General features: G+C 61.6%; 48 protein-coding genes, 1 pseudogene and 1 riboswitch (1 of these 50 running past the window's edge). Of the genes and pseudogenes, 24 read left to right on the top strand and 25 right to left on the bottom strand.

Annotated elements, in window-relative coordinates; translation table 11 throughout:
* Positions 1 to 170: the 3' portion of a DUF2061 domain-containing protein gene (locus ABUH87_RS13935; protein WP_367774602.1), read on the top strand. 43 nt of this gene lie to the left of the window's left edge; 170 of the gene's 213 nt are visible here — the last part of the coding sequence; its start codon lies beyond the left edge, outside the window; it ends in the stop codon at positions 168 to 170.
* 5 nt (positions 171 to 175) lie between these two features.
* Here the strand turns inward: ABUH87_RS13935 and ABUH87_RS13930 are convergent, their stop codons facing one another.
* Positions 176 to 859, bottom strand: a complete 684-nt coding sequence (locus ABUH87_RS13930; RefSeq protein ID WP_367774601.1) for a TetR/AcrR family transcriptional regulator — start codon at positions 857 to 859, stop codon at positions 176 to 178.
* A 178-nt stretch (positions 860 to 1037) separates the two neighbouring features.
* On the opposite strand from ABUH87_RS13930, the gene ABUH87_RS13925 reads away from it, so the two are divergent.
* The 15 genes from ABUH87_RS13925 (at position 1038) to acs (ending at position 18929) form a co-directional block, all read left to right on the top strand.
* Positions 1038 to 2264 (top strand): CaiB/BaiF CoA transferase family protein, encoded by a 1227-nt coding sequence (locus ABUH87_RS13925; protein WP_367774597.1) that lies wholly within the window; start codon positions 1038 to 1040, stop codon positions 2262 to 2264.
* Between the two features lie 7 nt (positions 2265 to 2271).
* Complete coding sequence (locus ABUH87_RS13920; protein ID WP_367774595.1) at positions 2272 to 2946, top strand: GntR family transcriptional regulator; 675 nt, start codon at positions 2272 to 2274, stop codon at positions 2944 to 2946.
* Positions 2943 to 3524: a cysteine hydrolase family protein gene (locus tag ABUH87_RS13915; protein ID WP_367774593.1), complete on the top strand. Its 582-nt coding sequence runs from the start codon at positions 2943 to 2945 to the stop codon at positions 3522 to 3524. Before ABUH87_RS13920 ends, ABUH87_RS13915 begins: the two co-directional genes overlap by 4 nt.
* A gap of 128 nt (positions 3525 to 3652) precedes the next feature.
* On the top strand, positions 3653 to 4861 hold the full coding sequence (locus ABUH87_RS13910; RefSeq protein ID WP_367774591.1) for an FAS1-like dehydratase domain-containing protein: 1209 nt from the start codon (positions 3653 to 3655) through the stop codon (positions 4859 to 4861).
* A 10-nt stretch (positions 4862 to 4871) separates the two neighbouring features.
* Positions 4872 to 6041, top strand: a complete 1170-nt coding sequence (locus tag ABUH87_RS13905; RefSeq protein ID WP_367774590.1) for a CoA transferase — start codon at positions 4872 to 4874, stop codon at positions 6039 to 6041.
* Positions 6042 to 6045: 4 nt separating this feature from the next.
* Complete coding sequence (locus tag ABUH87_RS13900; RefSeq protein WP_367774588.1) at positions 6046 to 7242, top strand: CaiB/BaiF CoA transferase family protein; 1197 nt, start codon at positions 6046 to 6048, stop codon at positions 7240 to 7242.
* Positions 7243 to 7284: 42 nt separating this feature from the next.
* Positions 7285 to 8181, top strand: a complete 897-nt coding sequence (locus tag ABUH87_RS13895) for an NAD(P)-dependent oxidoreductase (RefSeq protein WP_367774586.1) — start codon at positions 7285 to 7287, stop codon at positions 8179 to 8181.
* 34 nt (positions 8182 to 8215) lie between these two features.
* Positions 8216 to 9163, top strand: coding sequence for an SMP-30/gluconolactonase/LRE family protein (locus ABUH87_RS13890; protein ID WP_367774585.1), 948 nt, complete (start codon positions 8216 to 8218; stop codon positions 9161 to 9163).
* A gap of 20 nt (positions 9164 to 9183) precedes the next feature.
* The gene (locus tag ABUH87_RS13885; protein WP_367774583.1) at positions 9184 to 10461 is read left to right on the top strand and encodes an MFS transporter; all 1278 of its coding nucleotides are present in this window, start codon (positions 9184 to 9186) and stop codon (positions 10459 to 10461) included.
* Positions 10458 to 11291 (top strand): HTD2 family dehydratase, encoded by an 834-nt coding sequence (locus tag ABUH87_RS13880; protein WP_367774581.1) that lies wholly within the window; start codon positions 10458 to 10460, stop codon positions 11289 to 11291. The genes ABUH87_RS13885 and ABUH87_RS13880 overlap by 4 nt, the downstream gene beginning before the upstream one ends.
* Positions 11292 to 11349: 58 nt before the next feature.
* Positions 11350 to 12828, top strand: a complete 1479-nt coding sequence (locus ABUH87_RS13875) for an aldehyde dehydrogenase (RefSeq protein ID WP_367774580.1) — start codon at positions 11350 to 11352, stop codon at positions 12826 to 12828.
* A gap of 248 nt (positions 12829 to 13076) precedes the next feature.
* Positions 13077 to 13709, top strand: coding sequence for an aldehyde dehydrogenase iron-sulfur subunit PaoA (paoA, locus tag ABUH87_RS13870; RefSeq protein WP_367774578.1), 633 nt, complete (start codon positions 13077 to 13079; stop codon positions 13707 to 13709).
* Positions 13706 to 14656, top strand: a complete 951-nt coding sequence (locus ABUH87_RS13865; RefSeq protein WP_367774576.1) for an FAD binding domain-containing protein — start codon at positions 13706 to 13708, stop codon at positions 14654 to 14656. Before paoA ends, ABUH87_RS13865 begins: the two co-directional genes overlap by 4 nt.
* A gap of 6 nt (positions 14657 to 14662) precedes the next feature.
* Positions 14663 to 16867, top strand: a complete 2205-nt coding sequence (gene paoC / locus ABUH87_RS13860) for an aldehyde oxidoreductase molybdenum-binding subunit PaoC (RefSeq protein ID WP_367774574.1) — start codon at positions 14663 to 14665, stop codon at positions 16865 to 16867.
* Positions 16868 to 16979: 112 nt separating this feature from the next.
* The gene (gene acs, locus ABUH87_RS13855) at positions 16980 to 18929 is read left to right on the top strand and encodes an acetate--CoA ligase (RefSeq protein ID WP_367774572.1); all 1950 of its coding nucleotides are present in this window, start codon (positions 16980 to 16982) and stop codon (positions 18927 to 18929) included.
* A gap of 221 nt (positions 18930 to 19150) precedes the next feature.
* On the opposite strand, the gene ABUH87_RS13850 is transcribed toward acs, so the two are convergent.
* From ABUH87_RS13850 to rlmN, 7 genes are all read right to left on the bottom strand, one after another.
* The gene (locus ABUH87_RS13850; RefSeq protein ID WP_367774570.1) at positions 19151 to 19678 is read right to left on the bottom strand and encodes a septal ring lytic transglycosylase RlpA family protein; all 528 of its coding nucleotides are present in this window, start codon (positions 19676 to 19678) and stop codon (positions 19151 to 19153) included.
* 141 nt (positions 19679 to 19819) lie between these two features.
* Positions 19820 to 21034 (bottom strand): argininosuccinate synthase, encoded by a 1215-nt coding sequence (locus ABUH87_RS13845; protein ID WP_367774568.1) that lies wholly within the window; start codon positions 21032 to 21034, stop codon positions 19820 to 19822.
* A 71-nt stretch (positions 21035 to 21105) separates the two neighbouring features.
* On the bottom strand, positions 21106 to 22353 hold the full coding sequence (locus ABUH87_RS13840) for a class I SAM-dependent methyltransferase (protein WP_367774566.1): 1248 nt from the start codon (positions 22351 to 22353) through the stop codon (positions 21106 to 21108).
* A 107-nt stretch (positions 22354 to 22460) separates the two neighbouring features.
* On the bottom strand, positions 22461 to 23249 hold the full coding sequence (locus ABUH87_RS13835; protein ID WP_367774565.1) for an SDR family oxidoreductase: 789 nt from the start codon (positions 23247 to 23249) through the stop codon (positions 22461 to 22463).
* A 202-nt stretch (positions 23250 to 23451) separates the two neighbouring features.
* Entirely contained in the window at positions 23452 to 23781 is a 330-nt protein-coding gene (locus ABUH87_RS13830; protein ID WP_367774563.1) for a glycine zipper 2TM domain-containing protein, read from the bottom strand.
* A gap of 96 nt (positions 23782 to 23877) precedes the next feature.
* Positions 23878 to 24816 carry an oxygenase MpaB family protein gene (locus tag ABUH87_RS13825; RefSeq protein ID WP_367774562.1) on the bottom strand — a complete coding sequence of 313 codons (939 nt, stop codon included), beginning with the start codon at positions 24814 to 24816 and terminating at the stop codon, positions 23878 to 23880.
* 106 nt (positions 24817 to 24922) lie between these two features.
* Positions 24923 to 26176, bottom strand: a complete 1254-nt coding sequence (gene rlmN, locus ABUH87_RS13820) for a dual-specificity RNA methyltransferase RlmN (protein WP_367774561.1) — start codon at positions 26174 to 26176, stop codon at positions 24923 to 24925.
* 240 nt (positions 26177 to 26416) lie between these two features.
* On the opposite strand from rlmN, the gene ABUH87_RS13815 reads away from it, so the two are divergent.
* Positions 26417 to 27079: an outer membrane protein gene (locus ABUH87_RS13815; protein ID WP_367774559.1), complete on the top strand. Its 663-nt coding sequence runs from the start codon at positions 26417 to 26419 to the stop codon at positions 27077 to 27079.
* Between the two features lie 629 nt (positions 27080 to 27708).
* Here the strand turns inward: ABUH87_RS13815 and ABUH87_RS13810 are convergent.
* Together ABUH87_RS13810 and glmU are read right to left on the bottom strand one after the other, a co-directional pair.
* Positions 27709 to 28692, bottom strand: a complete 984-nt coding sequence (locus ABUH87_RS13810) for a TauD/TfdA dioxygenase family protein (protein WP_367774557.1) — start codon at positions 28690 to 28692, stop codon at positions 27709 to 27711.
* Positions 28693 to 28825: 133 nt separating this feature from the next.
* Complete coding sequence (gene glmU, locus ABUH87_RS13805; protein ID WP_367774555.1) at positions 28826 to 30190, bottom strand: bifunctional UDP-N-acetylglucosamine diphosphorylase/glucosamine-1-phosphate N-acetyltransferase GlmU; 1365 nt, start codon at positions 30188 to 30190, stop codon at positions 28826 to 28828.
* A 60-nt stretch (positions 30191 to 30250) separates the two neighbouring features.
* Between glmU and ABUH87_RS13800 the strand changes: the two genes are divergently transcribed.
* Complete coding sequence (locus ABUH87_RS13800) at positions 30251 to 30922, top strand: HAD-IA family hydrolase (RefSeq protein ID WP_367774553.1); 672 nt, start codon at positions 30251 to 30253, stop codon at positions 30920 to 30922.
* A gap of 10 nt (positions 30923 to 30932) precedes the next feature.
* Here ABUH87_RS13800 and ABUH87_RS13795 read toward each other — a convergent pair whose 3' ends face one another.
* A complete protein-coding gene (locus ABUH87_RS13795; protein ID WP_367774551.1) occupies positions 30933 to 32741 on the bottom strand; it encodes a cation:proton antiporter in 1809 nt (602 codons plus the stop codon).
* Between the two features lie 145 nt (positions 32742 to 32886).
* Between ABUH87_RS13795 and ABUH87_RS13790 the strand changes: the two genes are divergently transcribed.
* Positions 32887 to 33765, top strand: a complete 879-nt coding sequence (locus ABUH87_RS13790) for an isocitrate lyase/PEP mutase family protein (protein WP_367774549.1) — start codon at positions 32887 to 32889, stop codon at positions 33763 to 33765.
* Between the two features lie 88 nt (positions 33766 to 33853).
* On the opposite strand, the gene ABUH87_RS13785 is transcribed toward ABUH87_RS13790, so the two are convergent.
* The 6 genes from ABUH87_RS13785 to ABUH87_RS13760 form a co-directional block, all read right to left on the bottom strand.
* Complete coding sequence (locus tag ABUH87_RS13785) at positions 33854 to 36703, bottom strand: M16 family metallopeptidase (RefSeq protein WP_367774547.1); 2850 nt, start codon at positions 36701 to 36703, stop codon at positions 33854 to 33856.
* A gap of 91 nt (positions 36704 to 36794) precedes the next feature.
* Positions 36795 to 37592 carry a phosphoribosylaminoimidazolesuccinocarboxamide synthase gene (gene purC, locus ABUH87_RS13780; RefSeq protein ID WP_367774545.1) on the bottom strand — a complete coding sequence of 266 codons (798 nt, stop codon included), beginning with the start codon at positions 37590 to 37592 and terminating at the stop codon, positions 36795 to 36797.
* Between the two features lie 475 nt (positions 37593 to 38067).
* The gene (locus ABUH87_RS13775; protein WP_367774543.1) at positions 38068 to 39912 is read right to left on the bottom strand and encodes a response regulator; all 1845 of its coding nucleotides are present in this window, start codon (positions 39910 to 39912) and stop codon (positions 38068 to 38070) included.
* The gene (locus ABUH87_RS13770; protein WP_367774541.1) at positions 39902 to 40768 is read right to left on the bottom strand and encodes a CheR family methyltransferase; all 867 of its coding nucleotides are present in this window, start codon (positions 40766 to 40768) and stop codon (positions 39902 to 39904) included. Before ABUH87_RS13770 ends, ABUH87_RS13775 begins: the two co-directional genes overlap by 11 nt.
* A gap of 7 nt (positions 40769 to 40775) precedes the next feature.
* The gene (locus ABUH87_RS13765) at positions 40776 to 43886 is read right to left on the bottom strand and encodes a response regulator (protein WP_367774712.1); all 3111 of its coding nucleotides are present in this window, start codon (positions 43884 to 43886) and stop codon (positions 40776 to 40778) included.
* 317 nt (positions 43887 to 44203) lie between these two features.
* On the bottom strand, positions 44204 to 44482 hold the full coding sequence (locus tag ABUH87_RS13760) for a hypothetical protein (protein WP_367774539.1): 279 nt from the start codon (positions 44480 to 44482) through the stop codon (positions 44204 to 44206).
* A 367-nt stretch (positions 44483 to 44849) separates the two neighbouring features.
* On the opposite strand from ABUH87_RS13760, the gene recN reads away from it, so the two are divergent.
* The gene (gene recN / locus ABUH87_RS13755; protein ID WP_367774538.1) at positions 44850 to 46514 is read left to right on the top strand and encodes a DNA repair protein RecN; all 1665 of its coding nucleotides are present in this window, start codon (positions 44850 to 44852) and stop codon (positions 46512 to 46514) included.
* A 57-nt stretch (positions 46515 to 46571) separates the two neighbouring features.
* The gene (gene ligA, locus ABUH87_RS13750) at positions 46572 to 48677 is read left to right on the top strand and encodes an NAD-dependent DNA ligase LigA (protein ID WP_367774536.1); all 2106 of its coding nucleotides are present in this window, start codon (positions 46572 to 46574) and stop codon (positions 48675 to 48677) included.
* A 119-nt stretch (positions 48678 to 48796) separates the two neighbouring features.
* Here the strand turns inward: ligA and ABUH87_RS13745 are convergent, their stop codons facing one another.
* The 4 genes from ABUH87_RS13745 to ABUH87_RS13730 form a co-directional block, all read right to left on the bottom strand.
* Complete coding sequence (locus ABUH87_RS13745; protein WP_367774535.1) at positions 48797 to 49366, bottom strand: TMEM165/GDT1 family protein; 570 nt, start codon at positions 49364 to 49366, stop codon at positions 48797 to 48799.
* A gap of 18 nt (positions 49367 to 49384) precedes the next feature.
* A riboswitch (yybP-ykoY riboswitch) is annotated at positions 49385 to 49566 on the bottom strand.
* 62 nt (positions 49567 to 49628) lie between these two features.
* A complete protein-coding gene (gene sciP / locus ABUH87_RS13740) occupies positions 49629 to 49937 on the bottom strand; it encodes a CtrA inhibitor SciP (RefSeq protein ID WP_367774534.1) in 309 nt (102 codons plus the stop codon).
* A 220-nt stretch (positions 49938 to 50157) separates the two neighbouring features.
* Positions 50158 to 50901 (bottom strand): DUF2459 domain-containing protein, encoded by a 744-nt coding sequence (locus tag ABUH87_RS13735; protein WP_367774533.1) that lies wholly within the window; start codon positions 50899 to 50901, stop codon positions 50158 to 50160.
* On the bottom strand, positions 50874 to 51767 hold the full coding sequence (locus ABUH87_RS13730; protein ID WP_367774711.1) for a 50S ribosomal protein L11 methyltransferase: 894 nt from the start codon (positions 51765 to 51767) through the stop codon (positions 50874 to 50876). The genes ABUH87_RS13735 and ABUH87_RS13730 overlap by 28 nt, the downstream gene beginning before the upstream one ends.
* Positions 51768 to 51966: 199 nt before the next feature.
* On the opposite strand from ABUH87_RS13730, the gene sdhC reads away from it, so the two are divergent.
* From sdhC to sdhA, 3 genes are read left to right on the top strand one after another with little or no spacing between them, the layout of a single operon-like run.
* Positions 51967 to 52362 carry a succinate dehydrogenase, cytochrome b556 subunit gene (gene sdhC, locus ABUH87_RS13725; RefSeq protein WP_367774531.1) on the top strand — a complete coding sequence of 132 codons (396 nt, stop codon included), beginning with the start codon at positions 51967 to 51969 and terminating at the stop codon, positions 52360 to 52362.
* A gap of 24 nt (positions 52363 to 52386) precedes the next feature.
* Entirely contained in the window at positions 52387 to 52770 is a 384-nt protein-coding gene (gene sdhD, locus ABUH87_RS13720; protein WP_367774530.1) for a succinate dehydrogenase, hydrophobic membrane anchor protein, read from the top strand.
* 1 nt (position 52771) lies between these two features.
* A complete protein-coding gene (gene sdhA / locus ABUH87_RS13715; RefSeq protein WP_367774528.1) occupies positions 52772 to 54628 on the top strand; it encodes a succinate dehydrogenase flavoprotein subunit in 1857 nt (618 codons plus the stop codon).
* Between the two features lie 295 nt (positions 54629 to 54923).
* On the opposite strand, the pseudogene ABUH87_RS13710 reads toward sdhA, so the two are convergent.
* From ABUH87_RS13710 to ABUH87_RS13695, 4 genes and pseudogenes are all read right to left on the bottom strand, one after another.
* Positions 54924 to 55216 (bottom strand): annotated as a pseudogene (locus tag ABUH87_RS13710) (transposase); the annotation flags it as partial.
* 559 nt (positions 55217 to 55775) lie between these two features.
* Positions 55776 to 56468 (bottom strand): TetR/AcrR family transcriptional regulator, encoded by a 693-nt coding sequence (locus tag ABUH87_RS13705; protein ID WP_367774526.1) that lies wholly within the window; start codon positions 56466 to 56468, stop codon positions 55776 to 55778.
* Between the two features lie 33 nt (positions 56469 to 56501).
* Positions 56502 to 56972 (bottom strand): hypothetical protein, encoded by a 471-nt coding sequence (locus ABUH87_RS13700; protein ID WP_367774210.1) that lies wholly within the window; start codon positions 56970 to 56972, stop codon positions 56502 to 56504.
* A 12-nt stretch (positions 56973 to 56984) separates the two neighbouring features.
* Positions 56985 to 57671, bottom strand: a 687-nt coding sequence (locus tag ABUH87_RS13695; protein ID WP_367774209.1) for an SRPBCC family protein, incomplete at its 5' end; no start/stop codon positions are given.

Raw genomic sequence — 57671 nt, 5'->3', positions numbered from 1 at the left:
ATTTGCTGGTGGGCTTCACTGTGGCATACGTGATGACAGGCTCAGTGAAGATCGCAGGTGGCATCGCTCTCGTCGAGCCGTGCATCAATGCCGTCGCCTTTTTCTTCCATGAGAAAGCCTGGAAGGCAGGCTCTTGGAAAGAGCGGCTTGCTCAGCCTCTTGCAGGGTAGTCACACTATGATGGTTCAGCAGGGCTCGGCGTGCAGCCCCACACACCATTCAAGAATAGCGTCACGTAGAGCTCGATCCGCTCCTCCAGCCTCTCACGATCGAAACTGTCGCCAAGAGAAGCACTGCGGGCAGGCCCACTCGCCAGCGTGATATAGGCGAGCGCGAGTTCCTCGGAGCATCTGACGTCGAGACTTCCACCCGGTGCGTGCCTTCGCAACAAGTCGGCCAAGAACCGAAGTGCCGGCAGCGTGCCGTGTTCATAAGCCCAGCGACGGATCTCCGGAAAGCGGTATGCCTCTGCGTTCGTGATCTGTGACAGTCTGATACCGGTAGGGCTTAGGGCGCTTTCCATCCGCACGCGGGTAAAAGCGACGAGCGTCTCCTCAAGGCTCTCCGACTCCAAGGCGCGCAGTGTTTCAAGCGGCACACTCCAGCGATCGATCGCGCGCAGCACAGCGGCGCGAAACAACTCGCGCTTATCTTTGAAGCGCGCGTAGACTGTTCGTTTGGTCATGCCGACCGAGGCGGCGATCGCCTCCACCGTCGTAAGCTCGAATCCCGACTCCAAGAACATCTCAAGCGCGCGGTCGAGCATTTGCTCCACCCTCTGCACCGCTTGCTCGCGTGTGGGGCGGCCCGCGCGCGGACGCGGACCGGCAAGGCGAGGGGATGTCAGGCTGTCACTCACTATAGCGCGTCCAATCATTGCTTCGCGTATGCGGCGAGCAGGCGAGGTGGTTGGGGTCGTTTTCCCGAACGGGGTAACCGGAACGCCTCTGATCATGCAAGTTGTGCGAGGCGTCCATCCCAGCAAACCGCGTCGACGAGCTCTTGATATATGATGCACAATCTGCAAGTCCATGCGGATGGCTAACACCTTCACACCTCTTGCGGGTAAGCGCGTCATCGAACTCGGTACGATGATCGCGGCCCCTTTTGCGACACACATCCTCGCCAGCCTTGGTGCCGAGGTGATCAAGATCGAGCCGCCGAGCGGGGACACGACACGCGCCCTCGTTCGCGGCGGGCCCTCGGGCACCATCGTCGCTTACAGCCACTCCAAGCGCGCGCTGTGTCTCGATTTGACGACGGCCGAGGGCAAGGATGTTTTCCGCCGCCTCGTGGCGACGGCGGACATCGTGATCCACAATCTGGCGCCGGCTGCCGCGCGCAAGTTGGGCGTGACGGCCGATGACTGCATGGCCGCCAATCCCGAGATCGTGCACGTTCACATCAAGGGCTACACGCACGGGCCCCAGGCAGACGATCTGATGACCAACCCGATTGCGGAGGCTGCCACCGGAGCCATGGACGATCACCGGGTAGACGGGCGACCGACGCGGTTCGGGCCGTCTTACCACGATCAGTTCGCTGGGACTTACGCGGTTATTCGCGTGCTTGCGGCTCTTCTCGATCGCAACGCAAGTGCGGCTGATCGCCGGATCGAGATCGGCCTTTACGAGACCGGTCTGCATCTGGCCGCCAGAGATCTGGCTGGCATGCAGCTTAAGACCCAACTTCTCGGGCGGCTTGAGAAGGAGGGCGGAGGTGAGTTCTCCATGCCGGGCTACGGATCATACCTCACTGCAGACGGGCGGTGGGTATACCTGCTGATCCTGACCGACGTGCACTGGGCGCGACTTACAGCTGCGCTAGAAATGCCGGAGGATGGCGACCCTACGCTGTCCAAGCTGCGTGATCGCAAGGCACAGCGCGAGACGGTTGAGGGGGCAGTTCAAGCGGCAGTTGGTAAACTCACCTTCGCCGAGGTGGAGGAAAGGCTTCGCGCGGCAGGGCTGGGCTTCAACGAGGTGATGCCACTGGAACGGGTTCTGGAGAGGCCGCAGGCGCGCCAACCCGGAAAACTGCGCGAAATAGAGTTTCGTGGCCTCCACTTCGAAGTTCCCGAGTTCCCGGGGCAGCATAACGTTGCATCGAACTTGCCTCCGCCCGAGATCGGCGAACATACGGAGGCTCTGCTGATAGAGTTGGGCTATGATCCAGCGCAGGTGGCCGCCCTGCTGGAAACCGGGGCGGCGAAAGCGTATCAGGCAGGCGACTTTGCTTGGGCTCCGGTCCGTCAGAAGGGGTGATTGACCGATGATGATGCAGTTTCGCACGAAAGAAGAGCAAGTCGCTGATTTCCTGCGAGAAGGCATCATTTCGGGACGCTTTGCACGCGGTGCTCGGCTCAAGCAGCAGGAAATCGCTGACTTGTTGAAGACCAGCATCACGCCCGTTCGCGAGGCGCTCAAGCTGCTCGCCGCTGAGGGGTATGTGCTGGGGGACAGCTACCGTGGCGCCGTTGTGGCACCCTTTGATCTCGACGCCTCGAGCGAGGTCCTCTCGCTGCGGATTCTGCTCGAGAGCCAGCTCGTGCGCGGTGCGGCCGAGAAGGTCACTGCTGCCGAGATCGCAGAGTTGAAGGTGCTTTCCTCGGAGTTCGCCACCGCTTACGAAGCCGGAGATAACGAGGCCGCCAGGGCTGCGAATTATCGGTTCCATCACCGTTTGTTCGAGATCGCAGCGATGCCGCAGACACTGCACTTTGTGCAGATCCTATGGGCCCGCTACCCGTTCGACCTGATCAACCGGCTAAAAGGCCGAGTTGGCCGGGCTGCCGACGAGCACGATGAGCTATTGGCTGCTCTGATTGCAGGGGATGCCGCAGGTGCGATGCTGGCTACACGGCAGCACATTGAGGCAGGGTTTCAGGAATTGCGCTCATCCCTGCAGGACGCCGACAGCAAAGGCAAAGTGGAGAAATACCCATGAAGCGGACACTGTTCCTCGTAATGGACATGATGAACGACCTCGTCGCCGAAGACGGCTTCAACGCGAAGACGTACGGCATCCAGGTGAAGGAGCGTTGTGTTCTCGAGAACACGGCTGCCGCGATTGCCGCAGCACGAACTGCCGGAGCGCAGGTGGGCTACGTTCGTGTAGGCTTCTCACCCGATTATCGCGAAGCGCCAGAAGCATCGCCCATTTTCTCCGGTGCGCGGAAGAACGGCATCTTTCAGTTCGGGACCTGGGGAAACGAAGTGCACGAGGCGCTTGCGCCGCAGGATGGCGATTTTGACATCAAAAAGCACCGAGTTAGCCCGTTCTATGCCACTTCGCTCGAAGCAATCCTTCGTGCGAACCGTATTGAGCGCATTGTCATGTGCGGTGTTTCCACGAACGGCGTCGTGCATTCCGGCGCGCGTGAAGCGCATGATCGAGACTACGAGGTCGTTGTCCTGGAAAACTGCTGTGCCGGTGTGACAGCGGACGAGCACATGCATGCAATCGCCTGTATGGGGCGCTACGGCGCTATCGTGAAGAGCGCCGACTTCGACTGGGCGTCTTAGCCTCTCTTCCCAAGCGAAAACCAGGCATGTTTCGGGCATCCAGGGTGGACTTTTTGCGACTCAATGGATAATGCATTATCCATCAATGGACATCAGGAGGCCTCTGGCTTCCGCAACAGGAGCAATCGATGGCGACGGACGTGAAAGACAAGGAAGTCGGTGGAGCGCCGGCAGAGGGCAAGATCACTCCGGAAGCGATCAAGGCGGCCGAGAACATGATCGGCATGCAGTTGCGCCCCGAGGGGCCTTATCTGCAGGACGCGACAGAAGACACCATCCGCAACTTCTGCAACGGCATCGGCGATCTTAATCCCCTGTATCGCGACCTTGAGCATGGCCGCCTCTCGCGCCACGGCTCGATGATCGCGCATCCGAACTTCCCAATGGCGTTCGGCTGGGTCGGTCGCACCCGCTGGGGTCTGCCTGGCGTGCACGGGTTCTATGCCGGCAACGACTGGGAAATCTTCCGTCAGATCCGTCCCGGCGATCGCCTGACCGCGATCGAGCGGGTGGTCGGTGTGGAAGTCAAGGAGAGCCAGTTCTCCGGCACTCTCGTCTTACAGTACGTTGAAGCCAGCTACTTTAACCAGCGTGGCGAACTGGTCAGCCGCGCACTCGGCACATGTACCCGCCACGAGCGCAAGGCAGCGCGCGAGGCCGGCAAGTACTCCGACATCAAGACGCACGAGTACACGCCCGAGGAGTTCGAGCATATCGACCAGGCAATCCTGGACGAAGAAAAGAACATCCGCGGTGGCAACGTCCGCTACTGGGAAGAAGTTCAGGAAGGTGAGAAGCTGCCCGAGATCGTTCGCGGTCCGCTCAGCCTCATGGACACGATGGGCTTCCTGGTCGGCTGTGGCCGTGGTCATACCCACGGGGTGATCTTCAAGAACGCGGTCAAGCACCCTGGCCACTTCTTCCGCAATCCCGAAGCGGGCGGCGGTATCGAATACACCGGCATCGGTCACCATCGTGAGTCGACGGCGAAGGAAGTGGGCGTCCCGGGCGTCTACGACTACGGTCCACAGCGCTCAGCCTGGATGGCCAGCCTCGTCACCAACTGGATGGGCGACGCCGGCTTCCTCAAGCGCATCAAGACCCGCATGAGCCGCTTCAACACGATGGGCGACTGCACTTGGGCACGTGGTACCGTGACGCGCAAGTACAAGAAGGACGGTTATGCCCTCGTCGACATCGAGATCAAGGGCGAGAACCAGCGCGGCGAACTGACCACGCCGGGCCTGGCAACCGTCGTCCTGCCGTCGCTCGACCCTGAAACGAAGGTCTTCGTCGACGGTGCGGGTCTCGATCTCGAACTGCCCGTCGTCCGCTAAGGCGATCGCAGTGGAAACGGTTCGCGCGCCTTTGGGTGGGTTGCAGGTGGTGGTTCGCGCCTCCGGCGTGGCCGCTGCCTACGCAGCGAGGCTGCTTGGCACGATGGGTGGGAAAGTCCTTCTCATCGAGCCGGACGGCGGCAGTCCCTTGCGTCGCGAGCCGCCGTTCCTTCCCTGTCAGGACGGCAAGCCGGGTGCGACCAGTGCCCTGTTTGCCTATCTGGCGGCAGGAATGGGCAGTGAGGTCGTTGACCTCAATGTCGCCGATGGAGAGGCTCGCCTGAGCGAGCTTCTCCACTCCGCGGATATCTTCATCGACGATACACCAGTGGATGAGCGGGCCGCTCTGGGCCTTGATGAGGCTGCGATCGCGGCGCGTCACCCGCAGCTCGTCCACGTCTCTGTGCTACCGTTTGGTGCTTCGGGGCCCAAGTGTGGCTGGAAGGGCGAGGACATCGTCATCCAGCACGCAGGTGGTGAGGGCAACCTGCTGCCTAATGGCCTTGCAGTCGAGATGTTTCCGGATCGTGCTCCGCTCAAGATCGGCGGACAGTTCGGCACCATGCAGGGCGGCATCGCGGCGGCGCTCGGTGCGCTCTCGGCGCTTTGGGCACGGCCCGAGAGCGGCGGGCAGTACGTCGACGTATCATGCCAAGACGCCAATCTTGCGGTCGGGGCCTTCGCGATCCAGCGCCTCGGCGATGGCTCGATCGAGCATCGGGTGGAACGCAGCTTCCGCTACGGCGGTGTGATCCCGTGCGAGGACGGATATCTTGAACTCCTGACGCTGGAGCAGCGGCAGTGGGACGGGCTCGTCGAGCTTCTTGGTAATCCCGCATGGGCGCTCGATCCGGCGCTGAAGGATTCGCTGGAGCGCAGCCGGCGGGGTCCTGAGATCAATGAACATATCCGCGCCTGGGCCGCAGTGCGCAAGGTCGACGAGATCGTCAGCGCCGGGCAGAAGCTCGGCGTGCCGTTGGCGCGCTACAAGACCCCCGCGCAAATCCTCGCAGATCCGCAGGAACGTCATCGCGGCGTGTTCCAGAAGGTAGACGTGGAGGACGCCGGCGAGCTCAACGTGCTCGTGTCGCCTTTCCACTTCGATGCTGCGCCGCTGACGCTGGAGGGCGGTCCGCCTTCGCTGCGGGACGCATCCATCCTCGCGCAGGCGCAAGGCTAGAACAATGGCAAAACCGCTCGCGGGTATCCGCATCGCCGACTTTACCGTGCACAACGCCGGCCCATTCTGCACCCATCTGCTGTCGCAGTTGGGCGCGGAGGTCATCAAGATCGAGAGCGCCATGCGGCCTGACGCTTTCCGTAAGCCGCACCCGGTCTATGGCCGGATGGGCCCGGCGACGTTCGACCAGGTCGCGTCTACCAAGATGTCGGTTCGCATCAACCTCAAGAAAGCCGAGGGTATCGCGCTGGCCAAGCGGATCGTCGCCGTCAGCGACATTGCGGCCGAGAGTTTTCGCCCCGGCGTGATGGACCGGCTGGGCCTTGGCTATGAGGCACTGAAGGCCGTCAAGGATGACATCGTCATGCTCTCGGTTTCATCCTCGGGGCAAAGCGGCCCAGACTCGCACTTTGCTGGCTACGCGCCGCTATTTGGCGCTTGGGGCGGGCTCGGTGAATTGACCGGCTATGAGGACGGACCTCCGGTTGAGATCCGCCACGTCATGGACCATACCGTCGGCATGAACTCCGCAGTGGCCGTGATGGCTGCTCTCCAGCGACGCAGAGCGACCGGGCAGGGCGGCCATGTCGACGTCGCCGCCCGCGAAGTGGCTGCGTCTTTGGTGGGCGACATGCTGCTGCTCGCTGCAGCGGGAGGCGTGCCAGCTCGGCAAGGTAACGCCCACGCCCGTATGGCTCCGCATGGCGTTTATCCCGCGAAAGGAGAAGATCGCTGGCTGGCGTTTGCTATCACAAGCGATGCGGAGTGGAGGGCTCTGACCGGCTTGATGGGCCGTGCCGAACTCGCCACCGACCAGCGCTTTGTGGATGAGCCGCATCGGCAGGCTAACCGCGTCGCTCTCGACGCAATCGTTTCCGAGTGGACGGTCACGCAAGACGCGAACGAGGCGGCCGCCAAGCTGCAACAGGCGGGAATCGGCGCGCACGCATCATGGACCACGCCTGAGATTGCCGGTGACGAGCACTTGCGTGCTCGCCGAGCGATCGTCGAAGTGGCCGAACCCGATGGCAAGCTGCGTGCAGCGGTGGGAGTACCGATGCGCCTGTCGAAGGGGGCGGAGATCGGGATCCATCGTGGCACGCCCAAACTCGGGGAACACGAAGATCATGTTTACGGGAACCTGCTTGGCATTGGTCGCGACGAGCGCCGCGCGCTTGAGGATGCCGAAGTAATCTACTGAAAAGCGGTCAAAGAGCTGCATCACATCGAGAGGAAGTTGGGAGTGGACAAGCCGGAAGCAAACAAGGGTGAGGCACCAGTGCTTGGCTTCATAGGCTTGGGAGCCATGGGCCGCGGCATGTGTGCGAATGCGGTCAGGAAGCATCCTGCGCCGCTCCATGCGTTTGACATGAACCCGGAGGCGCTTGCTGTGCAGGTAGCAGGGGGCGCGATACAGGCGAACTCTGTCGCGGACGTAGCCCGCGCCGCACAGGTCATCTTTCTTTCTTTACCCGGCGGCAAGCAGGTGCGGGCGGTCAGTGCGGAAATCGCGGACCACGCGGCGCCCGGTACGATCGTGATCGATCTGTCCACCACCAGCGTAGCCGAGGCACGCGAAGTCGCGGCGCTGCTCGGGGAAAAAGGCCATTCGTTCGCTGATGCTCCGGTGGCGCGCGCCCGCCAGGCGGCGGTTGATGGCACACTCTCAATCATGGTCGGCGCTAGCGAAGGGCTGTTCACACGCATCAAGCCCCTGCTCGACTACCTCGGCTCTGACGTGACCCACTGTGGCGACGTAGGCTGCGGCCAAGTGGTCAAGCTCATCAATAACACGCTCCTTTTCGAGCAGGTCGCCGCTCTCGCCGAGATGATGGTAGTGGCCGAACGCGCTGGCGTGACGCCTGACAAGCTGATCGAGGCTGTCGGCCTGGGTTCGGGCAACTCCTTTGCGCTGCAAAACCACGGCAGGAAGGCGATGGCACCGCGGGACTTTCCCGAGAGGGCGTTCCCAATGGCATACGCCGTGAAGGACATCGGCTATACCATCGAACTCGCAGAACAAATGGGGGTTGAGCCGCGTCTGCCGCGCCTCGTGACCGAGTACTACCAAGCAGCGATCGATCAAGGAATTGGGGAGAAATACTTCCCGGCGATCATCGAAGTGGTCGACCGTAAATAGCGGCGTCCGAAAAACGGGATGAGGAAGAGGATCGATGGAGCTTCGTAAGCTTGACTACAGGGTTGTAACGGACGGCCTGATCTTCCCCGAAGGTCCCATCGCCATGCCGGACGGCTCGGTCCTGGTGGTGGAGATCAAGGGTGGGCGGCTGATCCGCGTCCAGCCTGACGGGACAAAAGAGGTCGTCGCAGATCTGGGCGGCGGTCCCAATGGTGCGGCGATAGGCCCGGATGGCGCATGCTACGTCGCGCAGAATGGCGGCTTTCATTGGCTCCAGGAGGACATCTTCGGCGTCAACGGCTATAATCGTCCGCACGGCCGCGCGCACGATTACGAGGGAGGTTCGATCCAGCGCGTTGATCTGTCGAACGGTGAGGTCACCACGCTCTATTCGGAGTGTGAGGGGGTGCCTATCAATGGGCCGAACGACATCACCTTCGATGCGAATGGTGACATGTGGTTCACCGATCACGGCAAGACCTACGACCGGAAGATGGATAGCGGAGCGGTCTATCACGCATCTGCAGACGGCGCTTACATTCGCGAAGCCATATCCCCGATGGTGACACCCAACGGGTGCGCTTTGTCGCCGGACGAAAAGACGCTCTACGTGTCAGAGACGGAGACAGGCCGGCTGTGGCACTGGCCCATCAGCGGCAGGGGAGAAGTCGGCAAGAAGGCTTGGCCATCGCCGAACGGTGGCGAACTCCTCGGGCAAGCGACAGGGTATCAGCGCTTTGACTCGATGGCGCTTGAGGCGAACGGCAACGTCTGCGTGGGGACGCTCGTCACCGGCGGGATCACCGTGTTCTCACCCGAAGGTGAGAAGCTTGAGTACTGGGAAGGCCCGGAACCATACTGCACCAACATATGCTTTGGTGGCCCTGATATGCGGACGGCCTACATCACGGTTTCGGGCCATGGCCTTCTCATCGCGGTCGACTGGCCGCGCCCCGGCCTGCCGCTGCTCCACCAGCGATGAGCACGCTCTCAGCGAACCCTATGCGTGACAAGCGCCGCGTGCTTTTCGCGGCGTCGATGGGCACGGCTGTCGAGTTCTACGACTTCTTCATCTACGGAACCGCTGCCGCCATCGTATTCGGGCCGCTGTTCTTCCCGGCGGAGTCCAAGGCGGCGCAGACGCTCCTGGCCTTCGCCAGCTTTGGCATTGCCTTCCTCGCACGGCCTGTCGGTGCGGTGTTTTTCGGTCATTTCGGAGACCGGATCGGCCGCAAGTCTACGCTCGTCGCCTCGCTGCTGACGATGGGCATTTCAACTTTCCTCATCGCGCTGCTGCCCACCTACGCCGTGGCAGGATGGATAGCGCCTGCCTTGTTGTGCCTCATGCGCTTCGGGCAAGGGTTTGGCCTTGGGGGAGAGTGGGGGGGGGCAGCCCTGCTCACCGCCGAACATGCGCCCAAGGGATGGGAGAGCCGCTTCGTATCGATCATGCAGCTCGGCTCGCCCATAGGCTTTTTCGCGGCCAACGGCGTGTTCCTGCTCCTGGGCGTGCTGCTCAGCGAGGAGGAGTTCATGGACTGGGGGTGGCGGATCCCGTTCCTGGCAAGCGCGTTGCTGGTGGCGATCGGGCTCTACGTTCGCCTGAAGATCGAAGAGACGCCGCAGTTCCGCGCCGCGTTGGAGCGCGATGAGGTTGTGCGCGTGCCTTTCGTCGAGATCGTCTCACGACATGGCGGACACCTCCTTGCGGGAGCGGCAGGCGTCGTCGCGACGTTCGCGGTGTTCTATATCGCCACCGCCTTTGCTCTGGCACTCGCGGTCGATGAGCTGGGATACGACCGGCAGGCGATCCTCGTGGTCCAGATGGTGGCGAACTGCTTCTACGTGGTGGGCATCCTGGCAGCCGGACGCCTTGGTGACGGGATTGGCCCGGCGCGCGTACTCATGGGTGGAGCGGTAGCAACCGCGCTGGTCGGCCTGATCTTCGAGGCCGGGATGCGCTCAGGGTCGCTGTTCATTCTCGGCGCCACACTCTCCACCGCCATGTTGGTCCTCGGCTTCAACAACGGACCGCTCGGGAGTTGGCTGGCGAGCCTGTTCCCGGTCCGCTCGCGCTACACAGGTGTGTCGCTCGCTTTCAATGCGGGCGGGATCCTGGGCGGTGCAGTAGTCCCGTTCGTGGCGCAACTCTTCGTCGTGCAGGGTCTGACCCGCACAACGGGCGCGCTGCTGTTTCTCGCGGGCCTTGCCACCGTGGCGGGCACCGCCTTCGCGCGACCGACGCGCACAACTGACTTCAAGGAAGGGCATACAGCTTGAGCGAATTCGACGACTGGGTTGGACGCAGCCAGACCTCCACCGACACATTTGACTGCGCGCGCAGCAACGCACTGAGCCTGGCGCTTGGCGGCGAGGGCAGCCTCAAGGCTGGCGATCGCATGCCCCTGCTGCACCACTGGCTCTACTTCTGGGATGTGAAGCCGCCCGCTGGCCTAGGGACCGACGGACACCCGGCGAAGGGCGGCTTCCTTCCCCCAGTGCCGCTGCCGCGACGCATGTGGGCGGGTGGGCGTCTGATCTTCCACAGACCGCTGCTGCTCGGCGCGGAGGTGAGCAAGACGTCCACCATTCTATCGGTCACTGAGAAGACCGGTCGCACCGGCACACTCGTCTTCGTAACTGTGCGTCACGAGCTGAACGCAGGAGAGGGCGTGGCCATCACCGAAGAGCAGGATCTCGTCTACAGGGAGCCTGCGAGCGCGAGCCTACCGGTGCCCACCGCGGCCCCGGCACCTGCTACGGCATGGGTGGAGCAGATCGATCCCAATCCGGTGCTGCTGTTCCGCTATTCCGCGCTGACAATGAATGGTCACCGGATCCATTACGATCGGCCTTATGCGGTCGAAGAAGAAGCCTATCCTGCGCTGGTCGTCCATGGTCCACTCCAGGCGACGCTCCTTATCGGCATCGCCGAGCGGAACCTGGATGAGCCGATCACCGGTTTCAGCTTCCGCGGCCAGCAGCCTGCCTTTGACGGCGTTCCACTTCATGTCTGCGGTGAGCCCGGAGATAACGGCGCGGAGGTGTGGACGCAGCAGGGCGAGGCCAAGAACATGGTGGCGACGGTCACGACCGGACAGTCGGCCTAGGCACCGAGAAGAGAAATGATGCGGCCGGAGAGGCACTGTCCGGCCGCACCTGGAGAACATGATGACGACCTACCAGCTCTTTATCGACGGGCAGTGGCGCAATGCTTCCGACGGCGCGACGATGCCGGCGATCAACCCCTACAATCAAGAGGTGCACGCCACCGTTGCGGTCGCGACTGCGGACGACGTGGCAGAGGCAGTGGCCGCCGCGCGCCGCGCCTACAAGACCGCATGGAGCAAGACCTCGCCGGGAGAGCGGGCCAGGCTGCTCAACAAAGTCGCCGACATGCTGGACGCCGATGCAGATCGCATGGCGCTGCTCGAGACCACCGACAACGGCAAGGTCATTCGCGAGACTCATAACCAGATGGGCTATGCCGCTCGCATCTTTCGCTACTACGCGGCCTGGGCAGACAAGATGCACGGCGATGTTGTTCCGCTCGACCAGAAGGACACGCTCGATCTCGCGATACGCGTTCCTTACGGCGTCGTGGCCTGCGTCACCGCCTGGAACTCGCCGGTAGCGATCCTGACGAACACACTGCCTGCCGCTCTTGCTGCCGGTAACTGCGTGATCCTCAAGCCCAGCGAGCATGCATCCACCACAACTCTTGAAGTGGCGAAGATGTGTGAGAAGGCGGGCTTTCCTGCCGGCGTGGTGCAGGTCGTCACCGGTGCTGCGGAAGTCGGCCAGGCGCTCACCAGCAGCAAGGACGTCGACAAGATCAGCTTCACCGGCAGCCCCGGCGTCGGCCGGGCCATCGCTCAGGTCGCGGGCGGCAACCTTAAGCCGGTGACGATGGAGCTTGGCGGCAAATCGCCGAATATCGTCTTCGATGATGCCGATTTTGACCGGGCCCTCATCGGAGCGCTTGCAGGTATCTTCGGTGCCACGGGGCAGACCTGCATTGCCGGTTCGCGCCTACTGGTCCAGCGCGGCATCTATGACCGCATGGTAGAGGGCCTCGCCAAGCGTGCAGCGATGATCCGCATGGGCGACCCGCGCCTCGCCGAGACGGAAATGGGCACTGCTGCCAACGAGCCGCAGTTCAACAAGATCCTCTCGTTCATCGAGGCAGCCAAAGGCGACGGCGCGCGTCTCGTCGCAGGCGGCGGCCGTGCCGAAGGGGCCGGTCTGGAGAAGGGCTTCTTCATCGAGCCCACAATCTTTGCCGACGTCCGGAACGAGATGAAGGTGGCCGCCGAGGAAATCTTCGGTCCGGTCCTCTCGATCATTCCCTTCGACGAAGAGGAAGAAGCGGTGCAGATCGCCAACGATACACGCTACGGACTCGCCAGCGGTATCTGGTCGGAGAATATCACCCGGTGCATGCGCATGATGCGCGCGATCGACAGTGGTGTCGTTTGGGTGAACACCTACCGAGTGGCGGCACCGCAGGCACCGTTCGGGGGAATGAAGGATTCCGGCTTTGGCCGAGTGCGCGGTGAGGCAGGCATCCTTGAGTTCATGCAGACGAAGAACGTCTTCATCGACTTCTCTGGCGACAAGCGCGATCCATTCTCCATGAAGTTCTGAAAAGGCACTCCTGTGCGCGCCTGACCAGCCAAACTGATCTGCAGCCATCTTAAGGCGCGCGCGGGCTCTGCGCGCGCCTTCGTTCGCTAGATTGCGCCTGGGGCCGTAGCCGCCTAGATAGGCGAGCATCCGTATCGCCTCTCACGCGTTAGCGGATCGCCCGATCTTCTCCCTCGATGGCGGGATCGGTAGTCACGGCGGGCAATTCGCCCGGCTATGGCTGCGCATGATGGAAGGAGATGCGGCTCATGGCAGGAAGCGCCGGTTACGGCCTCTCACGCCGAGGTGTGCTTGCAGCGAGCGCGGCTTCGGCGGCGTTCACGGCTGTGCCGCTATCCGCCCACTCCGCAACGCGAAAACGGGAGCCAGGTGCAGTGCCGGTCAGTTTTGAAGTCAACGGTCAGCACGTTGAACTTTCTCTCGATACGCGAACGACGCTTCTCGACGCGCTGAGGGAGCACCTCAAGCTTACGGGCACCAAGAAGGGCTGCGATCACGGACAGTGCGGTGCCTGCACGGTCCTGGTGAACGGAGTGCGGATCAACTCTTGCCTGAGCCTGGCGGTTCAGCACGAGGGAGACGAAGTGACCACTATCGAGGGGCTCGGCACACCCGATCGCCTCCACCCCATGCAGGCCGCTTTCATCAAGCACGATGGTTATCAGTGCGGCTATTGCACGCCGGGGCAGATCTGCTCGGCCGTAGCAGTGCTGAAAGAGATCGAAGCTGGGATCCCCAGCCACGTTCAGGCGGATGTCACGTCCCGGCCCGAACCGAGCAACATCGAATTTCGTGAGCGTATGAGCGGCAATCTCTGTCGGTGTGGGGCATACTCCAACATCGCGGAGGCCATTGCCGAGGTGGCGGGGGCTAAGGCGTGAGGTCTTTCACGTATGAGAGAGCCAGGAGCCCCGAACAGGCCGCAGCTGCCGTTGCAAGCAGGCGGGGCGCCATGTTCCTGGCAGGCGGGACCAATCTCCTCGACTTGATGAAGCTGGAGATCGAGACGCCCACGCATCTTGTCGATGTGCAGGACCTCAAGCTCGACGCAATCGAAGAGACCACCGAGGGCGGTCTGAGGATCGGCGCTTTGGCCACCAACACAGCGGTGGCCGCCGATGCGCGGATACGCCGAGACTATAGTGTGTTAACGCGTGCAATCGTTGCGGGCGCAAGTGGGCAGTTGCGCAACAAGGCGACTACGGCTGGCAATCTTCTCCAGCGCACCCGCTGCCCCTATTTCTACGACACGAACATGCCGTGTAACAAACGCAAGCCTGGTTCCGGGTGTGCTGCGCTGGGTGGCTATTCACGGCAACTCGCAGTCATCGGCTCGTCGGACCAGTGCATCGCCACTTATCCCGGTGACATGGCCGTTGCCCTGCGGGTACTTGATGCGGCGGTCGAAACGGTCAAGGCTGACGGAACGGCGCGGACCATTCCCATCGCCGAGTTCCATCGCCTGCCGGGAACCCAGCCTCAGCGCGACAACTCACTAGAGCGGGGTGAACTGATCACTGCTGTTACGCTCCCGCGGCCGATAGGAGGCAGGCACTTCTATCACAAGGTCCGGGACAGGGCTTCGTATGCTTTCGCCCTGGTGTCCGTGGCGGCAGTTCTGCAGAAAGACGGCAGCGGGCGAGTGGCGTTTGGCGGCGTTGCCCACAAGCCGTGGCGAGTGGAGGCCGCGGAGGCGGCACTGCCACTAGGAGCTCCCGCCGTGGCGGCGCAGGTATTCGCTGACGCGCAACCCACTGAGGACAACAAATTCAAGATCTCTCTTGCAGAGCGCACGCTCGCATCTGTGATCGCACAGGCAAGGAGCTGACGCGCCATGGAGTTCAACGCACCGGCGGGAACCAACCTGTTCGACAAGTCCAGGATCGTAGGGAAGCCTACGCCGCGGATCGACGGACCGCTGAAGACCACGGGCACGGCGCCATACGCGTACGAGAGGCATGACGTCGCGCCGAACCAGGCCTACGGGTATGTGGTCGGCGCAGCGATTTCCAAGGGGCGGATCGTCTCGATGGACCTGTCGGAGGCCCGCTCGGCGCCCGGCGTGATCGCGATCGTTGCCGCGCCGGAAACACAGCCCTTGGGCAAGGCGCGTTCCAACATCGCTCCCTTGTTTGGTGGGGACGAGATCGCTCACTATCATCAGGCAATCGCCTGCGTCGTCGCCGAGACTTTCGAGCAGGCCCGTTCCGCAGCCGGTCTCATCCGCACGGTTTACGGTCGCGAGGAGGGCGCCTTCGATCTCGCCGCGGCTGCGCCTGCCGCCGGTCTGGCGAAGGGGAGGGGCGGCAAACCGGACCGCAAGCTTCGCGGCGATTTCGAAGCTGCCTTCGCCGTGGCCCCCGTAAAGCTCGATGCCCAGTATACGACGCCTGACGAAACCCATGCCATGATGGAGCCGCATGCGACGATTGCCGCATGGCACGGCGATCAACTGACGTTATGGACTTCGAACCAGATGATCGATTGGGCGAAGTCGAGCATGGCACAGATCCTGGACATGAAGCCAGAGAACGTCCGCATCGACTCTCCGTTCATCGGCGGTGGCTTCGGCGGAAAGCTGTTTATCCGGTCGGACGCGGTAATGGCCGCGCTAGGCGCCAAGGCGGCCGGTCGCCCGGTTAAGGTTACACTGCAACGTCCCCTCGTCGTCAACAACACGACGCATCGTCACGCGACGATCCAGCGACTGCGGATCGGCGCGGAGCGAGACGGCCGCATAACCGCCATCGCGCACGAAAACTGGTCCGGTAATCTGTACGGTTCGGAGGGCGAAGACGGTACGCTGCAGACTCCGAAGCTCTACTCTGGTGAGAACCGGCTGACGGCGAACTATGTAGCCGCGCTCGACCTTCCAGAGGGGAATGCCATGCGCGCTCCGGGGGAGGCGGTTGGTCATCTGGCGCTGGAAGCGGCCATGGACGAGCTGGCGGAGCTGCTGGACATGGATCCGGTGGAGCTGCGGATCAGAAACGAGCCGCAGAGCGTCCCGGGCACTCCCGACAAGAAGTTCTCTGATCGCAACCTTGTCCGTTGCCTGCGGGATGGGGCCGAGCGGTTCGGCTGGTCGCGCAGGGCCACCAAGCCAGGGCAGGTGAGGGACGGCCGCTGGCTGGTCGGCATGGGCGTCGCAGCGGGATACCGCGGCGGTCCGGTTCAGAAATCCGGCGCGCGTGTTCGGCTGGAGACCGATGGCCGGATCACGGTGGAAACCGATATGACTGATATTGGAACCGGTAGCTATACCATCATCGCGCAGACCGCCGCCGAGACGATGGGAGTTCCTCTGGAGCAGGTGACGGTCAAGCTGGGGGATTCGCGTTTTCCCGCCTCAGCCGGCTCGGGCGGGCAGTGGGGCGCGGCGAGCTCAACAGCGGGCACTTATGCGGCCTGCGTCAGCCTACGCCGTGCGATCGGTGAGAAGCTGGGCTTCAATGGGGACACGGCGACATTTGCGGACAGCCGCATACACCTGAGCAATCGCACGATCCCGCTCACCGATGCGGGGAGCATGGCAGCTGAGGATCAGATCACGTTTGGCGAGTTCAAGCGCGAATATGACGTGGGGACTTACGCTGCGCACTTCTGCGAGGTGGGCGTCGATGTGTTTACCGGTGAAACGCGCATTCGCCGCATGCTTGCGGTCTGTGATGCCGGGCGGATCCTGAACCCGCTCTCTGCACGAAGCCAGGTGATCGGCGGCATGGTAATGGCAACAGGCGCCGCCTTGATGGAGGAGCTTGCGGTAGACAAACGATTTGGCTTCTTCGTCAACCACGACTTGGCAGGTTACGAGGTTCCCGTTCACGCGGACATTCCGCACCAGGAAGTGGTGTTCCTTGAGACGGAGGATCCGATTGCCTCACCGCTCAAAGCGAAGGGCGTCGGCGAGCTAGGGATCTGCGGTCCTGGAGCGGCCTTGGCGAACGCGTTGTACAACGCCACGGGCGTTCGGGTCCGTGATTACCCGATCACGCTGGACAAGTATCTTGATGAGCTGCCGGATCTGGCAACAATCTGACGTGGGCTTTGCTGTTGCGCGGCCATTGTAAAGCCCGCCCTCAGCTGTGCTACACTCAGATGGCAGCACGGCCCCCGAACCCGCGCACAAGAAGAATTTCAGGAGAGTGACCATGTCTCAGCCCGTGTATCCCGTCCCCGCCAAGTGGGCCGAGGAGGCGCTGATCGATAATGGCCGCTATCAGGAAATGTACCGTGCCTCGATTGACGACCCAGATGCTTTCTGGCGGCGTGAGGCAAAGCGCCTCGACTGGATCAAGCCCTTTACCCAAGTGAAGGAGACGAGCTTCGACGAGGCGGATTTTGGCATCCGCTGGTTTGCGGACGGTACCTTGAACCTTTCCGCGAACTGCCTCGACCGTCACCTTGCTGAACGTGCCGACACGGTCGCTATCCTCTGGGAGCCGGACAACCCGGCAGACCAGGAGAGGCGGATCACGTACCGCGAGCTTCACGAGGACGTCTGCCGTTTCGCGAACCTGCTGAGGAGCCGCGGGATCGGTAAGGGTGATCGCGTGACCATCTATCTGCCGATGGTGCCCGAGGCCGCTGTTGCCATGCTGGCATGTGCGCGGATTGGCGCCATCCATTCGATCGTATTCGCTGGCTTCTCGCCCGAAGCTCTCGCCGGCCGGATCCAGGACTGCGACAGTCGCATAGTGCTCACAGCAGATGAGGGGCGCCGAGGCGGCAAGGCAGTCCCTCTGAAGGCGAATGTCGATGTGGCACTGGCACATGCACCGGGCGTAGAAACTGTCATCGTTCTTGCGCATACCGGCGCGGACGTGACCAAGGTTGACAGGCGCGATATTGACTGGACGAGCGCTGCTGGCGACCAGTCCGCCAGTTGCGAACCAGAGGAGATGAACGCGGAAGATCCGCTGTTCATCCTTTACACTTCGGGATCGACCGGGAAGCCAAAGGGCGTCCTGCATACCACGGGCGGGTACGCTGTCTGGGCTGCCATGACGCACGAGTACGTCTTTGATTATCGCCAAGGTCAGATCTACTGGTGCGCTGCCGATGTGGGCTGGGTCACCGGGCATACTTACGTCGTCTACGGTCCGCTGATGAACGGCGGAACGACAGTCATGTTCGAGGGTGTACCGAACTTCCCCGATGCCTCTCGCTTCTGGCAGGTGGTGGACAAGTTCCAGGTCGAGATCTTTTACGGAGCCCCTACCGCTCTTCGTGCGCTGATGGCTGAGGGCGACAAGTGGGTCACCAGAACCAGCCGCAAGTCACTCCGCCTCCTCGGGTCAGTCGGTGAGCCCATCAATCCCGAAGCATGGGAATGGTACTACCGGGTCGTGGGGGAGGGCCGATGCCCCATCGTAGACACTTGGTGGCAGACGGAAACCGGAGGCGCGATGATTACGCCTCTCCCAGGCGCAACGCCTCTGAAACCCGGATCGGCTGCTTTTCCCATGTTCGGAGTCCGTCCGCTGCTGCTGGATGGCGAGGGGAAGATTTTGGAAGGAGCCGCGGAGGGCAGCCTCGTCATCGCGGACTCCTGGCCCGGACAGATGCGCAGCGTCTGGGGCGATCACGAGCGCTTCTTTCAGACCTATTTTACGACCTACCGCGGCTATTACTTCTCAGGAGACGGCTGCCGTCGGGATGCTGACGGCTACTACTGGATTACCGGTCGCATTGATGACGTCATCAATGTCTCGGGCCACCGGATGGGCACCGCCGAGATCGAGAGTGCACTCGTCGCACACTGCAAGGTCGCGGAGGCCGCGGTGGTTGGAATGCCCCACGCTGTAAAAGGCCAGGGGATTTATGCGTACGTCACGACCAACGTGGAAGTACAGCCGGACGATGAACTCAAGGCAGAACTCATTAAATGGGTGCGCCAGGAGATCGGCCCCATTGCGACGCCGGACGTCATTCACTTCACTCCCGCGCTCCCCAAGACGCGCTCTGGCAAGATCATGCGGCGCATTCTACGAAAGATCGCGGAGAACGATACCGGAAGCCTGGGAGACACATCGACTTTGGCAGATCCGCAAGTGGTCGACCACCTGTTGGCCACCAGTCCTCTAGCGGAAAAGGCCTGATCGTGTGGCGTCTAGCACAGACGCCGCCCGACACGGCTCAGCGCTCGCGCAGGGCGCCTCAGCGACCTGCGGGAACGCTTTTACAGGCGTGAATGTTGTCTGTTGCGAGCGCCGGCGCGGATTACCTCCCCACCCCTCGTTTCTCGCGCCGGCCTCACAAAGCGTGTGCTTAAGACCGTAGCTTAGCTGATAGTCAGCTTGATTGAGACAAGGCCAATGGGTCAGTCTGCTTCGACTGCGAGTTCAACCATGCCTCGGCCCGCGGCTCGGATGCCGATCTCGCTGGCAGCGGCCTCCGAAAGGTCGATGATGCGATTGCCGTGGAAGGGACCACGATCGTTGATCCGCACCATGACAGATTCACCAGTGCGCTGGTTCGTGACCCGTACGTTCGTACCCAGCGGGAGAGTCCGGTGCGCTGCCGTAAGCTTAGACGGATCGAAGCGCTCGCCGCTTGCGGTACGATTTCCTGCAAGCTCGCGTCCGTAATAGCTGGCCATGCCGTCGCCGATGACCTCGAAATCGGACGTTCCCATGTCGGACGCGGAAGCCAAGGATTCGCCCACTGAACCAGCAGCTGCAACCGCTGCCATTGGGGCCGCGGAAGGCAAAAAGGATTGCTCCTTCGCGAGAGCCGGCGTCGCCGCTGTAAGTGCGAGGCCCGTGATCGGCAGCGCTACCGCCGCAGCAAGTGCAATCGCTGGCGCGATCGCCCGACGGGCTGCGCCCGTCTTCGGGGTGCTTGTCATGTATGCTCCCACTTCATCCCGCATGTGCGAAACGACGGGTACAGTGATATGCTGGAGAAGTGCACCCCTGTGGGGGCGCCTCATCGTGTTCGATGAACGGCTGGCCCCCGGAAGGTAAGGATGTGGTAAGGTGTCGCTGTGTCAGCGATCGCGCTGGGCGAGCAGGCGCAGGCGAAGCGCGTTGAGCTTGATGAAGCCGGCTGCATCCTTCTGATCGTACGCCCCGGCGTCGTCTTCGAACGTCACGTGACGCTCTGAGTAGAGGCTGTCCGGGGACTTACGGCCGACCACAGAAGCCATGCCCTTGTAGAGCTTCAGGCGAACCGTACCGTTCACACGTGCTTGTGAGTGATCGATGGCGGCTTGCAACATCTCCCGCTCCGGGGCGAACCAGAAGCCGTTGTAGATCAGCTCCGCGTACTTGGGCATGAGCTCATCCTTGAGGTGCGCGGCACCGCGATCCAGCGTGATCTGCTCGACTCCGCGGTGCGCGGCAGCATAGATCGTGCCACCCGGTGTCTCGTACATGCCTCGGCTCTTCATGCCGACGAAGCGGTTCTCTACCAGGTCAAGCCTGCCGATCCCGTGTTTGTACCCGAGCTCATTCAGCTCCGTGAGCAACGTCGCGGGTGACATGACCTTGCCATTCAGTGCTACGCCGTCGCCACGCTCGAAGTCGATCGTGATGTATTCAGGCGTATCCGGCGCCTGTTCGGGATCGACCGTCCGTGAATAGACGTAGTCCGGTGTTTCCTCCCATGGATCCTCCAGCACTTTCCCTTCCGATGAGGTGTGCAAGAGGTTCGCATCGGTAGAGAACGGGCTTTCGCCACGCTTGTCCTTGGGCACCGGAACCTGATGTGCTTCGGCCCACGCGATAAGCGCAGTGCGGCTCGTGAGGTCCCATTCGCGCCACGGTGCGATGACCTTGATGCTGGGATCAAGCGCATAGGCGGACAGCTCGAACCGCACCTGGTCGTTACCTTTACCGGTCGCACCGTGTGCGATGGCGTCTGCGCCAGTCTCACGTGCGATTTCGATCAGGCGCTTCGAGATCAGCGGACGCGCGATGGAGGTACCCAGCAGGTAGTCACCTTCGTAGCGTGCGTTGGCCCGCATCATCGGGAACACGAAGTCGCTTACGAATTCCTCGCGCAAGTCGTCGATATAGATGTTCTCGTCAGGAATGCCGAGCAGCTTGGCCTTGGCGCGTGCCGGCTCCAGCTCTTCGCCCTGGCCGAGATCTGCGGTGAAGGTGACGACCTCGCACCCGTAGGTCACTTGCAACCACTTGAGAATGACGCTGGTGTCGAGGCCGCCGGAGTAGGCGAGGACGACCTTCTTGATCTCGGACATGGCTGGCGGGCTCCGTTGAACTTTCGGCGGGCCGGTACCAGCGCAGGCGCCGCGGCGCAATGGCTGCGGCATCAACGCGTGAGCAGATGCTTCTCCGTTTCCCCGATGTAGTCACGCGATAAAGGCAAGGCGTGGCGCGAGCGTGCATACTGAATCTGGTAGTTGCAAAGGCCGCCGCTCTCAAACGCGGCTGTCGCGCCCGCCAGATAGAAGGTCCACATCCGGTAGAAGCGTTCGTCGAACATCCCCACAATGGCGTCCCGCTGCACGACGCAGCGCTCGTACCACGCACGCAAGGTGCGAGCATAGTGCAGACGCAGCGTCTCCACGTCCGTGGCAATGAGCCGTACCTTCTCACTCGCGGCGACTGTCTCACTGAGGGCAGGGATGTAGCCGCCGGGGAAGATATACTTGCGAGTGAAAGCGTCGGTGGAGCCTGGGCTGCCCATGCGTCCAATCGTGTGAAGGAGCATGACTCCGTCATCCGCGAGCATGTTCGCGCAAGCCCGGAAGAAGCGTTCGAATTGCGGTTGGCCAACATGCTCGAACATGCCCACCGAAACGATCCGATCATAGCGCAGGCCCCGCTCCGCAAGATCGCGGTAGTCGATGAGCTGAAAGGTTACCCGATCGGCCACTCCTGCGTCTTCAGCCCGCTCCCTGGCCAGGGCGAGCTGTTCCTGGCTGAGCGTGATACCGTGCACGTTTACACCCGTATTCTTCGCGAGGTAAATGGCCATGCCGCCCCAGCCGCAGCCAATGTCCAGTACCCTTTGGCCGGGGGAGAGCGCCAACTTGGCCGCGATGTGCGCCAGCTTGGCTTCCTGAGCTTCCTCCAGCGTCATCCCCTCGCGAGGCCAGTACGCGCAGGAATACTGCATGTGCTCGCTGTCCAGGAAGAGCCGGTAAAGTGCGTTGCCGATATCGTAGTGATGAGCGACATTCGACTTTGATCGACGCGCGTGATTGAAGCTCTCTACCGTATGCGCAACACCATTGGTGAGCCGTCGGATCCGGCTTGGCGCCTCCAGGCTCCCTCCGCGGTCCCACATCCCGTTGGCACGGATCAGTGTGGCCAGATCCATAATGTCGCCGTGTTCGACCAATAGATCGCCGTCCATGAACGCCTCAGCCGCACCGAGCCGCGGGTCCATCAGTATGCTGCGCTCGCTCGCGGCTGAGGCAAGCCTGATGCGCACGTCGGGAAAACCAGGTTCAGGCGAGCCAAGCCGAGTTAACGAACCATCGCTCCGAGCGATCTCCAGTGTTCCCCGGCGCACAACTTGCCCCAGGAAGCGGTCCAACAAGCGTTTAGCCAAGCACTTCACTCCCCTTCGCGACCACTGCTGCACCGGACGGGGGGCGCCCCCGCCTCATGCAGCGCAATGCCCAACGACCGTAATCCCCCTTCACGAAGAGACAAGCCTCACGCCGAGCCCCCGGATGCGCCGACCGCAGCTTGGCCGCGCGCCAGGAACAGCACATCCCGGGGCTGCGAGAGCAAATGCTGTCCGGAGTCGATGAAGAGCGTCTCGCCGCTGCGCAGCCAACCGTGCGCCAGGAACAAGGCGGCGTCGGCCACTTCTTCCGCACCTGTCTTGCGCCTGAGCAGGTTCATGCGGTGTGAGCGTTCGGTTTCCGCTTCCTGTTGATCATGGCTGGCGAGAATTGCGCCCGGCGCCAATCCATAGACGCGGTCATTCGGATCGGCGTACGCCATGGAGAGCATCGGTATCGTCGCGTTCAGCGCGTGCTTGCTCATCGTGTAGGAAAAGAAGTCTGGATTCGGATTCAAGATCTTCTGATCCGTTACTTGGATTACCCGGCGTCCTGCCGCCGACCGCCCATGTGTCAGATAAGCCTGGGCAAGTGCGGCTGGCGCCGCCGCGTTGATCTGCATTGCGCGTTGAAAAATGTGCTGGTCCAACCCGGCGGCGCTATCAAGCTCGAAGACACTCGCGCAGTTGACCAGGACTCGCCAGTCGCGGAGTCGCGTCGCGATTGATCTCACAAGCTCTGCAGGCGCAGCCGCATCCGAGAGGTCCGCCTGTATGGCCTCAGCTGAGGGGAGGGTGGCGGCCAAGGCGTCGGCATCATCTCGCGACGTGCCATAGTGGATTACCACGTGCCATCCGGCCTTTCCAAACGCGCTCGCAATGGCGGCCCCAATGCGCTTGGCGCCGCCGGTGATGAGAACTGCTGGCCGTTCTATCATCGGCTTGGCACCTGAAGTGTCATCCGGGTCTCACCCGACCGGGCGAGATGTCCTCGCGCGCGAGGACTGTGTTCGTTCAGCAAACCGGTCATGATGAAGGTTGGAGCATAGAATTGCCGCACAGGAAAGCGCAGGCGCATCGCCCATGCGAAAGGCGCGCCACTACGGGAGAGGCGCGCCTTTATATAAGATAATGATGTAATCAGCGGCAGCGAGGGCGCGAACCGCTGCGTTCGATCTCCCGGCCGAGGAGGGCGCCACCTGCCGCCCCAAGAACAGTGCCGACCGTCTTGTCGCGACCGCCGTCAATCGTGCGGCCCACAAGAGCACCCGCCACGCCGCCTATCAGTAGCCCGGTGGTGCCGTTCGACTTCTTGCAATAATAGCGGCCGTTATCGCCCCGCCAATAACGGATTCCGTTATCCGTGCTGTGGTACCGGCGATCGTCGTGGCGGCGTGCTTCGGCTGGTGTCGCCGTCATCACAGGGACGGCTACGGCGGCGAGAATGGCGGCAGTAACGGCTTTACGCATGATCTTTGCCCTCAATTGCGCTTGTTTGATCCGATAACGCCACTAGTCGTTCATTGATCCACAACGTCGGATGAACGGATTCGTGTCTGCAGGCGGTCAAGCCGACCCGTGATTTCCGCAAGATGGATTGTGCGCTTCCACCGATCGCGAGTTCATGCGAACCGGACACACAGGCGCTCCGTGCATCCTTTTGCGTGCCTGCAGCTGTGGCGCGGTGGAGGGGAGCATGTGCGATGCCGCTGCCGCAAGCGCCTGAACGACCGGCCGGCCGGCGGTTGGCAACTCCATCTCCTGAAGCTGGAGCTGCCGGCGGACAGGACCTGGCAGAATCGAAACCGCCGCTCGCACCAGAAGGCGTTGGACCGGCTGCATCGGGCGAGGAAATATTGGCGCTGTGCGCATGATGTTCAGGAACTCATTCAAAGTCTCTGAAGGTTCAAGCGTTGGCAACGTCGCTTCCAGAAGGCCGTTCCACTCTGCGAGCGATCTGGGAGCACCTTGGGCGCCGTACAGTCGCGCAGCCGGCTGGGCTTCGGCGAAGGCTCGCGATTTGTCATGGGGTGACAGCGCATGGGCATACTGACTGTAAGCTTCGATGAATCCGAAAGAAGCGGTGGCTTGTACCCAATCCAGCAAGCGGGGATCATCGGCACGGTATTGCCCACCGCCCGGCAGGCTTCCGCGCACCTTTGCATGCATGGCGTTCACGCGGGCAATCATCGCCGCGGCCTCTTCGCGCGGAGCATAAACGGTGATCATGGCTGCCATCCCGGTGCGCCGGAGACGTTGCATCGGGTCGCGTCGAAAAGAACTGTGATCCCACACGCCCGCACGGACGGAGGGCTCGGCCAGCTCCAGAATGACGGCGCACACGCCACCCACGAACAATGTCAGACCATTAGCGAAAATGCGCCAGGAGAGGGAATCAGGAGCCACCAACGCTGGCGCACCCGGCGGAGTGGCGAAATCGACTTCAAGGCCCGGAGGTGGGGCCAGAAGGTCGCTGACGGGGCGAAGAAGACGATCCAGCATCATACCCAAACGATGGTATGCCACCGCCTGAAAGCGAGCCGAGGAACGTTATGCCGAGGGTGGCCTGCGCCAAAGCGTTCTTGCCAACGCCTCCAGCTGCTCCCGCTTGCTAGCCTAGCGCGGCCTGCTTCTCTTCATAAAGCCGATCCAGCTCGGCCCGGCTCTTCTTCTCGGCTGCGGTTTTCAACTGACCGCATGCGGCGTCAATATCTCGTCCTCGGGGCGTGCGTACCGGGGCGGAGATACCGGCTTCGAATACGATATCCGAAAAGCGCCTGACCCTCTCGGGCGTGGAACACTCATAGGGTGCGCCGGGCCAGGGATTGAACGGGATCAGATTCACCTTCGCAGGCAACTTGTACTGCTTGAGCAGCCGGACAAGTTCGTGAGCGTCCTCGTCACGGTCGTTCTTGTCCTTCAACATCACGTATTCGAACGTGATGCGGCGGGCGTTGCTGGCGCCCGGATAGTCAGCGCAAGCCTGAAGCAGCTCCTCGATTCCGTATTTGCGATTGATCGGCACGATCTCGTCGCGAACTTCCTTGGTTACAGCATGCAAGGAGACCGCGAGATTCACGCCAATCTCTTCGCCGCACTGCGCCATCTTGGGCACAACCCCCGAAGTCGACAGCGTGATGCGCCGCTTGGAGAGCGCGAGGCCGTCGCCATCCATGACGAGCCTGAGCGCGTCGCGAACATTGTCGAAGTTATAAAGCGGCTCGCCCATGCCCATCATCACGATATTGGTGAGCAAGCGGCCGTCGGATGAGTAGGAGCCTTCGTCCTCTTCATCCTCAAGACCGGCCATGGTGCCGCCACTCTTGGGCCACTCGCCCAAGGCATCGCGCGCTAGCATCACCTGGCCGACGATTTCCCCGGCGGTGAGATTGCGGACCAGCCGCATGGTGCCCGTATGGCAGAAGCGACAGTTCAGCGTGCATCCCACCTGGCTGGAGACGCAGAGGGTTCCGCGGTCCGCATCGGGGATAAATACCATTTCGAAGTCATGCTGATCGGCAGTGCGCAAAAGCCATTTGCGCGTACCATCGCTGGAGTGCTGCGCTTCGACAATCTCGGGACGGCCGATCACGAAGCGCTCAGCCAACCAAGGACGCATGGCCTTGGCGATGTCCGTCATGTCTTCGAACTCCACGACTCCTCGATGATAGAGCCAGTGGAACACCTGCTTTGCGCGAAGCTTCGCCTGCCGGGTGTCCAGGCCGGCTGCCTCGAACAGTTCCGCAATGCGCGTCTTCGACAAGCCGATAAGGTCAGCTCGACCATCCTCGCGCGGGGTGATGTCGCGCGGAAGCGGCACCGGGTCGATGTGCCCCGGTATGGGCATGAGGTTCGTGTCGGCCATGATCTTGGGTCATATAGTGCAGCTACCCTCCGGTGGGAAGCGGTATGCGAATAACGGACTTGAGCTATTGCCGCTGGTGCGCTGCGGCAGCTGGGCGCGCGCTTTGCACCGCCTGTCAGAGGACCTGTTGCAGGATTGCATCACCTCTTTTCGTTGTGTTCTGTTCATGAAACTCTTGTTCCCGATGAAGCATTCAACGGGTCCCGGCGGCTCTCAGCCGACTGGAAGATGGAGTTTGATATGAAGAAAGTTTTGGTCTGCCTGGCAACCGGCAGTGCATTCGTCTCTGTCCCGGCTCTGGCCCAGAGCACAGAAACGTCATTCACCGGTCCGCGCGTCGAAGCGATCGTCGGCTATGACATCAGCAAGGCCGGCAGCACCGTCGACGATGATCTCAACGACGACAACGATCAGTCGATCGACGGCTTCATGTACGGTATTGGCGCGGGCTATGATTACGACTTCGGCAGCGCCGTCGTCGGCGTCGAGGCCGAGTTGACCGACAGCACCGCCAAGACCGGCTTCGACGCCGGAGAGTATGAAGGCATCGGCTTCGGTAACGTGAAGACCGGCCGTGACATCTATCTGGGTGCTCGTGTGGGCTTCAAAGCCGCTCCCACGACCCTCGTCTACCTTAAGGGCGGTTACACGAACGCGCGCTTCGACGTCCTCGCGAACGATGGCGAGACGGAGTACGACGAGAATATCGATACGGACGGCTGGCGGATCGGTGCGGGCGTAGAGCAGAAGCTCAGCACCAACTCCTTCGCGAAGCTTGAGTATCGCTACTCGAACTATTCCAAGGCAGAGATCGATTTCGAAGACGATTTCCCGGACAGCGAACGCTTCGACGTCGACCTTGATCGCCACCAGATCGTGGCGAGCGTCGGATACCGATTCTAAATTCTTCTTCTTGGACGAACAGGGGGAGGGCGAAGCTTACAAGCTTCGCCCTTTCCGCGTCTCTCTTTGGCTTCGCATGGAGCAACTATTTCATTCGTGCGCACCCGATCGCAGCCGCGTCCAAGGCTGACGCCGCACCATTGAGAAGCCAAGTATTTGAGAAGCTGCGTCCGCGCGAATCTCTTGCTCGCACGGACATCCGAGTTGCCGACCGCATGGCGGCCACGATTGCTGCATTGTCACCAGCGTCCGCAGCCCAGGCATCACCTCCGCCACCAGCCAGCCTGAAGCGCTGATCGCCGATTCTCAGAACGATCTGCGATTGCGGAGCGAGCTTGCGAGAGAGCCGAAAGTGAATCTGGTTGCGGATGCCGCGCCGCGGCCATGTGCCAACAGCAGCGAAAGGCTGGTAATCCCGCTGATGTAAGCTGGGCTCCGCCATAGCAATGGCGTAGCAGCGAGGGGTCATCGGGTCACGAAAAGCGCCCCAGTCAGAGTAGAGGCCTAAGCTGTCTCGCGCGGCAGAAGGGGCAGCGAGCGCAAGACAGCCGAATGCCAAACTGAACCAACGAGCGAACACAGGACGCGCCCTTGCAGATCGCGAGCCCGCATGAAAGCCCAGATGTGGATCAGGCGACTTCGCGGTAGACTTCGCCGATTTTCTTGCCGTCCTCGAAATAGCCGAGGCCGTAGTCGCCTTTGATGGTGGTTCGCAGCGTTTGCCGTTCGTAGCGGGCGCTACACCCCTCAACCGCGTGAAGCATGCGATGATTGTCCCAGATCACCATGTCGGTCGGCGACCAGTCGTGCCAGTAGGCGCTGGTGCCCTCGCCAAGACGATTGATCTCGTGGGCCACCTCATCCAGCAACGCGTCACCCGCAGCATCCTCGTGGTGCTCAAGCCCAACGGCCATCCACGGCCCGAAGTGCAGCACTTTTTCTCCCGTCTCGCGCTGCCAGATCGCGGGGTGCATCGCGCGGGGGAAAAGGGCGACTTCCTTGAGCAGGGCGACGTTCCCGCTGTGCTCTGTCAGGTGCTTGAAGTTTACGCCGTACTTCATCTTCGAAAGACGGGTGTCGAGCGTGTAGATCACGTTCTTGTCTTCAAGCTTCTCGCGCAGCTCCTCCGGAAACTGCCGGTAAAGCTCGATGCCGTCCATAAACCCGGTACGACCGCCCACCGGAGCGTTGATCGGAGCTCTCAGGACGCCAGCATAGTTCAATTCATCATTGTAGCAGTGGTCGAAGTGCCAAGGCGAGTAGCGCGCCAGCACTTCGCCCTTGTACTCGACCAGACCCTCGCCCGCCTCCGGGTTCTCCGGATCGGGCTTGTAGTGCATGTCGATAACGCCCTGCGCTTCATCGCCGGTTTCCGAGTCACGAGGCGTCGACTTGGTCGGATGATCCTTTAATGGGCCGAAGACTTTGCTCAACGCCACCTGCATCTTGGCCGTCGGTTCCATGTTCTTGAACACGATCATGCCGCGCTCCACGAACAGGTCGCGCAGGCGCTGACGCACGGCCTCATCTTCGATGTTGTCCCATCCCAGTCCATCGACGGCAGCGCCGAAGCTGAGGTCGGGAGCAAGGTTGCGCACTTGAATTTCAGCCATTGTTCTCTCCTCGTCCGCGTAGCACCAGAGGCCCGCAGCGCTTTTGCTAACTTTGTGACGAATTATGCCTGCACTGGAACTGCACGCAAGCCTAAAAATCGTCGCCTCGGAGGAGCAAAGGAGAGTGTAGCAGCTATTGCTGCTTGTCGGCTTTTTTGCGTTTCATCGCGTCGTGGAAGCTGTCGGCCCACCCGGGTTTCACCAGCTGTTCCGCGCGCACCAGTCGCAATTCGCCTTCCGCAACATCGCGGCTCACGGCGCTGCCCGCAGCTACAATGGCGTCAGCACCGATGCGAACTGGCGCGATGAGAGCGCTGTTCGAACCGATGAAAGCGCGATCCCCGATGACAGTGCGGTGCTTGAAGTAGCCGTCGTAATTGCAGGTAATCGTGCCGGCGCCGATGTTTGCGTTCGCCCCGACCTCGGCGTCGCCCAGATAGGTGAGATGGTTGGCCTTGGCGCCTTCGCCCAGCACGGCTTTCTTGATCTCCACGAAGTTGCCGACCCGCGCGCCCTTTCGGAGGACGGTGCCGGGGCGCAGGCGGGCGTACGGCCCGACGGAGACCCCGCTTTCCAGTGTGGCGCCCTCAAGATGTGAGAACGCGTGGAGCGTCACCCCATCCGCCACTGAGACGCCGGGACCAAACACGACGTTCGGCTCGACTGTCACGTCACGCCCCAACTGCGTGTCCCACGAGAACCACACGGTTTCTGGTGCCACGAGCGTCGCCCCCTCCGCCATCGCCTGCTTGCGTCGCCGGAGCTGCCAGCGGGCCTCCGCCTGCGCGAGTTCTTCGCGTGAGTTGATGCCTGCGACCTCATCAGGATCATCGGTGATGACGACCGCGCAATACCGATTGTCGGAACTGGCGATGTTGACGATGTCAGTGAGGTAGTATTCGCCTTGAGAGTTGTCGTTGCCGACGCGGTCCAGAAGTGTGAACAGGTCGTGCGAGCGGACCGCCATCAGGCCCGAGTTGCAGAGGCGCACCACCCGCTGCTCTTCGCTCGCATCCTTATGCTCGACCATCCAGCTAATGCGGTCCCCGTCCGCGACGATACGGCCATATTGCAAGGGATCATCAGGTTCGAAGCCGAGCACGACAACAGGCGGATCTTCGACACCATGCAGACGCTCCAGCATGGCGCGCATGGTCTCGGCCCTGACGAACGGCACATCGCCATAGAGGATCAGGACGTCGCCATGGAAGCCGCTGAGGGCCTCTCGCGCCATCAGAACGGCGTGACCGGTGCCCAACTGCGGCTCCTGCAGGGCAATGGTCGCGCGCGCGCCGAGCGCGGCCTCGAGCTGCTCGCGCCCGTGACCTGCGACGACCACCTGCCGCTCCGGCGAGAGTTGAGCAGCGTTCTCCAGCAGGTGCTCCAACATCGGGCGGCCCGCGATCGGATGTAGCACCTTGTGGAGATCGCTTTTCATCCTCGTGCCTTTGCCGGCAGCGAGGATCACGATGGCGAGCGGTGTTCCGGCAGCAGTCATGTCGGGCCATTTGCCACCAAACGCTTGCCGTTTCCACAACAAGCGAGCAGTTCGACATGGATGACGGACTTCCCCTTTCGCATCGTCGGCTTCGACCTCGATGGCACCCTGCTGGACACGCACCTGGATCTGGCTGCTGCGGTAAACCACGCCATCCGGTTGGACGGCCGTGCGCCCATCGCCCCTGCCGGGGTGCGCGACCTGATCGGCGGCGGATCGCGAAAGATGTTGCTGCGCGCACTGGAGGTGACAGGTGGGCCAGTAGGCGACGAGCGGTTTGCCGAACTCTATGATGCACTCATCGCCTACTATGAGCACAATATCGCCGTTCACACACAGCTCTTCCCGGGAGCTGGTGATGCACTCTCCGACTTGGCTGAGCGCGGGGTAAAGCTCGCTCTCGTGACCAACAAGCTGGAGCGGCTTGCGTTGAAGCTGTTGGCCCACCTTGGTTTGACCGATCGCTTCTGCACAATCATGGGGGGCGACACCTTGGGGGCAGGGCGCGCCAAACCGAAGCCTGATCTATTGCTCGAGATGATCGATCGATGCGAGGGAGGGGCAGCAGCCTACGTCGGCGACAGTACCTTCGACGTCAGAGCTTCAAGGGCCGCAAGGCTGCCGTGCGTGGCGGTTAGCTTCGGCTTCAACGACCTGCCCCCTGAGCAACTGGAGGCCGACGCCGTGATCGATCATTTCAGCGCCCTCGTTCCTACGCTCCTGCGTTTATAAGCCTTTGCGTTCAGGCCTTGGACTCGTGCTTGGCTCTTCGCTCCTCAGCGGTCTCCGGCGGCGAGAAATAGATGATTTGATCGCCCTCACGAGCGCTGGGAGTGCGCACCGAGGAATAGAGCTCGTAAGTCCCGTCCTCTCTTACGACTGCAAACGGGAGCGCTCTTGCATCCAGGTTGGCCTCGAAGTCGCCGAGATCGAACTGGCCGGTGATGCGGGTGCGGCTGAATACCCAGTCCTCGGCCATGTGCGTCTGTAGCTCGTAGATGTCGACCGGCCCACGAAACAGCGTCCCGCCACGCGGAACCGTCATCCCCTCACGACGGTCCGGCGCAACCTGCAGGACCGCATCGTAGCCGAGTTCCGGGCCGAGTTCGGAGCAAACCAGCGCGTTGTAGGCGTCGCTATCCGAAGTAGCGAGAACGTGGCGGTAGTCGGCCCAGTCGAACTGGTGGCTGAAACTGTCCGAAAGCACGTCCCCGCGGTACGCAGTAAGCTCGGCTCGGGTCGCGTGACGAAGCGAGAAACGGGAGTTGTCGATCATGGCGACTTCAAGCCCGGCCTCTTTCATCGCGGCAGCTGCCGCGGCAGACCATGCATTGATGCCGATGAACATCAGAGCGTTTCCTTTGCCGCGCTCGATCCCAAGGAACCGGGCCCAAGGTGCCGCAGTGAACCCATGGGCCACGATGGTCCCGATTGCACTGACGAAAGCCAGTGGCACCAGCAGTTCAGCGCCCGCTACGTTGTTTTCCGTCAGGCGAAGCGCAAACAGCCCAGTGATGGCAACGGCTACGATCCCGCGCGGCGCCACCCACGCAATGAACAATCGCTCACGCCAGGGAAGCGAACTGCCCAACAGCGAGATGAGCACGGTGACCGGGCGAGCCACGAACATCAGCAAGAACAGGAACAGGCCGAAACGCGCCTGCAGCCGTTCGACGACGCTCCAGTCGAGCGTTGCGGAAAGGAGGATGAAGACGCCCGAAACGAGAAGGACCGTAAGATCTTCCTTGAAGCGCCTTAACGCACCGCTCGAAAACGTCCTGCGGTTGGCAAGCACCACACCCATCACGGTAACGGTGACGAGACCGCTCTCATGCTGAACGGTATCTGCCAGCACAAACGCTGCAATCACGAGGACGAGCAGTAGGGGGGCCTTGAGATATTCCGGGACATGGCCGCGAGGGAAGGACCATGCGACCAGTCTTCCGAGGCCATAGCCAAGGGCAGCAGCACCGGCCGTCGCACCCAGAACGGTAGGAATCCCTCCTGGCGCAGCCTCTCCGTTCGCGAAGGTCATCTGTGCGAACACCGCGATGGCGAGCAGGGCGCCGATCGGATCGTTGATGATCGCTTCCCATTTCAAGGTATCTGCTACACGGCGAGGGACCTTGATCGCGCGCAACATGGGACCGATCACGGTGGGACCGGTGACTACCAGGATGCCGCCGAACAGCGCCGACAGCTCCCAACTCAGCCCCGCACCTATGCGGACGGCAAGCGTGCTACCCAGCCACCCAAGCGGCACGCCAAGGAATATGAGGCGTTTAACCGCACTGCCCGCCTCTCGCAGATCTCTGAAATTGAGCTGCAGGCCGCCTTCGAAAAGGATGACCGCGACAGCCAGTTTGATAATCGGCTGCTGCAACTCACCGAAATCCCGAGCCGGATTGACGTAGCCGGTGACAGGGCCGGCCATGATACCGGCGGCAAGCAGGAAGATGATGGCTGGTCTTCCGGTCCTCCAGGCGATCCACTGGGCTGCGGCGCCCAGAACACCGATCAAGGCAATCTCGATCATCAGGGATTCGTGCAAGAGAACTCCTGTAAAGCCGCTCTGGCCGAATTGCCCGCGTTGCTCATAATGGGCGAGATGCTTGCGCGTTGCGCGACAACATGCAACCGGAAGCGTGAATGATAGTTCCGCGCTGCCGTTCACAATAACACAGGGAGACACAACGATGCCCACACCCGGAGAGAAGCTGAGAACTCTGCTCGAGAGCGGCGAGCACTTCGTCGCAGCTGAAGCTTACAGCGCGCTGACCGGGCGCATCGTTGAACATGTGGGATTTAAGGCTGCTTACCTGGGCGGCCATGCATGTTCGGCATTTCACTACGCCGTACCCGACAATGGGGTGTTCAGTCAGGTGGAGCAGATCGAGCAAGCAGGTCGCATCGCGCAGGCGATGGGCATCCCGTTGATTGCCGACGCCGACACACTGGGCGAGACGGTTGCCGATGCCTACCACTTTACGCGCCGCTATGTGGCCGCTGGGATTGCGGGCTATCACGTGGAAGACGAGGTCAATCCGAAGCACTCCAAGCACGTCAACGGCCTGTGTTCCATCGAAGACATGCAGTTGCGGATCGAGGCAGGCGTCAAAGCGCGTGGCGACTCCGGCCTCGTCATCATCGCCCGTTGCGATGAGCTCTACACGAGCGAAAACGGCGGTGGAGGCACTGGCTCGATCGAGGAAGCGATCAAGCGCGGGAAGGCATATGCTGAGGCCGGTGCGGATGCGATCGTATTTGCGAGCGCTCCGCCAGAACAACAAGCTGAGGTAATCCCGCACATGACCATTCCGGTCTGCACGCTGGGGTTCAACTTGCCCGACACGGCATTCACGCTGTCAACGGGTTGGGGCTGGGTCACGGCCGCAGTTAATCACCTGAAGATGGCTCGTGAGCTGATGGAGACCGGCAGCGTCGGTAGCGCCATGAACGCCTTTGCCAACTTCCCCGAAAAATACGATCTGATCGAGCAGACGCTTTATGACGACCTTATCGTCGAATGGGCGGAACGCACCGGCAGGCCGACACGTCCCAACCACGCTCGTTGAAGTCTTTCTCAAGATGATCGTTTAGGATCATCGGCTGGGGAAATGACGCCCGAAGATCTGGAGTGTTTCCGCTCAAGGTGGAAACGCTCTAGAGCGGGCGGGGCGGCGGAACACCCTCAGGAAGAACCAGGATCTCAAGCGCTGCCTCGGGATCAAGGTAGCGGCGGGCGACAGCTTGCAGATCCTCTGGCGTGATCGCAAGCAGCCGCTCCTTGGCCTTGGCGTGTCTTTCCAGACGCTCGGCCTCGCTCTGCGCACGATCGACAAGAGAGAGCCATCCCTCGTTCGACTTAAGAGCATTTTGCAACGCCTCCAGCAGAGGCTGGCGTGCGCGTTGCAGTACATCCTTGTCAGTGGGCTCATCCCGCAGATCCAGAACGGCTTCTTTCATCGCGAGCCGAGCCGCAGGAACATCATGGACGTCCAGAGAAGCTGCAATCGCGAAGGTCCCATATCCCGGCCAATGACGTGAGGGCGTACTCGACGCTCCGGGAGAGTAGGCCTTGCCCAATATCTCGCGCAGGCTCTCGGTGAGCCTGATCCGCATCACGCGCTCGAGCAGGGCGAGCTCTAGCGTCTCCCGCGGGTCGGCGTCGTCGCGCGTTGGCCAGGTCAGCCGCAAAAGAGCCTGATCTGCGGGTCCCGTGTGGCGGACGATGCGAGAGCTTCGGTCTGCCGTAAAGCGGCGGGGTGGCTGCTCTTCCGTCGAGTGAAACTGCCCTTCGCGAGCGGGGAGGGCGCCGAAGGTGGAAGCGACGAGGGCAATGACCACGTCTTCATTGATATCGCCTACGACGCCGATCTCAATGGCCCCCTTGGCGAGCCGCCCCGAGATGTCTTGCTTGAGCTTTGCAAAGCTCAGCGCACGGTAGGCGTTTACGTCCTGTAAAGTGAAGCGAGGGTCGCGGCTGGAGAGAATGCCTCCGAGCTCCGCGCGCAGTGCCGAGTTGGGGGTCGCGCGCAGCTGTTCGAAGTAGTTGTTCATGTTGTGCCGGTACTGGACTTCCCCTTCGGGTCTGTAGCCCGGGTCTGTGATGAACGCCGCCCAGAGCTGCAGCTGAAGCTCAAGATCGCTTGGGGTCGTGACAGCGCGCGCATCGAATGTTGTCTCGCCTGCACTCATGCTCCCTGTCACGTTGCGTCCCGCGAGGATCGTTTGCAGGTCATCCGCGCTATGCTCACCCAGCCCACCCTCAGGGAGGAACGGCACCATTTCCGTTGCGAGTGGATTGAGAGGGGTATCCAGTCGATCGCCTCCATCCACGGCAAGGCTGAGGCGCACGCGATCCTTCTCGATCGCGGTCTTTTTCAGGTTGAGCATGACGCCGTTCGCAAAACGCACCTGGCGAATGTCCAGTGTAGGCTCGCGCCGGTCCGACACGACGACGCCGGCGGGCCCGAAGTCGGTGTAGGCGAAGCCGGCCAGATCGGTTGAGCTCTGCGTTTCCACCTCGGCCTTGATCGCCTCCTCCCAAGCTGCGCGTATGGCATTGACGCCGCCCGCGGGCTGGTGCCTTCCTCGAAAGCGGATCAAGGGTTCGTGCAGCGGGATTGCCTCCCACTTGAGCGCCGCGAGAACGGCCTCCGGCGTGATCTGAGGTGCGAACTGTCGAAACCGGTCAAGCGCATCTCTCGGGTGTGTCGGGATCTTTCCTTCGGAAATCAGCGCCAGAGCTGCGCCAGCAAGGGCGCCATTGGTACGGGTCGAGGCCGAGCCGGCCGCACTCTCAAGCGAAGTGCGAAGATTCGCCACTTGCTCCTCCACCTCAGCAGCGCTGAAGCCATAGATCAGCGCACGCCGATATTCCCGAGTGGCGGCGATCATGCCGCGCCGCCACTTCCGGTCCACAGTATCGACAATTAGCCGTGTAGAACGCGCCGCTTCGAACACATCACCGGTTCCGAACCCTGCGCCGCGAAAGGGGGGATCGGCTTGTCGCGAGAGACGCTGCAGCCGCCGATTTACGATGGCGTATCCTACGCGCCGCAGCAGATCCTCCTGCCGCTGAGCGACCGTATCACGCTCATCGAGCCAAGGCCCGTTGCGCGCGATGGTGATGCGTTCGGACACTGCGGGATCGACATAGATCGTGGTTCGATCCTTGTCCTTAGGCGGCACCGGACCAGCATCAGGCTGAGCTCTGGACCTTTGCTCACGCCAGTCTGCGAAATGGGCGCGGACGCGCGCCTCCACCAGTTCGGGGTCGAGATCACCAATGATTATAAGTGTAACCTTATGCGGCACATAGCCGCGCCGATAGAAAGCCTGCAGCTTTGCAGCCGTTGCCTGCTCGAGCGTAGAGGCAATGCCGATGGGATAGCGTTTCGCAAACCGAGCCTTCGGGTAGAAAAACTGCGTGTTCGCAATCGTATCCCGCATCTGCCAGGTGTTTCGATCGCGCATCTCGGCAAGTATGACACCGCGCTCCCGGTTCACAGCTTCAGGGGCGATGGTGAGTTCGCTGGCGGTCTCACGCATAAGCATGAGCGCGATTTCAAGAAGTTCAGTATCGTTGGTTGGCAGATCTAGCTTGTAAATCGTGCGGTCGAAACTGGTGGAAGCGTTCGTATCCGCGCCAAACGCCAGCCCGTACCGCTCCAGCAATCGCACCATTCCACCCTCGGCAACGCGGGTGCTGCCGTTGAAGGCCATATGTTCGACAAAGTGAGCGTAGCCGCGCTCTGCCTTCCGCTCGTCAAGTGATCCGACGGCGACATCCATCCGAACCAGCGCAGTTCCGGCGGGATTGCTATTGCGGCGGATGATGTAGCGCAGGCCGTTGGGCAACTGCCCAAAGCGAAATGCCGGGTCAGGCGCGATGTCGCTCGTTTCGAAGTCCCAGCGATCATCCCTCTTGGCTTCTGCCTCGCCCGCGAGGAACGGTGCGAAGAAGAGCATCAGGAATGCGACGAGAAGAACGGGGCGGCGCGCACTCATTGGTGGCAAATCGGCTGAGTTGATCATCCCGAACGAAGCGCATGGCCTCGGGCGCTGCGCCGCTTGCACCAGCGGCGCAGCGCGAAAGGCGCTACTTGCTAGTCTTGCTGTTGCGAAGCTTGCCTCGGTGAGCCGTAAGGTCGAAGACCTCGCTCGGGCCGGGATCATCCTGAAGTACGCCCAGTCTGCGCGCCACTTCCTGATAGGCCTCTTCCTCGCCTCCCAGATCGCGGCGGAAGCGATCTTTGTCGAGCTTCTCACCCGTGACCATATCCCACAAGCGACAGCCGTCAGGGCTGATCTCGTCGGCAAGAATGACGCGGCTGTAATCGCCGTCCCAGATGCGACCGAACTCAAGCTTGAAATCGATAAGGCGGATATTGATCGCCGAGAACATGCCGCACAAGAAATCGTTCACGCGGATAGCCAACGACGAGATGTCCTGCATCTCTTCGTTCGACGCCCAGCCGAAACAGGCGATATGCTCTTCCGCAATGAGCGGATCGCCCAGAGCATCATCCTTGTAGTAATACTCAAGCAGCGTGTGCGGCAGGGCCTCGCCCTCGGCAATGCCGAGACGCTTGGAGATGGACCCGGCTGCGACGTTGCGAACAACGACTTCGATCGGGATAATCTCAACCTGGCGAACAAGTTGCTCGCGCATGTTCAGGCGGCGGATGAAATGGTTCGGCACGCCGATGTGATTGAGGCGGGTGAACACATACTCGCTGATGCGATTGTTGATCACGCCCTTGCCCTGGATCGTGCCCTTCTTCTGCGCGTTGAACGCAGTAGCATCATCCTTGAAGTACTGGATCAAAGTGCCCGGCTCTGGACCCTCATAGAGGATCTTGGCCTTGCCTTCGTAGATCTGGCGCCTGCGGGACATGGGCAATCCTTACTCAAACCTGACTTCACAAAAAGCGGACCCCGGCACCAGCAGAGCGCAACAGATGCGAACTGCTCGGCCGGGGTTTCGCCGATGGCATATAAGCTACCGGCCCTGAAATGCAAAGCTGCTCAAAGCAGGGAATTACCAGATATAAACTGTCGTAGGGCGTATGCCGTCACCGGGCTGATGCAGGCACACCAGGACGCGCTGCTGCTTTAGCGCCGGCCAAACAGCCGCTCGAGAAAGCTGGGCTCCTGCATCGGTTGCACCGGGCCATATGTCTGGTGCCGGATATGGGCGTCAATGTAGGGACGGGGAAGTACCGACTCATGCGGCCGGCTCGACTGATAGCGTGCTGAGATCACGGTCCTGCTCCTCGGAATGAATGCCGTCGAACAGTGTGAAGAATGCGCCAGAAGCCCCGGTTGTTCCCGTACGCCACTTGCAATTCGAAATGGTTTGTAGGATCCAGTCAGGCTTTCGCTAATTGTCTCGACGCCATCTCCATCGCCAGTTCGGCAACAAGGGTGCAGACCTCAGAAACGACGAACGGTTTTGTGATGACCGGCCGGGCGGCGTGCTCCTCCGGAAGATGCTCTGGTCCATAACCGCTGACGAAGGCGAAGGGCGTTGCACGCGCAGCGAGCTCGTCCGCCACTCGATCGATCCGTTCCCCGTTGAGATTGCCGTCCAGCAGAGCCAGATCGGGACATTCGTCTCTTATCAGATCGAGAGCATGATCGCAGGAGGCAGCCGGGCCGAGTGGATGAGCGCCAGCTTCTTCCAACTCGACCATCAGTTCCATGGCCAAAAGCGGCTCATCCTCCACAACCAGCACCCGCAGTCCTTGTGGTAAGGAGAGGGGTCTGCTCCTGCCCCCTGTTTGAGGCTTACTGCCGTCGCGAGCGGAAGGTAGCCGCTCCTCGGCCGCATCGGCGCGTGGCAGATTTTCGAGCGGCAGGATCATACGCCAACGCACGCCTTCTTTGGCATATTCGACTTCGATTTCTGCTCCCTCACCAGCGAGGCTTCCGTTTACGAGGGTTGTCCCGAAACCCTTACGCTCTGGCTCCTCCACTAGCGGTCCGTCGTGCTCGCTCCAAGTAAAAGCCAGCGCGCCATTCTCAAGAGACCAGCACAGCGAGACGAACCCGCTTTCGTTCGACAAGGCGCCGTACTTGTGGGCGTTGGTCGTCAGTTCGTGAAGCACGAGGGCAAAGCGAAGAGCCAGTTCCGGGGGCAGATCGACGTTCGGTCCGCCAAGCCGCAGCCGATCGTCGGATATAGCGCCAATTGCCACTTGGTCGGCAATGAGGCTGCGAAGGCTTGCCCGTTCCCAGGTCGTGGCGCTCAGAAGGGAGTGTGCCCGCGCAAGCGCCTGTATACGCCCCGTAAACGCGTCACGGAACTCATCTTGCGAGCGCGCGTGCCGGAAGCCTTGGGCTGCGATCGCTTGCACGGTGGCCAGCGTGTTCTTCACGCGGTGGTTCAGTTCGCCAATCAGAAGACGCTGCGTCTGCTCGGCCTTGTGCCGAGCCGTCACATCCAGAACCTGGAGCATGGCGCTGCGCGCCCTGGCTCCAGTGCCGGCGAGGGATGAGCAGTACCACTCCGCCTCCCGCAGGCCCCCGTCAGCATGCAAGTAGCGATGCTCCTGCATCTCACGTTGATCCTCGCCCGAGAACAGCCCTCCGATTGCTTCCAGAAAAGCGCTGCGATCCCCATCCGGGAGGAAAGATGCTTGGCCGAGCCGCTGACCGAGCATCTGGCCCGCTGGATAGCCGAACAGACGCTCCGCACCTCCTGCCCAAGTCACAATCCGCAGATCAGCGTCTAGTTCGATCACCGCAAGTGGGGAGTTGTCATCGTGCGCGCGCAAACGCCCTAGCGCGGAAGCAAGCTCGTCACGCTGGCGCGCGATCTCTCGTCGCTGACGGGCAAGCTCGACGAAAACGGCAACCTTCGAGTTGAGCACGTGAATGTCGAGCGGCTTGAGGAGATAGTCCACGGCGCCCGCTTCGAAGCCGCGGAACTTCCGCCGTTCGTCCGTTGCTACTGCTGTCAGGAAAATGATCGGCACAGAACGGGTGCGTTCAGTTCCGCGCATGAGCTCGGCAAGCTCGAACCCGTCCATCTCGGGCATCTGCACGTCCAGGAGGGCGAGGGCGAAATCGTCGCGCAGCAGTAGCTCGAGGGCGTCCAATCCATTGCTTACGGTCACGAGTTCCGCCCCCGGCTGATCGAGTGCGGCCTCCAGGGCGACGAGGTTCTCCTTCACATCGTCTACTGCGAGAATTTTGATCGTGTCACTCCGCAAGGGTCAACTCCCCCGCCGCGGCCAGCGCATTGCGGCGATAGATTTTCTCGGAGGGTGCAAAGTCGGCGAACAACTCAGCATGGCGCGAGAAATGTATCGTTTCCTTCGATCCCAGGCCCAGAAATCCGCCGGGCGTTAGCGACTGCGCGAACAGTCCGAGCGCGCGATCCTGCAGGGGCCTGTCAAAGTAGATGAGTACGTTTCGGCTGGACACCAGCTGTACCTCCGAGAAAACGGCGTCGCTGGCAAGGTTATGATCTGCAAAGACGGCACGTCTGCGCAGTGCCGGGTCGAAGCGCGCCGCACCAAAGGCTGCCGTGTAGTAATCCGACAGCGAGGCACGCCCACCCGCCGCCCGGTAATTTCGCGAGAAGCCGGGCAGCCGGTCGATCTCGAAGATGCCTGCCTGTGCCTTCTCAAGCGCGGCGGTGTTGATGTCGGTGCAGTAGAACAAGGTTCGTTCCGCCAGCCCTTCCTCATGAAACAAGATGGCAAGTGAGTAGAACTCCTCGCCATTTGCACAACCGGCAATCCACACTTTGATCGTTGGCCAGGTCCGCAGATGCGGCACGACCTTTTCCCTAATGGTCCGGAAGTACTCAGGATCGCGGAACATATCGGAGACCTGGATCGTGAGGAAGCCCAGCATCACGTTCAGGCTTGCAGCGTCTCTAAGAACTCTGTGCTGTAACTCGGACAAGCTCTCGCAGCCAAAATGGCTTTGTGCGCGGACGAGGCGACGCTGCAGCGATCCGCGTGAATAATCGCGAAAGTCATACTGGTATCGGCGCCAGATCGCCTCGACCAAGAGGTCGATCTCGATGTCCTCGACCGGCTCTGGAACCAACTTCACCATATCTTCCTCAACGCGGCATCCATACGCGGACGAGGCTGAGCAGCTTGTCGACATCGAGCGGCTTCGCCAGATAGTCGTTCGCGCCGGCGTCGAGACAATCTTGATGATCCCGCTCCATTGCCTTCGCCGTAAGGGCGATGACCGGGAGGTCGGACCACTGCTCATCCTTGCGAATCTCTCGCATACACGTAAGCCCATCCATCTCGGGCATCATCACGTCCATGAGTACCAGATCGACCGGTCGGCCATCGCCATCAGCAGATCTGGCCAGTTCTGACAGCGCTTCCAAGCCATTGCGCGCGATGCGCACTTGAACACCATGCGGTTCGAGCACGCTGGTGAGCGCGTAGACGTTGCGGATATCGTCCTCCACGACCAGGATCTGTCGTCCTTCCAAGGCTGCATCGCGGCCGAGGGACTTAGCGAGCATCTGCTGCTGCTCGGCAGGCATGTCCGACACCACCTGGTGAAGGAAGAGCGTTACCTCGTCGAGAAGGCGCTCGGGGCTCTTGGCACCTTTCACGATGATCGACTTCGAATAACGCCGCAGGCGCATCTCTTCCTGAGATGACAGATCTCGACCTGTGTAAACGATAACCGGCGGAAAGCCGACGCTTTCGTCGCTCGACAATCGTTCGAGAAGATCGAGGCCCGGCATGTCGGGCAGGTTCAGGTCCAGCACCATGCAGTCAAACGTCTCACTGCCAAGTCTATCAAGACAGGCGGCAGCGCTGTGCACCTCGACAGTCTCGACGTCGCGTGAAGCCAGCAGATGGCGAATGCTCTCAGCCTGGTTGTGATCGTCCTCTACGACCAGCACCCGACGCAGGCGCTGGTCCATCCGAAGCTCAAGCCCTTCAAGCATTCCAAGCAGGTCGTCACGGCTCACCGGCTTGAAGAGATAACCCACTGCGCCACTCTCAAGTGCGGCCCGGTCGTCCTCATCAGCCGAAACGACATGAACAGGAATATGGCGCGTGCGTGTATCGCGCTTGATCCGGTCCAGCACCGAAAGGCCGGTATGGTCGGGTAAATGCATATCCAGAATGACAGCATGAGGCAGATATTGCCGCGCCAGCAACGCTCCCTCATCGGCAGTGCCCGCGATCAGACACTTGAAACCAACCTCGTGAGCGATGTCGCAAAGGATACGGGCGAACGAGTGGTCGTCCTCCACGATCAGGATAACTCGGCAATCCCCGGTAAGGGTTTCACGATCATCGATGACCGACATTCCCTTCGTCCGCCCCTGAGTCGGCGACGGGGAGGGGGCAGGTGCCGGACGTCGCACCACAGGTTCCAGCCCGCCCGCCATAACGCTGTGGCCGAGTTGGAAACTCACCGGAACTTCTACAGTAAACGCGCTACCCTGACCCGGAGCGCTTGAGAGCCGAATCTCACCGCCCAGCAGTTGGGCCAGTTCGCGCGAGATCGACAGGCCGAGGCCGGTCCCGCCATGCTTGCGGCTGATACCGCCTTCGGCTTGCCGGAATGCCTCGAAGATCGCTGCGTGCTGATCGGCAGGAATGCCCGGACCGGTATCGCGGACAGTGAATGACACCCGATCTGTCGCCGCAGACGCGATCTCGACTGAGACCATGCCGTGATCGGTAAACTTTATCGCATTTGAGAGGAAGTTGCGGAGGATCTGCTCAAGACGCTGGGAGTCGGTCTCGATCTCTGAGGGCAGGTCCGGGGCGGTATCGATGACAAACTTGAGGCCCTTCTTCTCTGCGAACGGAGCAAAGCCAGCGCGTAGTTTGCTGACCAACGAGGCCAGGCTAACCTGGCGCGGTTCAAGTTCGAGACGGCCAGCCTCGATCTTCGAGATATCAAGCACGTCGTTGATCAACGTGAGCAGGTCGTTGCCTGAAGTTTCTATGGTTCCAGCAAAGCGGACCTGCTCTTCGGAGAGGTTGCCCTGGCGATTATCCGCCAAAAGCCGGGCCATGATGAGCAGCGAGTTCAATGGTGTACGCAGCTCATGGCTCATGTTCGCAAGAAACTCGGACTTGTACCGACTGGCCTGCTCGAGTTCGCTTGCCTGCGCCTTCAGCGTCGCCTGCGCGCGGGCAAGTTCGTCGCGTTGCGCCTCGAGCGAAGCGGTCTGCTCCTCCAGCTGGACATTGCTCTGCTCCAGCTCGGCTTGTTGATCTTCCAACTGCGCCTGAGATTCGAGAAGTTGCTTGCTCTGGGCTTCGAGTTCGTCGTTCGTGGCGCGTAGTTCCTCGCTCTGGGTCTGCAGTTCCTCGGCTTGTTGCTGCGTCTCCGCTAACAAGGACTGTAGGCGGGCGCGATACTTCGCCGACCGCAGGGTCGTGGAGAGGGAGGCGGAAACCAGGTCGAGAAAATCCGGCGCATCGTCCAGGCGAGTTCCGCGCTGTCGCAGAAAGCCGATTTCAACAATCGCGTCGACGATGCCGTCGCTCATGATGGTCCCAACCACCATTGCCTCGGGCGAAGCGCTCCCTAGGGCGCTACCGACAGTGAGATACCCCTGCGGAACATCGAGGATGATGCGTCCCTCACCGGAACGGATTGACTCAGCGAGCAGGCCGTCGTGCTCGCCTAGCTCCTCTGGAATAACTGCTGCGTCGGGCACGCCATAGGTTGCGCTGCGACGGAATACCCCAGCGTCCCGAACGTAGATCACACCTGCGGAAGCGCCGAACCGTTCCGTCAGGCAAGCCAGAATGGCCTTGGAGACCTCGGCCACTGTGAGTTCTCCCGCTGTCAGCTTAGCCAAGGCTACCTGGCTTTCCCTCAGCCACTGCTGGCGCCGGTTTGCGAGCCGGTACGAGATGAAGATCATGCCGATTGCAGCGAGAACGAGGTTTGCCGCGCCACCGACCGTGCGGTTGAAAAGCGCCACGCTGGGGTCGATGCCTGCGGGAGCGACGACAAAGCCAATGCCGCAAAGAGCGGCGCCGGTGAGGGCGGTTCCAAGCGGTGCAATTCGGTGCTGCGCAAGAAACGCCAGAACGGTGGGGATCAGGTAGGTGATCCACAACGCCCGCCCCAGCGGGGCATTGATGTCCGCGATAAAGGTCGCACCAAGCAGGACCGGTAGAAGGATGTAGAGCAGATATGCGGGATCATAGCCCTGTTTGGCCGGCATCATCGATCTCTGGGGATTGGGAGGAGGCCACGGGACCGCGCTCCCCGTACCCCGCGACCCACCTCAACCGGTTTTAAACGCAATTGCTCGGGCATGGTTCCCTGAGCGCGTTCAAACCCTTATTGTGCCTTACCCGGGTGAGGGCGCCGACGCAAAGCCCGAATGGTTCACAGGTCCAATCGACGAGCCCAGGCCACGAGCAGGGCGAACGCGGCCATCCAATTGGCCTTGGAGAGCCGAGCGCCTGATGGGTTCCGGCTGGCGCGCAGTAGGCGCCGATCGGATGAGCGCCTGCTTGAAGTCCTCGTCTCTTCCGGTCAGGCCAAAACTCGTATGATCAGGCCGATGATACCCGCAATAAGCAGCCACAGCGCCAGGGTGAGCCCCACAATCACCGCAACACGCTGCCGAACAGGCAACTTTGTATCGCTTACGCTCTCGTCGTACGATGCCGCCAGGCGACGCTGAAGATCCCGCGCGTATCGCTCTTCCGCCGTGAAGTCTCCAGCAAGAAGCTCCCGATCTTCGATCCGCTTTTCCCGTGAGGAGGGATGTGGCTCTCTTTGCTGGAAGGCTTCGATATTTGGTTTAGGCACAGGCAACCCTCTATCTTTTTACTGATCGTAGTCAGGCTCTGTTAAGATTTCGCTAAGATTGCCTGGGAGCCAAGATGATCGCTATCGGAGGCCTTTCTTGGCCATTCACACCCCGCGCGTTTAGATCGAGGCAGAATCGAATCGGGCGCGGACGCGCTGCTCTGAGGTCATCGTGCGTGTTCGCTAAGCTGCGATCGACGGGTGGTATCGAGATGATCGTTTTCCTGCACAGGCAGTGCCGAATCTTTGCATCCTGTGCTAGACTCGGACGTTGTCTGTTTGGTGTTCCGGCCGCGCATCCCCTTGCCGCGGACGGAGACAAGCCGGGTGACGCATCGCATATGCTGCGCTAGAACGCGCTGCGAACATGCTCACCCGGCTTTCCATCCGTAATGTGGTCCTTATCGCCGCTCTCGATCTCGAGTTTGCGGGAGGACTCGGCGTGCTCACTGGCGAGACAGGAGCGGGCAAATCCATATTGCTGGACGCCCTTGGACTGGTCTTGGGGAATCGCGCAGACAGCGGTCTTGTGCGAGCAGGGGAGGACCGGGCGAGTGTAACTGCCAGCTTTGAATTCGCGATCCTTCCGGATACAGTCCGCGAGGCGCTGGATGAATCGGGAATTGAGATCGAACCGGGGGAGCCCCTGATTCTGAAGCGTCAGCTTCGCGCCGACGGGGGCAGCAAGGCGTTTGTGAATGACCAGCCGGTCAGCGTCGCTTTCCTGCGCGAGATGGCCCCAGCTTTGGTTGAGATCCATGGGCAGCACGATGACCGTGGGCTTGTTAATCCCCGCGGACACCGGGAGTTGCTCGATCGCTTCGCAGGAGGGGATGGAGGAACAGTTGCGGCCGCATGGCGCGACTGGCGCGCAGCCCGGGAGGGCTTCGAGATCGCGCAGCGTCGGGCGATCGAGGCGGCAGAGGATCGCGACCTGCTCCTCGCTTACGTAGAGGAATTGACGGCGCTGCAGCCTGAGGAGGGAGAGGAGGAGAAACTCGCTCTTCTGCGGGCAAGCATGCAAAAAGGAGAGAAGCTGGCAGACGATCTCTCAGAGCTTCGCCATCTATTCCAAGGAAGCGATTCGGCGATGACGTCTCTTCGCGGTGCCGCGCGACGCCTTGATCGCATCGCTTCGGAGCACCCGCTTCTGCAGCAGGCACTCGAAGCACTCGACCGCGCCATGATTGAGGCGGACGATGCCGAGGCGAGGATCGCTGATGCCGCAGAGGCGATGGCGTTTGAACCTGCGGAACTGGACCGGATCGAAACTCGCCTCTTCGAGTTGCGGGCGGCGGCTCGCAAGCACGGGTGTCAGGTTGATGATCTGCTCACAAAGCTTGCCAAGATGCGAGCTGCCCTTGACGAGATTGAGGGTGGCACTGAGCAATTGAGCCGGCTCGAAGAGGCAAGCGAGGCTGCGGCGCAGGTTTATCGTGCGCAGGCGGAATTGCTGCATGCCAACCGCGTAACCGCTGCGTTGCGTCTGGACCAAGCCGTCGCCGCTGAGTTGGCGCCTCTGAAGCTGGACGCCGCGCGGTTCAGGACTGCTGTCTCTGACCTGCCAGAAGAGCGCTGGGGTGCGCACGGGATGGACTCGGTCGAGTTCCTGATCAGTACCAACCCTGGTGCTCCCTTTGCGCCACTCGCCAAGATCGCCAGCGGCGGCGAGCTGTCCAGATTTATCCTCGCCCTGAAGGTTGCCCTGGCAGAGGAGGGCGGCGCTGCGACGATCATCTTCGACGAAATCGACCGCGGTGTAGGGGGAGCTGTGGCTGATGCCATCGGTGAGCGACTGGCGCGCCTGGCCTCTGCCGGCCAACTGCTTGCCGTTACGCACAGCCCTCAAGTCGCGGCCCGTGGTGACCGTCACTACATGATCGCCAAGGCAAGCGAGGGCATGGTGACGCGCACGTCTGTCACTCTGCTCGACGCGGACGAGCGCAAGGAAGAGATTGCTCGCATGCTCTCCGGCGCCGAGATAACAGACGAGGCACGCGCACAGGCCGAACGGTTGCTGGAGCGTGCATGAGCGCGCTTTCACGACTGTTTCATCGCAATTGCCCAGGCACGCGTTAGGAACGTTTGCATGTCCCAAGACCTCACGGAGGCGCAAGCAGCCAACGAGCTGATGCGCCTGTCTCGACAAATCGCAAAGCATAACCGGCTTTATCATGCCGAGGATGCGCCGGAGATTAGCGACGCCGAGTACGACGCGCTGGTTCGCCGTAACGCAGACGTTGAAGCCGCATTTCCGCACCTGATCCGACCGGATAGTCCGAGCCAGAAGGTAGGTCATGAAGTCGCGGCGTCGCCTCTGTCCAAAGTGGCGCATGAGGTTCGGATGATGAGCCTCGACAACGCCTTCAATGCAGACGAGGTCGCGGAATTCCTCAGCCGCGTCCGGCGTTTTCTCGCTCTGTCAGAGGACGTGCCGGTGCCCGTCACCGCAGAGGACAAGATTGACGGCCTTTCCTGTTCGCTGAGATACGAGCAGGGCAGACTGGTGCGCGCTGCTACCCGTGGCGATGGACAGGTTGGCGAAGATGTCACTCCCAATGTCTCGTTCATTCCCGATATTCCTCAGCAGCTTAAAGGTGCCACTCCCGACGTTTTCGAGGTGCGTGGCGAGGTCTACATGGAGAAGGCCGCCTTCCTCGCTCTCAACGCCGAACTGCTGAACGAGGCACGCGCCGCGGCCGAAGCGAAGGGGGAGCCCTTCGAGGAAAGCAAGGTCCGCCAGTTTGCCAATCCCCGCAACGCGGCTGCCGGATCTCTGCGTCAGAAGGATCCGAGCGTCACTGCGAAGCGGCCCCTTCGGTTCTGGGCGCACGGCTGGGGCGCTGCAAGCGAGGTCCCCGGTGAGACACAGCACGCGATGATCCGCCGGATCGAGAGTTGGGGCTTGCCGGTGTCCCCTGATTTCCGCCTCTGCGAATCGCTGGATGACATGATTGCAGCTTATGAAGCCATTCGCGCCAAGCGGCAGGGGCTGCCCTATGAAATCGACGGTGTCGTGTACAAGGTAGACCGGCTTGATTGGCAGAGGCGTCTCGGGTTTGTGGCGAAGGCGCCGCGCTGGGGCTTGGCTCACAAATTCCCTGCGGAACGCGCCGAGACGGTGCTGGAAGCGATTGATATACAGGTTGGCCGCACGGGCAAGTTGACGCCGGTGGGCCGCCTGCGTCCAGTGCTGGTCGGCGGCGTCACGGTCACCAACGTCACGCTGCACAATCGCGACGAGATCAGTCGGCTTGGCGTAAGACCAGGAGACCGCGTCGTACTTCAGCGTGCAGGCGACGTGATCCCGCAGGTGGTCGATAATCTCACGCGAGAAGAGAGCCGCCCCGCCTTTGCCTTTCCCGAGCGCTGCCCGCAGTGCGATTCAGAGGCGGTTGCGGAGGACGGTGAAGTAGACGTGCGCTGCACCGGAGGACTCGTCTGTCCCGCTCAGCGAACAGAGCGCCTGAAGCATTTCGTCAGCCGTGCAGCACTTGATATCGAGGGGCTGGGGGAGAAGACGATCGACGAGTTCTTCGCGCTGGGATGGCTGCAGAGCCCTGCCGACATCTTCCGCCTTCGTCAGCACCGAGCCGAGTTACTCGACCGCGAAGGCTGGAAGGACAGGTCTGTGGACAACCTGTTGGCAGCAGTGGAAAACAAGCGTCGCCCTGATGCCGCAAGATTGTTGTTCGGCTTGGGAATCCGCCATGTCGGCGCGGTAACTGCCCGCGATCTGTTGAAGCAGTTTGGCACTCTTCCTGCACTGCGCGAAGCAGCTGAGAAAGCTCGAGAGGGCAATGCCGATGCTGCTGCGGAGCTCCTCGCGATTGATGGCGTGGGACCCGTGGTCGTCGAGGCTCTGGGCGACTTCTTCCATGAGGAACACAACTGTCAGGTCTGGAACGATCTGTTGAGCGAAGTCTCGCCGCCTACCTATCAGATCGAGACCAAAGACAGCGAGGTTGCCGGGATGACCGTCGTCTTCACAGGCAAGCTTGAGACGATGAGCCGGGACGAGGCCAAGGCGCAAGCCGAAAGGCTAGGTGCCAAGGCAGCCGGATCGGTTTCCCCGAAAACTGATCTGGTCGTGGCCGGGCCCAGTGCCGGTTCGAAGCTCAAGAAGGCTTCGGAACTCGGTATCCGGGTCATCGATGAGGCGGCTTGGGCAGAGATTGTGCGAGCGGCAGGCTAGCGCATTTCCAAGTTGACCCGCTTGCGGTCCATGGCAGGGAGAATGTGGCGATCGTAGATCTGGAGCGTTTCCCCTCGAGCCGGAAACGCTCCAGCCTCAGCTTGAACCAACTGCTGCCGCTATATCCATCCGGCAGTCTGCCCCAGCAGCCAGAGGCCAACTACCAAAAAGAGCGCAGCCGCGACCCAGCGTACAATGTGCAGCGGGACGCGTCGGATCAACTCCTGGCCCAGGTAGACGGCCGGCACATTCGCGATCATCATGCCCAGCGTCGTGCCGGCAGTCACCGGAAGGACACTGTTGAATTGCGCGCCAAGAGCCACGGTCGCCAGCTGCGTCTTGTCGCCCATTTCCACAAGAAAAAAGGCGACCGTCGTGGTGATGAAAGCGCCGAAGCGCGCGGGCTTGGGCTCCTCGTCGTCCAGCTTGTCCGGGATCAGTGTCCAGGCGGCCATCGCTATGAAGGACGCCGCGACGGCGTAGCGGAACCATGGGCCTTCCAAAAGCGATGCGGCCTGTTGGCCGAGCAGAGCGGCAAGAAAGTGGTTCGCCAGCGTGGCGGCCAGAATGCCGAACACGATCGGCAGTGGGCGCTTGAATCTTGCAGCCAGAACGATCGCAAGAAGCTGTGTCTTGTCGCCGATCTCTGCGAGTGCAACTACCGCGGTGGAGGTAAGAAAGGCTTCCAACGTAATCCCTTGTGGGCCGGATGCGAGATGCAGGCAACGACATCGCACCCCACCCGGCCGGCAAGGCGCCATATCGTTGGTCTCGCCTAAGCGATGCTGGCTACATGCCAGTTCGCTCCCTGCACGCCATGATCTCTCGATCAAGTATGTTGACGTGAGGATCGCCCGCAGGCGATCGGCTACTCCCCAAGGACGGGTTCATCCAACTAACCCAGAAGGACGACGCGGGCAAGTCATGTGACCGTCCGCGCCGTCCCGCAGGTTATCTTCCGCGCAGTTCTCTCTCGTGTTGCTGACGATAGTGCTGCACGCGGGTTGCCCGGAGCCCCGGCATCCCCTCGCGATCTATCGCCCGCTGCCACGACGCCAGTTCCTCCAACGTCAGGTCGTAGCGCTCGCAGGCTTCTCGCACGGACAGGAGCCCGCCATTGACGGCGGCCACGACCTGAGCCTTGCGGCGCACAACCCAGCGCGACGTGTCGGGCGGGGGAAGATCCGCTTTACTGAGTTCCTCTCCGAGAGGTCCGAGGATCGTCTCGGGACGGAAAGTGACGGTTTCGCTCTCCAGCATATATCTGCCTCACTAGTCGTTCGTTACCACCCCCTGAAGCGAGGTCGAACATTGCTCTGAGAGGTTAAGAACAGATTACCGTCATACGTTAAAATACGTACTTGTAAATCCTAAGCCACTGACTTCGCAGGCGATTGGATGGCAGCCTTGAAGGGCTAGCATGAGCGTGCCGTTAACTATTCTTGGTCACTGTGATGGGGCTCGTGCCGCCGTCACGAGCTCAGGGCGAAGGCCTGCTGGCCTGGCGCTCCGAAACGCTTTCAAGCGCAGTTTCCCCCTGAGGCGGCCTGATCCACTTCATCACGCCGCCTGCCATCGGCGTCCACCAGCCGGTACGCACCCCCGCCTCAGCGAGCCGGTCGCTCGTCCACTGATTGCATGTGTTAACCGCCGTGTACTCGCCGCCCACCTCGTAGAAGAGGTCCGAAGAACCGTAACCTTGATGGGTGCGCGGCGTCCCCACGAGCGAAAAACTATTCTCAATTGCCTCGACCAAGGCTGCGTACTCGGCCTCTGAGAGCTTGATCGGCCGCAGATCGTCTGACGTCGCCGGACGCACATAGTATGCGACATGCGCCAGTCCCTCGCCGCCTCGCGTCAGGATGCGCAGCACCGTTCGTGGAGAGAGATCCCACCAGCTTGGCGTCCCAAGGAATACCTCGCGCTCTCCCCAGCTGACCGAGATGTGGGTGTACGGCCTGTCAGAGGCGCCCAATCGCGCAGGAGGGAAGCTCTCGCGCCAGTCTTTCAATGGCGTAACGAGCGGTAGCACCAGAGCCGTATGGACTCCATTCGTCTCGAGCCCGACCACGTAGTCGCCGGAGGTCACTTCCCGCCAATCTGCATTGCGGGGGATGGACGAGCCGGCCCATATGGCGAACATGAGGAGCCCGCACGCGATGCCGAACCCGGCGGCGATGCGGTAGCGCCTGCGGGTCAGCCGCGGGATCGCCGGCGCAGCCACAGAATCGACCAGTCGCCCGACACAATCCGGCCGGCGAGACGCATGCCCGCCAGTCTGCAAGCCGAACGAACTGCGCTTTCCTGTGTCTCCAGCAGGCCGGCGAGCAACAGGTGGCCGCCCGGAACCAGGGCCCTCCCAAAGTCCGGGGCGAGTTCGACGAGCGGACCTGCCAAGATGTTGGCCATGATGAGATCATAGGGACCACGTGCCTGGATCAGCGGATGATTCAGACCTGCCGCAATCGTCATGACCAGAGCGCCCGGCTGCGGACCTAACGAGACCGCGTTGTCGCGGGCATTATCCGCCACAACATCGGCGCACACCGCATCTATGTCGCTGGCGGTAGCGCTGGCGCGAGGCCACAAAGCCATCGCCGCGAATGCCAGCAAACCAGTACCGGTGCCGACATCCAGCATGTTGCGCACCACCACGCCGCGCCGTCGCATTGCGTCGAGCATAGCCAGGCAGCCGGACGTCGTTTGATGGTGCCCGGTCCCAAATGCCTGGCTCGCCGGAACTACGAACTCCACTGTGCCTGGTTCATTCTGAACGGGGTATTCGGGTGTGCGCACGATGAAGCGGCCCGCGCGTATCGGTTCAAGATCCGACTGGCTGCGCGCCACCCAATCCTCATCCTCCAGCGCCTCGACCGTTATCTCGGGAGCGGTGTCGGTAAAGAGATCGGCGATGGCTGAAATGTCTGCATCCGAAGGTTTGCGCGGCAGCCAGGCTTCAAGCTTCCAATCGTCAGGACGATCCTCTGCAAGCTCGGTTCCGGCAAGAACAATTTCGCTGTCCCAGTCGGGCTTATCCTCATGCGCGAGCAGTGCTGCCTCCACGGCTGCACGCTCGGCGAGCAATGTCATCTTGTAGGTGCGACTCACAATGTTTCTTTGTTTGTATGTTCTGCGGAGCGACTCTCCCTTAGGGGCAGAGGTATGGCTTGGCCAGTGCACCTGGCTATATGAGATCGGCGCAAGCCTTGCACAGAGCGGCAATTCGGCTAAGGAGAGGGCGGCAGAGGCTGCGGCACTTCTGCTTATTCGTAAGGGGAATCGAACTAGCATGGCTCAGCAAGCCGGGACCAGGAACCGTCCGCTTTCACCGCACCTGCAGATCTGGCGCTGGGGGCCGGGCATGGTGTCCTCGATCCTTCATCGCGCAACGGGCGTTGGAGCGAGTGTAGGAATTCTCGTGCTGCTCTGGTGGCTCGGTGCATTGATCTCGGGGCCGGAGGCTTACGCGGACTTCACCGCAGCCGCCACTCACCCGATCGGCATCATTGTCCTCGTCGGCGTTAGCTATTCGGTTATTGCGCACACCATAACCGGCATCCGCCACTTCGTGCTCGACACTGGCGCAGGGTATGAGCTGGGCCAGAACAAGCTGTGGGCCAACATCAGCACCGTGGCTGGCGTAGTGCTCACCGTGCTGTTCTGGGCCGTGCTGCTGTTGCGCTAAGATTGCCGGTTCAAGGAACGAGATATGGGTAACGGGACTTCAATCGGACGCGTTCGGGGCAAGGGCTCCGCGCACAACGGAGCGCATCACTGGCTGCTCTTCCGCTACACGTCAGTGGGCAGCCTGCTGCTGACGATATGGTTCGGCGCATCGCTGCTGATGATGCCGAGCCTCAACTACGCCGCTGTGCGGGAGTGGCTGGTCTCACCCATCGCGGCGACAGCCATGGCGCTCTTCATCGTCGTGAATGTCTGGCACGCACAGCTGGGGCTGCGCGTCGTCATCGAGGACTACGTGCATGAAGAAGGCAACAAGTTTGCTTCGCTCCTCGCTCTCAACATGATCTGTTTCGCAGCGGCCGCGTTCGGCCTGTTCTGCGTGATCCGCCTTGCGCTTGGAGGCGCTTGAAATGGCCAATCCTTCGCCGACCACGCCTGACACCACTCCGACCGGCGCCTCCTCGCGCCCGGCTTACCAGATCATCGACCATATCTACGACACCGTGGTTGTCGGCGCTGGTGGCTCCGGCTTGCGCGCTACCATGGGATCGGCCGAAGCCGGGCTGAAGACCGCCTGCATCACCAAGGTGTTCCCGACTCGCTCGCATACGGTTGCGGCGCAGGGCGGAATCGCGGCCTCGCTGCAGAACAATACGCCGGACCACTGGACCTGGCACATGTATGACACCGTTAAGGGGTCGGACTGGCTGGGTGACCAGGATGCCATCGAGTACATGGTGCGTGAGGCGCCTCAGGCCGTGTACGAGCTGGAGCACGCCGGCGTGCCTTTCAGTCGCAATGCCGATGGTACCATCTATCAGCGCCCGTTCGGCGGTCACATGCAGAACATGGGTGAAGGCCCGCCGGTGCAGCGCACCTGCGCCGCTGCCGACCGTACTGGACACGCCATGCTTCATGCGCTGTACCAGCAGTCGCTGAAGTATGCGGCGGACTTCTTCATCGAGTACTTCGCCATCGACCTCATCATGGATGGCGGCAAGTGCGTCGGCGTGATCGCGATGTGCATGGATGACGGCACGATCCACCGCTTCCGTTCGCAGGCCGTGGTGCTGGCAACCGGCGGCTACGGCCGTTGCTACTTCACGGCGACGTCGGCCCATACTTGCACGGGTGACGGCGGCGGCATGGTGCTGCGGGCCGGGCTGCCGATGCAGGACATGGAGTTCGTACAGTTCCACCCGACGGGCATCTACGGTGCTGGCGTTCTCATCACAGAGGGTGCGCGCGGTGAGGGCGGGTACCTGACGAATTCCGAGGGCGAGCGCTTCATGGAGCGCTATGCACCGTCGGCGAAGGACCTTGCTTCGCGCGACGTGGTTAGCCGCTCGATGGCGATGGAGATTCGCGAAGGACGCGGCGTCGGCCCTGACAAGGACCACATCTATCTTCATCTCGATCACATCGATCCCAAGGTGCTGGCCGAGCGCCTGCCCGGCATCACCGAGAGCGGTAAGATCTTCGCTGGCGTTGACCTGACGCGTCAGCCGCTTCCTGTGGTGCCTACCGTGCATTACAACATGGGCGGTATCCCGTGCGACTATAATGGTCGCGTGATGACGATCGGTCCGGATGGCAACCCTGAGACACCGGTGCCCGGTTTGTTTGCAGTGGGCGAAGCGGCTTGTGTGTCGGTGCATGGTGCTAACCGTCTGGGGTCCAACTCACTGATCGACCTTGTGGTGTTCGGTCGTGCGACTGGGCTCTACCTCAAGGACAACATCAAGCCGGGAGCTGCGCAGCCGGAACTCCCCAAGGACTCGGCGGACATGGCGCTCACGCGTCTGGACCACTTCCGTCATGCCAAAGGCGGCTCGCCGACCGCTCAGATCCGCAGCGAAATGCAGCGCACGATGTCGCAGCATGCCGCAGTTTTCCGCACCGACGAGTTGATGGCCGAAGGCAAGGAGAAGCTTGCCGCTACCTACAAGCGCATGGAGGACATCCACGTCTCCGACCGCGGCTTGATCTGGAACTCTGACCTTATCGAGACACTGGAACTCGACAACCTCATCAGCCAGGCAACGGTGACGCTCCATGGTGCGCACAACCGGAAGGAAAGCCGAGGCGCTCACGCGCACGAGGATTTCCCGAACCGCGACGACGCCAATTGGATGAAGCACACCGCGGCTTGGTTCAACGGTTGGGGCGGCAAGGGCGGTGAAGTCAAGATCGACTACCGTCCCGTGCACGAATACACGCTGACCGACGACGTTGAGTACATTAAGCCCAAGGCGCGCGTGTACTGATGATGAGAGCCGCCTGCCGATCCTTGACAAAGGGTCAGTAGGCGGCGCCCTCACGGCGCTCGAAGGCGAGTAGCAGCTCATCGAGAGTTCGCCGCATCGCGTGCATTTCGCGGATCAACGTGCCTGCTCGACAGAAGCACCGACATTCATTCTGCAAAACGGATGTTCGGCTTGCGAGTGATCGGCCCCCAACCTAGGGGGCCGCGCTGTTTGTTAGTGTAAGATGGCGGATTCGCAGTTACCGGGGCAGGCGGTCGGTAGCCGGCGAGCTGCGCGGCCTGGCGGTATTTTAGTGCCGACGCCAGGCTTCGATCGGGATCTCAGCTTCGGCCAGGGTGTAGAAGATCAGCTTATCGAGCGTCAGGCCGACACCGCCTGCCGCAGCCATGCATTCTCGCGCTCCAGATCCTTCATCCGCCGCGTCTGGTCCATCTTCGGGGCGCCATATTCCTTGCGCCAGCGGTAGTAGCTCTGCTGGTTGACGCCGATCCGACGGCAGACTGCCGCCACGGTCCCACCCTACGGCAGCACGATCTCCGCCTCACGCAGCTTGCCGATGATCTCCTCTGGCTCGGGCTTCCGTGCCATTCCATTCCTCCTTCGAAGCCCGGGCCTGTTGGCAAAGCCTTACAAGACGGGCGAACCGTGGACCTGCCGGGTCGTCCTTGGCCCAAGCCGCCGTCGGGAAACGCCTGAACAACCGCGTAGAAGGCGGCATTCGGAAAGGGGATCGGGAAGCGCCAGGGTTGTGTAGCCGTGTTCGTCGAGCTCAACGACGCTCTAGGCATAGAAGCCTTGCGACTTTGTGAGCGGATGCGGGTGACAAACTAAGCTGGCAGCTGACCGTCGATTGCGCACATCGACTTTCTAACGCAGTGCCCAACCTACCAAGGTCAGCATACCCGCGGCGGCAACAATCCAGACAGCTGCAGAAGCATTCGCAACATGGATCCAAACTTGCGACTGCGACAACAAAGGACTGTCCTTTCGATAGCCTTTGGATCAACGCCGGTTTGGGGTGTCAAAGTTCACTAAAGCGGGACTACAGGCCTTCGTCCCGAAAGTCGGCGGGCAGCACTTTGCAGAGCGATACGAACACGTCGCAGCTGTGAGCCATTGCGTTGCGTCCGCCTTATGGAGATGCACCCTAATTGTCCGGTTGATGGGGCACGGCTCCCTTGAGGAATATCCGCGTTCTGTAGGTAATCTGGCGCTCGTAATCGTCGGGAGCCATGCGGCCCCAGACGGCCAGCTGTACCGAGCCTTCCACTACCAGGATGAGGAATGCTGCAGCCGCATCATGGGCATCCGGAATTTCGGGCTCCATGGGCCGTAGGCGCCGCCTGAACAACTCGGCCAAGTAGCCGATCGTCGGCTCCGCGGTCTGTTCCCACAGGTAACGGGCTACGTCAGGATCGCGGAAGACTTCGGTGTTTGCGATGCGTATCAGGCGCATGCCTGAAGGCTTCTTGATGTTGGAGACCCACAATCTAGCGATGGCAATGAGGGTCTCTTCCAGATCGTCGGTCTCGGCTTGGCGCAGTCTCTCGGCCGGCACGATCCACTGATCGATCGCTCGCTGCAACGCGGCCTTGAACAGGGTCTCCTTGTCCCCGTAGCGTGTATAGATCGTGCGTCGCGACATGCCGACTGCGGCGCAGATCATGTCGATGCTGGTGGCATCGAACCCGTTGTCGAGGAACAGGTCCAGCGAGCGGTCCAGTAGCTCCTCGTTGCGGGACTCGATCATCTCGCGCGTTGGTCGGCCGCGCCGGGGCCGGGCGTCCGATGCGGCTCGCACCGGCTTGCCGGTAAACAGCTTCGTCTTGGATGCTTCCATGGGCACCCAGCATAGAACCCAAGCCGCAGCAAGTCATCCCGCGATGTCGATGCCTTGGTAGCTGGCGAGCAGGGCCGGATCCGGCATCGGCATTTGCAGGTAGATGTCGAGGTGGCGGATCTTTCCGGTATCATCAAACTCGTAGACCGAGACAGAGTTGACCGTGCTGCTCGCCTCTCCCACGCTGGAGCGTTCTTCCAGTTCCAGCAGGACGACATTGCCGTTCTCACTGACGCGCTTGAAGGAGCAGTCCCAGTCCGAACTCTGCGCCCAACCGTGCAGGAAGCTGCGATACGTCGGCCAGTCCATCACTTCCATGAAGTTGCCCACTCGTTCGAAGCTGGCGGTGTCGACTGCGGCCGCAAGCTCATCCCAGCGGGACTCAGTGAAGGATGGCTGCTTGGCCGCATCGACCAGCCCCTTCATCAGCTGCGAGTACTCGAGCACCTTGCGCGAAAGGCCGGTGTATTCCCCGATGACGTGGCCGATAATCTGATGGCTCATGACAGCGTTCCTTCAGCCTTGCGCCGCGAGATAGCGGTCGAGCACGGAATGGAACCGGGCGATGCTCAGCTCTTCGTGGACGAGCGAAATGTGCCCGAGGCCCGAATTGCGCAGACCCTGCTGCTGGCGAGGCATCTGCTCGTAATCCTGCTGGAGGGCGAGGAAGTAAGGATAGCTGTTCGGTTCGCTAACCTCGACCGGGTCCGCACGATACTGGCTCCGCAGAGCCTCTGGCAGCCACATATACGCCGTGACATGCCAGATGCAGCGGTTCGGATCGCCGCTGGGGTGCGGGACGGCCATGATGGTCGTCGCCTCGCCGGCGCGAATGGTCATGAAGAAGTTGGGGAAGAGGAACCAGCCCTGGTTGTCGCTCATCTGGTCGTCGGTCAATCCGCTTACGTCCAGCCCCTTGGCGCTTAGCGTCTCGCGCGTGGCCTGCTGGAGCAGAGTGCGTACGGTCACGCCGTCAGGAAATGCGAGAACTCCGGCCGCATCGCGATAGCCGTATATCAGTTCCTCGAAGCGCGGCAGGGCTTCGGCAACCGTCGGAAAGGTGCCGGGTAGCTGGCGGATTCCTTCAACCTGATCCTCCAGGCTGCATTCGGCGGTCCGCTTCACTTCGAAGGGGGACACTGCCATGCCGTGGTCGCCGAAGAAGCCGTGGCGGCTGCTTTTCGCCTCGAGATCGATGACCGA

It is taken from the genome of Novosphingobium rhizovicinum (genome assembly GCF_040813635.1).
Lineage (GTDB): Bacteria > Pseudomonadota > Alphaproteobacteria > Sphingomonadales > Sphingomonadaceae > Novosphingobium > Novosphingobium rhizovicinum.
Note: the sequence above shows the minus strand (reverse complement) of the source record. Positions and strands in the feature narration are given on the sequence as shown.

Coding starts and splice junctions, on each gene's coding strand:
- ABUH87_RS13925 (WP_367774597.1), top strand. CDS start 1,038: ATGGCTAACACCTTCACACCTCTTGCGGGTAAGCGCGTCATCGAACTC.
- ABUH87_RS13920 (WP_367774595.1), top strand. CDS start 2,272: ATGATGATGCAGTTTCGCACGAAAGAAGAGCAAGTCGCTGATTTCCTG.
- ABUH87_RS13915 (WP_367774593.1), top strand. CDS start 2,943: ATGAAGCGGACACTGTTCCTCGTAATGGACATGATGAACGACCTCGTC.
- ABUH87_RS13910 (WP_367774591.1), top strand. CDS start 3,653: ATGGCGACGGACGTGAAAGACAAGGAAGTCGGTGGAGCGCCGGCAGAG.
- ABUH87_RS13900 (WP_367774588.1), top strand. CDS start 6,046: ATGGCAAAACCGCTCGCGGGTATCCGCATCGCCGACTTTACCGTGCAC.
- ABUH87_RS13890 (WP_367774585.1), top strand. CDS start 8,216: ATGGAGCTTCGTAAGCTTGACTACAGGGTTGTAACGGACGGCCTGATC.
- ABUH87_RS13885 (WP_367774583.1), top strand. CDS start 9,184: ATGCGTGACAAGCGCCGCGTGCTTTTCGCGGCGTCGATGGGCACGGCT.
- ABUH87_RS13875 (WP_367774580.1), top strand. CDS start 11,350: ATGATGACGACCTACCAGCTCTTTATCGACGGGCAGTGGCGCAATGCT.
- paoA (WP_367774578.1), top strand. CDS start 13,077: ATGGCAGGAAGCGCCGGTTACGGCCTCTCACGCCGAGGTGTGCTTGCA.
- paoC (WP_367774574.1), top strand. CDS start 14,663: ATGGAGTTCAACGCACCGGCGGGAACCAACCTGTTCGACAAGTCCAGG.
- acs (WP_367774572.1), top strand. CDS start 16,980: ATGTCTCAGCCCGTGTATCCCGTCCCCGCCAAGTGGGCCGAGGAGGCG.
- ABUH87_RS13850 (WP_367774570.1), bottom strand. CDS start 19,678: ATGACAAGCACCCCGAAGACGGGCGCAGCCCGTCGGGCGATCGCGCCA.
- ABUH87_RS13845 (WP_367774568.1), bottom strand. CDS start 21,034: ATGTCCGAGATCAAGAAGGTCGTCCTCGCCTACTCCGGCGGCCTCGAC.
- ABUH87_RS13835 (WP_367774565.1), bottom strand. CDS start 23,249: ATGATAGAACGGCCAGCAGTTCTCATCACCGGCGGCGCCAAGCGCATT.
- ABUH87_RS13830 (WP_367774563.1), bottom strand. CDS start 23,781: ATGCGTAAAGCCGTTACTGCCGCCATTCTCGCCGCCGTAGCCGTCCCT.
- ABUH87_RS13825 (WP_367774562.1), bottom strand. CDS start 24,816: ATGATGCTGGATCGTCTTCTTCGCCCCGTCAGCGACCTTCTGGCCCCA.
- rlmN (WP_367774561.1), bottom strand. CDS start 26,176: ATGGCCGACACGAACCTCATGCCCATACCGGGGCACATCGACCCGGTG.
- ABUH87_RS13815 (WP_367774559.1), top strand. CDS start 26,417: ATGAAGAAAGTTTTGGTCTGCCTGGCAACCGGCAGTGCATTCGTCTCT.
- ABUH87_RS13810 (WP_367774557.1), bottom strand. CDS start 28,692: ATGGCTGAAATTCAAGTGCGCAACCTTGCTCCCGACCTCAGCTTCGGC.
- glmU (WP_367774555.1), bottom strand. CDS start 30,190: ATGACTGCTGCCGGAACACCGCTCGCCATCGTGATCCTCGCTGCCGGC.
- ABUH87_RS13800 (WP_367774553.1), top strand. CDS start 30,251: ATGACGGACTTCCCCTTTCGCATCGTCGGCTTCGACCTCGATGGCACC.
- ABUH87_RS13790 (WP_367774549.1), top strand. CDS start 32,887: ATGCCCACACCCGGAGAGAAGCTGAGAACTCTGCTCGAGAGCGGCGAG.
- ABUH87_RS13785 (WP_367774547.1), bottom strand. CDS start 36,703: ATGAGTGCGCGCCGCCCCGTTCTTCTCGTCGCATTCCTGATGCTCTTC.
- purC (WP_367774545.1), bottom strand. CDS start 37,592: ATGTCCCGCAGGCGCCAGATCTACGAAGGCAAGGCCAAGATCCTCTAT.
- ABUH87_RS13770 (WP_367774541.1), bottom strand. CDS start 40,768: ATGGTGAAGTTGGTTCCAGAGCCGGTCGAGGACATCGAGATCGACCTC.
- ABUH87_RS13765 (WP_367774712.1), bottom strand. CDS start 43,886: ATGCCGGCCAAACAGGGCTATGATCCCGCATATCTGCTCTACATCCTT.
- recN (WP_367774538.1), top strand. CDS start 44,850: ATGCTCACCCGGCTTTCCATCCGTAATGTGGTCCTTATCGCCGCTCTC.
- ligA (WP_367774536.1), top strand. CDS start 46,572: ATGTCCCAAGACCTCACGGAGGCGCAAGCAGCCAACGAGCTGATGCGC.
- sciP (WP_367774534.1), bottom strand. CDS start 49,937: ATGCTGGAGAGCGAAACCGTCACTTTCCGTCCCGAGACGATCCTCGGA.
- ABUH87_RS13730 (WP_367774711.1), bottom strand. CDS start 51,767: ATGACATTGCTCGCCGAGCGTGCAGCCGTGGAGGCAGCACTGCTCGCG.
- sdhC (WP_367774531.1), top strand. CDS start 51,967: ATGGCTCAGCAAGCCGGGACCAGGAACCGTCCGCTTTCACCGCACCTG.
- sdhD (WP_367774530.1), top strand. CDS start 52,387: ATGGGTAACGGGACTTCAATCGGACGCGTTCGGGGCAAGGGCTCCGCG.
- sdhA (WP_367774528.1), top strand. CDS start 52,772: ATGGCCAATCCTTCGCCGACCACGCCTGACACCACTCCGACCGGCGCC.
- ABUH87_RS13705 (WP_367774526.1), bottom strand. CDS start 56,468: ATGGAAGCATCCAAGACGAAGCTGTTTACCGGCAAGCCGGTGCGAGCC.
- ABUH87_RS13700 (WP_367774210.1), bottom strand. CDS start 56,972: ATGAGCCATCAGATTATCGGCCACGTCATCGGGGAATACACCGGCCTT.